Here is a 46,915-nt window from a genome sequence, read left to right as displayed (position 1 = left end):
TGTGGCAGCACCTGTTCTGGTTCTTCGGTCACCCCGAGGTGTACATCATCGCGCTGCCGTTCTTCGGCATCGTCTCGGAGATCTTCCCGGTCTTTTCCCGCAAGCCGATCTTCGGGTACACCGGCCTGATCTACGCCACCCTGGCGATCGCGGCCCTGTCCATCGCGGTGTGGGCGCACCACATGTACGCCACCGGCGCCGTGCTGCTCCCGTACTTCTCGTTCATGACGTTCCTGATCGCCGTCCCGACCGGGGTGAAGATCTTCAACTGGATCGGCACCATCTGGAAGGGGCACCTGACGTTCGAGTCGCCGATGCTGTTCTCGATCGGCTTTTTGGTCACCTTCCTCTTCGGCGGCCTGTCCGGTGTGCTGCTCGCCAGCCCGCCGATCGACTTCCAGGTCACCGACAGCTACTTCGTCGTCGCGCACTTCCACTACGTGGTCTTCGGCACCGTCGTGTTCGCCACGTATGCCGGCATCTACTTCTGGTTCCCGAAGATGACCGGACGCATGATGGACGAGCGGCTGGGCAAGTGGCACTTCTGGACGACGTTCATCGGTTTCCACGGCACGTTCCTCGTCCAGCACTGGCTGGGTAACGAAGGTATGCCCCGCCGGTACGCCGACTACCTGCCCTCGGACGGCTTCACGTTCCTGAACTCGTTTTCGACGATCTTCGCGTTCGTCCTCGGTGCGTCGACGCTGCCGTTCGTCTGGAACGTCTTCAAGAGCTACCGGTACGGCGAGGTCGTGACCGTCGACGACCCGTGGGGCTTCGGCAACTCGCTCGAGTGGGCCACCAGCTGCCCGCCGCCGCGGCACAACTTCACCGAGCTGCCGCGCATCCGCTCCGAGCGTCCCGCGTTCGAGCTGCACTACCCGCACATGATCGCCCGCATGCACGCCGAGGCGCACGTCGGACCCGGCCACGGCGGAAAGCACGCCAGCGCCGTGCTCGAGCAAGAACGCCACGCCCCGCTCACCGACGACGCCACCGGTGGCGTCCGCGGCGACCAGGCCCGGTAGGCATCTCGCCGCCGACCACGATTTTTCCCGATCGGAACGCAACCATGACAACACACGCGATACCGCTGCTCACCGTCCCGGCCACGCACGCAGCCACCGCCACCCTGGCGGACTGGCTGATCCGCAGCTTGGCCCCGACCGTCCTCGACGGTGCGGGCATGGTCGAGGACGCCGACGACCTGTGCGCACTGGCACCGATCACCGTCCGGCACCTGGCCCGCCCCCGCAGGCTGCGGAGCCATGAGCGGCAACTGCACCAGATCACCGCCACGATGGAGGAACGGCTTCAGCGGCAGCCACCGCACCCGCCGGCGGCGGTCTTCGCCGACCCGGCCGTCCGGCCGATCCCCGACGAAATCCTCGATATCGCAGCCCACATCGGGGGCACGATCGCCGATGTCGGTAGCCCCGCGGCCGCGCTGGCGAACCGGGCGCTGCACCTCGGGGCGGTCGTGGTCGATGCCGGACTCGGCGCCACCGCACCGGAGCACCTGCGCACACAGGTGACCGAGTCGTACCGCTCGCTGCTGACCTACCTCTGGCACACCGATCCCGACCTGCAGATTCATCTGACGACACCCCGATGACCGCCCCGGTGGGTGCCCGACCGGCACGGGCCGGCCATGACCCCTCACCGGTCATCCGGTTCCGACTCGCACCGCCGATGACAGGACACCGATCATGAGCGACCCCGACGACACTGACCACACCCCCGCGGAGCGGCAACCCGCGGAAGACCCACCGGCGCAGCGCACCTCGTCCTCCTCCGCGCAGACCCCGGGCGAACCCGGTCCGGCCGACGACCGGTCCGCTGCCGACACAGCCCGCCGAGCCGAGCACGATGCGGCCGCCGCGGAACGCAAGATTGCCTCGGCGATCGATCCCGGGGTGCGCGCGATGGCCGTCGCGGTCGGGGTGCTGGTGCTGTTGTTCTCCTTCACCCTCGCGCACACCGGCACCGCGAACGGCTGGGAGGTGCTGGTCAGCGCCGACGACGCCGGGGCCGAAGCCGTGGCCCTCCCGTCCCGCGTCTTCCTCACCCTCGCCGTGGTCTTCGGCGCGGTGATGTCCATGCTCGCCCTGATCACCCGCCTGTGGGTGCTGGCGTGGCTGGCGTTGGCCGGCTGCGCGTTGGCGAGCGTGTTCGGCATGCTCGCGGTGTGGTCCCGTCAGACCGTCTCACCCAATCTTGCGGTCGCCGGCGTCGGTCCCGGCCTGCTCCTGGGCTGGGCGACGGTGATCGTGCTGACGTTCCACTGGCTCAAGGTGGTGTGGGGACGCACCGTCGCCCAGATGGACGCCGAGCACGAACGACGCCGCCGGGCCGCCGACGCCGAGCAGTACGGCGACGGCAACACCGGCCCCGGCGGATTCACACCGAAACTGAAATGAGGATGCGCGGCGCATCGCCCGCCGAACGAGCGCGGGGCCGGCGGCTATCTCGGCGACGATGATGGGCGCGGTTCGGATGCCGCGCTCTCCTCGAGCCGAAGGTCCGGCCGGACACGGCCACCGCGACGGTGCCGGGTGCGGGGAAACCACCAATTCCGCGCGCCGAACAGCCGCATCAGCGCGGGAACCAGAACCAACCGGACGATGACCGCGTCGATGGCCACCGCCACCGCGAGTGCGAGACCGAGCTGCTTGAGCTCCAACACCTCCGCCGTGACGAAGCTCCCGAACACCACCACCATGATGGCGGCCGCGGCGGTGATCGGGCGGGCGGTGTGCGTGATGCCGGCGGCGACCGCGTACTGATTGTCGTGGCTCGAATCCCAGTACTCCCGCATCCGGCCGATCAGGAAGACCTCGTAGTCCATCGACAGCCCGAACAGGATGACGAACACGACCGTGGGCAGATAGACCTGCAGGAAGCCGGTGCTGGTGAAGTCGAGCAGCGACTCGCCGATGCCCCATTGGAAGACGGCCACGGTAATCCCCAGGGCCGCCCCGGTGGCCAGGAGGTTCATCACGATCGCCTTCACCGGCAGTACCAGGCTACGAAACGCCGCCAGCAGAAAAACCAGCGACGAGCCCAGGACCAAGGTGATGACCAGCGGAAGTTTGGCGGTCATTTCGTCGGAGATGTCGATGAATTCGGCGGTGCTGCCCCCGATCAGCACCACCGGTCCGCCGCCGCGCGCTACCTCGGCCGCTTCCGCGCGGAGGTCGCGCACCAGTTCGCCGGCGGCCATGGAATCGAACGGCACCCCGGGGATGGCCGAGATGAGCAGCCGCCCCTGGCTTTCCTGGGCGGGCAGGACCGCATCGACGCGGCCGTCGCGGGCGATGCGGTCGACGAGCTGATCGACTCGGGTGATGTCCTGCGCGGTCAACGGGGTATCGCCGGGGCCGGTGGCGATCATCTCGAGCGGGGACAGCGAGCCCGCCGGGAAATTCGCGGTCAATGCCGCCGCCGCGCGGCCCGAGGGTGCGGTATCGAGGGCGGAGGTCCCCATGTCCAGGCCGTACCGGATCCCGAACAGCGGTATCGCGGCGAAAACCAGGACACCGACGGCCAGAGATCCGAACAGCACGGGACGGGCCATCATCGCGTACGCCCACCGTGCCCACCGGCCCGGCTTTCCCGGATCGACGGGGGCGGCCTCGGCCGGCCGCATCCACTTCGGCAGTGCGCCGCGGCCTACCGCCGGACCGAGTGTGGCCAGCAGCGCCGGCAGCAGCGTCAGGCTGACGATCAGCGTGCTGACCACGGCGGTCGCGACCGCGAGGGCGATCCCTCGAAAGACCGGAGCCGCCATCACGATCAGCGAACACAGCGAGATCATCACGATCAGTCCCGAGGCGATGATCGTCCTTCCGGCGGTCATCAGGGACCGTCCGACGGCATCGGCGATCAGTGCCCGGCCGTCCCGGCCGGTCACCCCGGCCCGGGTCAGCTCCTCGCGGAAGCGGCTGACGATGAACATGGCGTAGTCGATCCCGATGCCGATCCCGATCATCGTCGCCATCGAGACGACCAGCGGATCGAACGCGGTGACCGTCGTCATCGCGAACATGCTCCCGACCGCGACCAGCAACCCGGCCACGGCGACGCAGATCGGGACGATCGCAGCCACGAGGGCGCCGAGCGCCAGCACGAGAAGTGCCAGCGCCACGGGAATTCCGATCGTCTCGGCGCGTTGCACGTCGGCGTTCTGGATCTCGGTCACATCGTTCTGGACCGGTGAGTAGCCGGTGAGCGCCGCGTCGATGTCTGCGGTGCCGGTGGCCGCAATCGCCTCCTGCAGTTCCCTGGCCACCACCGCCCGCCGGGCCATGTCCCCGTCCAACCCGACCACGGCGATCGCCACCCGCCGATCCACCGAGATCTGCGCCCCGTCTCCGGCATACGGGCCGAGGACACTGCGCACCCCCGACATCTGCTGTGCCACTGCGACGGTACGGGTGACCGCCGCCCTGAACTCCGGATCGTCGGCGGTCCGGGTTCGGGATTGGAAGACGATGACGTCCTGCTCCACCCCGATCTGCGGGAAATGTTCGGTGAGCAACCGGTCCACTTCGGCCGACTCGGACTCCTCCACACTGAAGTCCGGTGTGCCGAGCCGGGACTCGAGCATCGGGTAGGCGGCCGCGCAGAGCACGAGCAGCGCAACCCACGCCCCGAGCACCAGTCGCCGCCGCCGCGCCACCGCGACCCCCCACGCATAGATCACCGGGCGGCGTTCGCCCTGTCCCGGAGCCGGGGCGAACCCCTCCACAGATGATGCATGTATGCGCATATCGCTATGTTTCCTCGCGGGTGCGGGAAAAAGCAACCCCCGGGGCAGGAAAATGTGGTGCGGGTGCGCCGCCCCGATCCCGCAACCGCGCGGCGGCGCGGCGTTGTTCACTGGTGGACCCGGATCTCGACGGGAGTCGAAAGATTCAGCGTCGCACCGTAGTAGGTAGGTGCGCGCAGCGCCGGGGCTTCGGCGCTGCGCGCGGATGTGCGCCGTCGCCGCGTCGTGCGTTCGACGGGCGTGGGGGAGCGTCGCGCAACGCTAAGTACTATGGTGAATAGTACTTGGGGCAACGTCGCCCCGCCGTGGCCGGACGCAGCGCCGCGTCCGGACTTCGTCCGCGTGCCGGGCGCCGCCGCGTATCGATGCGCCCCGCGGGCGCACTGTCGCTCGGCCTCGGCGCGCAGCCATGGGCGATCGGAACACCCCGCGCCGGGCCGCCGTACCTGCGCGTCCGCAATCTAATTACGTTGTCTAACAACATCTTTCGTTGATGTGATGCTCGCCGCACTTCGTCTCGGATCTCAGGATGTTCTAAGCCTGCGTCCGTAGCGTCGGCGACCGCAGATCCCTCGGCCCTCCGGGGTGAGCAGAGCAAGACGCCAGCGGTGTCAGTTCGGCACGCTCTCACCGACGTCTTGGTCTCAACCGGAAGGCACACCGTGCACGACGACAGCGCCCGGCAGCTCGAGACCGGGGTGAAGGAGAAAGCCGTATGCCGCCGACCACGACCACACAGAGCGACGATCCACCCACCGCCGCGGACGACTCCGCGAAGCCGGCCCCCTGGCTCCCACGGGTGCTCCGACACGACCTGCCGGCCTCGCTGGTGGTGTTCCTCGTCGCCCTGCCGCTGTCGATCGGCATCGCCATCGCCTCCGGGGCGCCGATCATGGCCGGGCTGATCGCCGCGGTGGTCGGCGGTGTCGTCGCGGGCCTCCTCGGTGGGGCACCCCTGCAGGTCAGCGGACCGGCGGCGGGCCTGACCGTGGTCGTCGCCGAACTGGTCGGCACCTTCGGGTGGAAGGTGACCTGCGCGATCACCGTCGCAGCCGGGGTGCTGCAGATCCTCTTCGGCCTGAGCCGGGTGGCCCGCGCCGCCCTGGCAATCTCCCCGATGGTCGTGCACGCCATGCTGGCGGGAATCGGCATCACCATCGCCCTGCAGCAGGTCCACGTCCTGCTCGGCGGCAGCTCGCAGAGTTCGGCGTTCGAGAACCTCACCGCACTGCCCACCCAGATCGGCACCGCTCACCTCGACGACGTCGTCGTCGGGGCACTGGTGATCGCGATTCTGTTGTCCTGGAAGTACGTGCCCGCCGCCGTGCGACGGGTACCCGGCCCCCTGGTGGCGGTGGTCGCCGCGACCGCGCTGTCGCTGGTGTTCCCGCTCGACGTCGAACGCATCGTCCTCGACGGGTCGCTGTTCGACGCGATCGCCCTGCCCGCCCTGCCCGACGGGCAATGGCTCGGTGTCGCCACCGGAGTGCTCACCGTGGCGTTGATCGCCAGCGTCGAAAGCCTGCTCTCGGCCGTCTCGGTGGACAAGATGCACACCGGTCCGCGTGCGGACCTGAACCGGGAACTGCTCGGTCAGGGGGCCGCGAACATCACCTCCGGTGTCCTCGGCGGCCTGCCGGTCACCGGGGTCATCGTCCGCAGCGCCACCAACGTCAACGCCGGGGCCCGCACCCGGGCCTCGGCGACGTTGCACGGGGTCTGGGTGCTGGTGTTCTCCGCCCTGCTCGCCGGTCTCGTCCAGCAGATCCCGAATTCGGTTCTGGCGGGTTTGCTGATCGTGATCGGTATCCAGCTCATCAAGCTCGCACACCTGCGGATCGCCCACCGCACCGGTGATCTGTGGGTGTACGGCGTCACCGCCGCCGCGGTGGTGTTCCTCAACCTCCTCGAGGGTGTGCTGATCGGGCTTGCCCTGGCGGTCGCCCTCGTCGTGTGGCGGGTGGTCCGCGCCTCCATCCACGCCGAACCGGTGGGCACCCCGCAGTCACGTCAGTGGCGGGTGGTCGTGGAAGGCTCGTGCAGCTTCCTGGCCCTGCCCCGCCTGACCAGCGTGCTCGCCTCGGTGCCCCCGGACAGTCACGTCACCATCGAACTGACCGTCGACTTCCTCGACCACGCCGCATACGAGGTGATCGAGGAATGGTCCCGCCAGCACGAGAGCAACGGCGGCACAGTGCTGATCGACGAACGGGGAACCGCGGAAATGGCGGCGGCCGCCGCCGGACCCCCGACACGCACCACCGACGGCACCGCCCAACTCAGCCGGCGCGGCGGCTTCGCCCCCTGGCGGGTCTGGCAGAAATTCCACCTCCACCACACCCCGGACGGTCAGACGAAGCAACCGGGTCCACGGGCACTCCGGTCGGTGCTGGCCGGGATCTCCGACTACCACCGCACCCACGCTCCCCACCTGCGCCCGCACATGGACGACCTGCACGACGGGCAGAACCCCGACGCCCTGTTCTTGACCTGCTCGGATTCGCGGATCGTCCCGAACATCATCACCAGCAGCGGCCCCGGCGACCTGTTCACCGTCCGCAACATCGGCAACCTGGTCCCGGCCGGGGAGCGCGACGACTCTGTCGAGGCGGCGCTGGCCTTCGCGCTCGACGAACTGGGGGTCAGCTCCGTGCTGGTGTGCGGCCACTCCGGGTGTGGCGCCATGAAAGCCCTGCTGGCCGACCAGGATCAGCCGCACCCGCGGTCCGGCGACGGCCTCGCCGTGGGGCGGTGGCTCGAGCACGCTCAGCCCAGTAAGAGGGCGTACCTGGCCGGGCACCCGGTCGCCCGCGCCGCCGCCGAGTCGGGGTTCGGTGCCCTCGACCAACTTGCCATGGTCAATGTCGCTCTGCAGCTGCAAACCCTGCAACGGCATCCGCTGATCGGCGCGGCGATGTCGGAGGGCCGGGTCCACATCGCGGGCCTGTTCTTCGACATTCCCACCGCGCGGGTACTGGCGGTCTCGACCAGCACGATCGACGAACTCGACCCCGACAGCGCCGCGGCGGCGTCGCTGTCGGCCCCGCTGGGTTAACCCGGGGGCCCAGCCGGTCGGGGAAAGCGAATCTGGGGGAGGCCCGCGGCGCGAGCCGCGGGCCTCCCCTTTCAAGACGGGGTGGTGCGGCGTCATCCGGCGGCACCTGCACCTCACCGCCGGCACGCTGCGTCGTCTACCGTGCGTCGACCCGGTCGTCAGGCGACCACGAGGAGTCCGGTGACATACATCGTGAGCAGCCCGGCGGTGATCCCGCCGATGGTGCCGGGGCTGAGTACTCGTCCCGCACGGTCGCGCAGGGCGGGGGCGATCTGGAGGATGACCTGCGCGATCGCCCCGACACCGATGCCCAGGAGCAACGCCGACAGCTCGGCGTTGTTCACGCTGGCGCCGATGAGCGCACCGACAATGGCCGGTGTCCCGGCGAGTAGCCCCAGACCGAGGAGGTGCAGCACTGGCGGGCGCCGTTGGGTCAGCGGGGTCACGACCGCCAGCCCCTCGGTGGTGTTCTGGATGGTGAATCCCACCACCAGGGTCGCCCCCAGGGCGAGCTCGCCGACAGCGTAGGCGGCGCCGATCGCCAACCCCTCACCGAGATTGTGCAGTCCGATCCCGAGGGCGATCATGAACGCCAGACGGATCCCGCTCGATCCCCGCGTGTCGCTGACGGCGCGGCGGGACCCGAGATAGCGGTCCAGTGCGGTCAACCCGAGGAACGCGAGTACCGCACCGAGGACCAGGAGGGCGGGGCCGCCGAAGGCGCCGCCACCGCGTTCGGAGAGTTCGACCCCCTCGAGGGTGGCGTCGACTGCGAGGAATGCCAGCAACCCGACCGTGAGCCCCAGCAGGACACGTATCCCACCGGGTCCGATCCTGCGCAGGACCGGCAGGAACAGCATTCCCAGCACGACGGGGATGATTCCGACGTAGGTCCCGATCAACGCCATCAGTGCGAAGAACCCGGCATCGGCCTGCGGGGTGGTCACCGCAGCCGGGATCTCGTGTTCGATCACCAGGCCGGTCGAGGTCAGGAACGAGAGCAGATACGGCTGCCCGTCCTGCCACGGGTAGTCGAGCCGCAGGACCTCCGAGTCCAGGTGCCCGATCGGCTGCTCCCCACCGGTCAGATCCACGTAGGAGTCGTTGACGAACACCTGCGCGACCTGGACCGGATCGGGTCCGGTGTTGCGGACGGTGACCTCGATGGAGCCCGGGACCAGTTCGGTGTGTTCCACCGCGAGCTGCTCGATCGGCGGCCCGGCCCGCTCGGGCAGGGTCCGGCCACCGACCATGGCGAGCAGGAGAAGGGCGGCACCGATGAGCAGGGCCGCACCGACCGCGGAGATCCAGGTCCGTTTGCGCTCGACCGAGGTGCCCATCAGTCGGTCACCTCGAAGAACCCCATCCAGCCGAGTTCGGCGAATTCGGTCTTGTGGGCGTGGAACATGAACCGGCCGGTGTACGGGAACCGCAGTTCGCAGATGCCGCGCTGACCCTGCGCCTGCATGACGGTGTCGGTGTACTCGGACGGCTGCAGGCGGGTGCCGGTCGGGTAGTAGTCGAAGAAGTTCCCGTGCAGGTGGAAGGTGTTGATCGGGTCGTATTCGAGGGCGTTGACCAGGTAGATCCGCACCAACTCGTTGCGCCGCACCCGGATCGGTTCGTGCATGTAGTGGAACGGGATCCCGTTGACGGCGTAGAGCTGATTGCCCTCCCCATCGAAGGTGGTGTTGTAACCGTGCATGACCATGACCATTTCGTCCGCCGGCGGGCGCGGGGTGGGCGGATCGACGATGAACGTGCCGTACAGGCCGCGGGCGATGTGCTCGGCGAGCGGTCCGACATGGCAGTGATACAGATGCAACCCGAACGGTTGCGCGTCGAACTCGTAGGTGAAGCTACCGCCGGAGGGAATGACACCCGGGCCGATGTCGGGGACCCCGTCCATCTCGGCTCGGTGGATGCTGTGAAAGTGCATCGTGTGCGGGTGCATGGAGGCGTTGATGAACGTCACCCGCAGCAGATCCCCCTCCTGGCAGCGCAACGTCGGCCCCGGGATGCGCCCGTTGAACGTCCACGCCGGATACCGGACCCCGGGCGCGATTTCCACGTCGACGTCGGCGGCGGCGATATCCCACTCGCGCAGTACCCGCCCGTCCGGCAGGAGGGAGACCCGGCCGTAGTCGAAGTCGCGCAGAACCTCGGTGGGATCGAAACCGTTCGCGTCATGGTCGACGATCGCGCCCTTGCGGAACGTCGGGCCGCTGACCCCGCCGCCGTGGCCGCCGGCATGCGCGCCGCCGGAATGCGCCTCCTCGGTGCCCGGCGAGGGGGAGGCCGCCGACACCCCCCGGACTCCGAGCGCTGCCGCACCGGCGGTGCCGAGCAGGGCGGAGCCCAGCAAGAACTGTCGTCGCGATTCGGCCATCACGCTGCCCTGCCGTAAATGAGGCCGCCGACCGCGGCCGCCAGCTCATGCGGGTGGCCCTCGATGTCCACGCACACCTCCCCGCCCTGGGGGGATGCTTCTGCCCGGGCGATGACGCGGCCCGGGTAGACGCCCAGGCCCGCGAGCAGTCGCAGCCCATCGATGTCCCGGTCCACGACCCGTTCGACCGTGAAATCTCGGCACGGGACCGCAGCCCGGAGACTCTCCGGCCACGCCTCGACATAGTCGCCGGTCGCCGGCGGAATCGGGTTGCCGTACGGATCGCGGGTCGGGTTGCCCAGTGCGGCGGTCAGCCGGGAGGCGAGCCGCGGGCTGATGGCGTGCTCGAGCACATCCGCCTCGGCACCGATCTCGGACCAGGACATGCCCAGGAATTCGGCGAGGAACACCTTCGCCAACCGATTCCGGCGAACAACGTCCACCGCGTGCCGCCCTCCGTGCGCCGTGAGGGTGACCCGATGGAGTCCGGGCCGTGCGATCAGACCGGCCCCGGCCAGCCGCCGGTGCATCCCGGACACGGTCGGGGTGGCCAGATGAAGGCACCGGGCAAGCGCCGACGTGGAGGTCGTGTCGCCCCGGGCAGACAGGCAGAAGAGGGTTCGCAGATAGTCCTCAACCACCGGGGTGAGCAGGGATCCGCAGCACTGCGAGGGTGCGCGCATCAAAGAGTTAGGCATGGCCACACCTAAAAGTTAGCTCACCCGAACATTCGGATCAAGAGATCGAATTCGGCACAGGGGCGGGGCAGGTGCGCAGCCGCACGAGCGGTCGACCGGGAACGATCCGGGGGAGATCAGACGAGCGTGCGCCAATACACCCAGAACGCCTCGGCGATCAGGGCCGCGATGATCAGCACCCAGACGGTCAACACCGCGGTGTGGTTGCGGGCGGCGAACGCCATCCATCGGCGCAGCCGCCGACCGGGGCTGCGCGTCTGGGCGCCGGTGTGCAGCAGGACGTACCACAGCGAGACCACCACGGCGACCCACACCAACATGCAGTACGGGCACAGCGCCCCGATGCGATAGAGGCTCTGGAAGATCAGCCAATGCACGAACACCGCCGCCCCGATCAGTCCGGCCGCCAGGCCGAGCCAATACCACCGGGGGAGCCTCACGCCGCCGAGAGTCACGACCCCGGTGGTCAGGGCCACGGTGAAGCCGATGATCCCCAGCAGGGGATTGGGGAACCCGAACGCCTCGGCCTGCGGGGAGCTCATGACGGAACCGCAACTGATGACCGGGTTGATGCTGCACGAGGGCCGGTAGGTGGGGTCGGCGAGCAGGCTGAACTTCTCGATCGTCAACACCAATGAGGCGGTCAACCCCAGCGCCCCGGCCACCACGAGCACCCAGCCCACCACGCGCGAGCCCGTGAACGGGACCGCTGACCGGGGAGCCGGCGGGTCGATGTATCCAGAAGAGGCAGCGGAAGCCGGCGCCCTCATTCGGCCAGGGCGGCGTCGATCCGGGCGCGCAGGTCCTCGTAGCTGGGCATCGGCGGCAACGCGGTGCCGCCCAGGAACAGGGTCGGGGTGCCCTGCACCCCGAGTTCGATCCCCTCGTTGAAGTCCTGATCGACCCGTTCGGCGAGCGCGGGATTGCCCAGGTCACTGTCGAAGCGGCCCATGTCCAGGCCGAGGTCCTGCGCGAAGGACCGGAACAGCGGCTCCTGCGAGCGCCCCGATTCTCCCCACTGGGTCTGGGTCTCGTACATGCGCTGATACATCGCCTCGAACTTCCCCTGCCGGGACGCGGCTTCGACGACGCGGGCGGCGAGGTTGCTGTTGGTGTGACTGGGAATCGGGAAGTACCGCACCCCGACGGTGATGCGGCCCGAGTACTCGGCGCGGATCCGCTCCATCGTGGGATACATCGCCAGGCAGGATTCGCATTCGAAATCGAGGAACTCCACCAGCACGACCTTGCGGTCCGGCGAGGACGTGAGCAGGTGAGTGTTCTCCCGCAGCACCGCGGCGGGATCCACCGTCCGGCCGGCCGCACCCGACGCCGCGGACCCGGATCCGGACCGGTTGACGTACAACAACATCCCGATCACCACCGCGAACACCGCCACCAACGCCGCCGAGAACTTCAGGTTGGTCGACAGCTTCATATACCCGTCCATTCCAGAGTCGAATTGTGCAGACCACCGGTCGAACGGCCGCCCCTACTACTATGCAGCATAGTAGTAGCGCGTATCGTGGCCGCGGAGAAGCCACAGCCCGGCCACCGCGGTCAGGGCACTCTAGGAGGTACAGGCCCATGCGGCGCGTGATCACCCTGTTGGCAGTGACCGCCACTGCGTTGCTGTTGGGAATGGGCTCGGCCCAGGCTCACAGCGAGTTGATCAGTTCATCTCCGGCCGCCGATTCGGTTCTCGACTTCGGTCCCCCCGGTGTGGAGTTGGTGTTCAACCAGAACATTCAGAACCAATTCGTGAATGTGTCGGTGACGGCGCCGGACGGGACGCAGGTCGGCCAGGGCGAACCCTCCGTCCAGGGCGCGCAGGTATTGCTTCCGATCCGGGACGGGGTCGGGTCGGGCCAGTACACCGTCGGATACCGGGTGATCTCCGAGGACGGTCACCCCATCACCGGGACCTACTCGTTCACCCTCGCACTGCCCGCTCCACCGGTAGAGCAGACAGGCGCCGCCTCCGCCGCACCGGCGCCGGCGCCGGTGGCAGCCGACACCGAGCAGTCGGGGGGCGGTTCGTCGCTGGTATTGCCGATCCTCGGCGGTGTGGTGGCTCTGCTGTTCGTCGCCGGCATCGTGATCGTGCTGCGCGGTGAGCGCCGCAAGCGGGACTGAACACCACCAGGGCCCGGCGCAGCGAGATCGGAGTAGCCGCACGTGATGACGGCGATGGACTGGGTGCAGCTTCCCGGCGCACCCCCCTCGCTCGGCGCGATGCTGTCCTGGAACCCGCAACCGCTGCCGCTGCTGCCGGCGCTCGGTGTCGCACTCGCCGCCTGGTACTGCTGGGCGGTGCGCCGGGTGCACCGGACCGGCCGAGTGTGGCCGTGGCCGCGCACGGCCAGCTTCCTCGGCGGCGCCCTGCTGCTGATCCTGGTCACCGGCCTCGGCATCGAGGGATACGGGTTCGAGCTGTTCAGCGTGTGGATGTTCCAGCACCTGACCTTGTCGATGGCGGTGCCGCCGCTGCTCGTGCTCGGCTGCCCCGGGACACTGTTGCTGCGCTCGACCCCGCACACCGGGTGGGGGAATCCGGTGTTGCGCGCCGCGCTCGGTGCCCTGCGCAGCCGCGCCGCTCGCCTCCTGCTCCACCCCTCGGTCACCATCCCGCTGTTCCTGTTCAGCTACTACGGCATCTACCTGTCCCCGGTGTTCGACACCCTCGCCACCTCGTGGGCCGGTCACACCGGACTCGAGGTGTTCTTCCTCGCCACCGGGGTGCTGTTCATCGTCCCGGTGCTCTCCTCGGGACCGTTGCCGGTCAAACAGAGCAACCTGGGAAAGTGCTTCGACCTGTTCGTCGAGATGCCCCTGCACGTCTTCATCGGGGTGATCTTGATGATGGCCACCTCACCGCTGCTGTCGACCTTCACCGACCCACCGGCCTCCTGGGGCATCGACGTCATGAGCGACCAGCAACTGGCCGGGGCGCTGGCCTGGTCCTACGGCGAACCGGTCGCCCTGATCGTGGTCGTGATCTTCGCGATGCGCTGGAACCGCGACGAAGACCGCTCCAACGCGGCCGTGGACGAGCGGAACAGCCGCGGCGGGGACAGCGAACTCGCCGCCTACAACGAATTCCTCAAGACCCTGCCCCGCCGGTGAGGGCTGGCCCGGCCGGGGTGCACCGACATCGGAACCGCCCCCGAACCCGGACCGGCGCACCCCTTTCGCTAGTTCATCGTCAGCGCCGTCGCGCCCTTCGCGGCGAGTAGTTGCTCGATGGCGGTCGACTCGGCCTGCTGGGTGGCCACCATCTGACCCGCCAGCGCGGACACCGGCGGCACCGCGGCGTTGTCCGCCGCATACTGCGCCATCGGGATACCGCCCTTGTGGTGACGCAGGAGCAGCTGCAGGTAACGGGCGTCGAACGCCGACCCGGTGGTCCTGCGGAGGTCGGCGAGCTCGCCGGTGGTCGCCATCCCCGGCATCGGGGGCGAGGACGAATCCGCTGTGGCGGTGCCGCTTTCCATGCCCGGCATCGAATGGTGCGCCGAGCCGGCGGCGCTGTCGGTGGGCATCCACTGCATCGGCTCCCCGGACCCCAACGGAGGACGATCCCACAGGCTCAGCCACCCCTGCATGGTGCCGAGCTGACTCTGCTGGGTGGTGAGCACGTCATAGGCGAGGGAGCGCACCGCCGGATCGGCGGCATTCGCCAATGCCATCGCGGACATCTCCACCGCCTGACCGTGATGGACGGACATGTCCTGGGCGAACCCGACATCCACCGAGTCGCCGGCCGGCGCCCCCGGCTGGTCGCCGTCGAGCCATCTCTGCGCCCAGGCCCCGAGAAGGACACCCACCAGGACGGCGATGATCGCTCCGAGCGCCACCGCGGACCTCGAGGCGCTGCGGCGCCGCGCAGCGTCATCGACCATCGCGGGGTCGGGTGCGGCGGCGGCGGGAGAGGTGTTAGCCATTGCCTCCTCCGGTGGGTGCGGTCGGTGTCGACGTCGGCGACCCGTCCGAGGGGGCGGTCGCCGCCTGGTCGTCGGTGGCCGGGACCGCGTCCGGGCCCGGTGCGGAGGGGTCGAACGGCGGCGGGTTGGGCGGGTTGGCCGGGTCGAACCCGCCGGGCACGGTCGAGCAACTCGCACCGGCTTCGGGGTAGGTGTTCGGGTTCTGGCTCAGCGCGGTGACGAACTGGGTGATCCGCCGATCGTCGGCACCGTCGAGTTTGAGTTGGTGGCCCCATGATTGGAGGGCGATCGCCGCATCGAGGCCGGGATACGGGGACATCAGGGTGTACGGCCGACCGTCGATCTTCGCGGCGAGGGCGGTGACGTCGTCGGCGCCGAGCCGATCAGGGTTGTAGGCCACCCACACCGCGCCGTGTTCGAGGGAATGCACCGCATTTTCGGTACGGATGGGTTCGGGATAGACGATGCCGGTACAAGTGGCCCAGTACTGGTCGTGCGCACCACCGACGGGAGGACTCTGGTCGTACGCCACGCGCTGCGGGGCCTGAATGTGACTGCCGGCCGTATACTCGATCTCGGTCACCCCGGCGATGTCCGTGGCCGGGTCGGGGTTGTCCGCGCTCGGCGCGTACCGCTGGGCTTCGGCCCGCTCGACCGCCCTGGGCACCATGTTGTAGGCGATGATCCCGATCAGCCCGACGATGATCACGACGGCGCCGATCATCAACCAGGGAATGCGCCGGGTGCCCGGGATGCCCCCCGGCCTGGCCTTGTTGCGGTTGTTGGTCATCTCAACGGACCCGTTCCTTCACTCTCGTACCGCCGGGCCCGGTGCCCGGGACGGTCATATCGGCAGCACTACCGAGGTGACGAACTCGTTGCGCAGCCATCCGACGAACAACTCCCAGGCGCCGCTGAGCAACGCCGTCCCCACCACGATCAACATGACCCCGCCGACGATCTGAATGGTCCGGGAATGCCGACGCAGCCACCCGATCCCGTGCAACGTCTTCGCGGAACCGAAACCCAATGCAATGAACGGCAATCCGAGACCGAGACAGTAGGCGACGATCAACGCCACCCCGCGGGCGGCGGTGGCGCCCTCGGTGCCGGCCGCGACCGACAGCACACCGGCCAGGGTGGGGCCCAGGCACGGGGTCCAGCCCAATCCGAACACCCCGCCGAGCAGCGGTGCACCGGCGAGGGAGGAGATCCGGCGCGGGGTGAACCGGGTGTCTTTCTGCAGGGCGGGGATGAAACCGAGGAAGACCAACCCCATGACGATGGTGATCGCCCCGCCGACCCGCTGGAGCAGCTCCTGGTTGAGCCGTAGGGCACCGATCACACCGAAGACCGAGGCGGTGGCCAGGACGAAGACCACCGTGAAGCCGGTGACGAACAACGCTGCTGCCCCCGCCACCCGCCACCGATCCGAGCCGGCGGCACAGTCACCGCTTGGGGTGACTGCCGGTGTTTCGGCGCCGGAGACACCGGCGAGGTAGGACAGGTATCCCGGCACCAACGGCACTACACACGGGGAGGCGAACGACACCAGACCGGCGAGCACGCAGGCCCCGAGCGCGAGCAACAGCGGCCCGGTGGCGGCGGCGTTCTGGAAACTCACCCCGACCCCCTGCGCCAGCACTATCCCGTGCGCGGTCACGGCTGCGCCGCCAGACGTTCGATAACCGGCAGCAGGTCCTCTGCCAGCAAGGCCCGCAGGAAGACCGCGGCAACGCGGTGCTGGCGATCGAGGACCAGCGTGGAGGGGATGACACTGGTGGGATAGCTTCCGCCCAAGGCGATCAGGGTACGCATCGGCGGGTCGTAGATCGACGGATACGACATCCGATTGTCGATGACGAAGTCCTGCGCCTTGTCGCGCTGCGGATCGCGCACGTTGATCCCCAGGAACTGCACACCGAGATCCTTCGTGGCCTCATACGCCTGTTCGAGGTCGTCAGCCTCGGACCGGCACGGCGCGCACCACTGACCCCAGAGGTTGATCACGACCACCTGCCCGGCGTAGTCCGACAGCGACACGGCCCGGCCATCGGCCATCAGGTCAGGCCCGGAAAGCGGACCGACCTTCCCCCGGCTCTCCGGTGGGTCGTAGAGGATGTCCGTCTGCCCACCCGGCGCAACGAAGTCGAAGGTGCCGCCCTGGGCGACCGCATCGGACCCGGACGCACACCCGGCGGCCCCGAGAACCGCTGCCATGCCGACAGCGAGCACCGCGAGCAACCGGGCCCGCCAACCCCGGTGCGACCACCACATCGGTCGCCGACCGATCGTTAGGCAGTATCGAGTGGTCATCGGATCAACTCACCAACCGCGGACCGGACCTCGGCCGGGTCCGCGAACACGGACGGGGTGACGATCCGATCGACCGAACCATCCCGTTGCACAACGAAACTCAGCGGCAGCACCGGCGGCGCCGCCAAGGCCTGCATCGCCGCCTCGGCTCCGCCGAACGAGGGATAGTGGGCGTCGAGTTCGGTCAACAGCTTCAGGGCCGCCACCGGATCGTCCTGAACGTTGATCCCCGCGACAGGGAGCGAGTCAGGCTGATTCGCATAGGACTCGAGCACGGGGATTTGCTCGCGGCACGGGCCGCACCAGGACGCCCACATGTTGACCACTGTCGGTGCACCGCTCAGTGCGGCACCGAGATCGACCGCCTGCGCCGCCCCCAGGCACCGCGCCGACACCCCACTGAGCACCATGCCCACAGGCTGGGACGGCAGCGGTGTCGGGCACGGCCGCAGCTCGGCCTCGGCCGCCACCCGGGACAGCTCGGCGGCACCCTGGGGCGCACCGGCGCCGGCGACCGAAACAGCGCCGGCACCAGCGGTAACGCGTGCCTCCGGTACGTCGGACTCCTCCGATCGAGGCCAGATCGCCGCGATCAGCGCCACGACCGCGGCCAGGAAAAAGACCAGCCATCGACTCCCAGTTCGCACCGGCGTCCCTTCATGCGTGTAGCGATCGGTCGAGAGCCCACACCCTCAACTACTATTGTGCATAGTAGTTAGCATGGTTCGTCCGCCACCCCACCCTCACGGGGAAGCGACTGCGCCGCAGGTAACCGACCGCACGAGACAACTGCGCGGGCGAAAGAAGGAAACTCATGACGCCGTCACCCCCGGCCGGACACCGTCCGGCGAACGCCGCCCTCGCCACCCCGGCGCCCGGCGGACCCGAATCGGGGTCCCATCCGCCGACCGATACCTCGGTCACGCGGTTGATCCGGCTCGTGTTGCTCTACACCGCGGCACGATTGACGGTGATCGCCGCGCTGGTGGCGCTGCTGATCGGAGTCGACCGGGCCTTCGATCTCGGGCTCCCGCTGATGCTGTCGTCGATGGGCGTGCTGCTGGCCGGTGTCGCCATCTCCGCGGTGGCGTTCCGGTCGCTGCGCCGCCGGATCAATCAGGACGTCAACACGATCGACGACCGGCGGCGCCGCGCCCGCGATCAGCGCTGAACCCCCTGCACGCCGACGCCCCCGCCTGCGGCGGGCGATCATCGTCCTCGGTGTCGGGGTGATCGCCTGGGGCATCCCGAAGGTCGCCGTGGTCGTGTTCACCGGCCGGAACAGTGTGATCACCGAACAGGGCCTGTTCTTCTCCGGCACTGCGCTGGTCACTTTCGGTGGCGCCTACGAATCCTCGCCTTCGTCGCCCAGAAAGCGGTGGAAACCTGCGGCTGGCTCAGCCCCGGCGAGATGGTCCGCGGCTCGGTCTGGCCGAGACCACACCCGGTCCGCTGATCATGGTGGTGCAGTTCGTCGCGTTCCTCGGTGCCTACCGCACACCCGGGCGATCTTCGACCCGTGGGTGGCGTGGCGGCCACCATCGGTGCCCTGCTGACCACCTGGGTGACGTTCGTGCCGTGTTTCGTGTTCATCTTCCTCGGCGCCACTACGTCGAGCGGCTCCGCCACACACCCGACATCCGCACTCAGCGGCATCACGAGCACCTTCGGAATGTCGACGTGGTCCGCGGCCGTGGTCGGGGTGATCGCGAACCTGGCGTTTTGCTTCGCCGTGCACGCCCTCTTCGACGCCTCCCTGCGGCACGGGGGTCGATCCACCTTGCTGGTGCCCGACCCGGACACGATCCGGCCGGTCGTCGCGGTGATCGCGGCGGCGGCCGGGGTGATGATCTATCGCGCTGGTGCTGGTCGGCGGCTACCCGCGGCGCGCCGCGAGGACACCGATCGATAGGACCCGCCGCGACCACACGCTCGTCTGGAGGCAGGATCGTGAAGAAACCGGTGACGGAATCCGGGACTAGGTCTAGGCGTGTGGGGGTTCGCCGGTGACGACGTGGTCGGCGTGGTTGATGCCCTCGAGGATCAGCCGGGATAGGTGGCCGTCGTGGATGCGGTAGATCACCCGCCGGCCCTCCTTGCGGGTGTCGACCAGTCCGGTGAACCGCAGTTTCGCCAGGTGCTGGCTGACCGCGGTCCGCGAGCCCCCGGTCTGCTCGATCAGCGCGGTCACATCGGCCTCACCGCGGGTGAGGATCCACAGGATGTGCAGCCGGGTGGGGTCGGCGAGCATCCGGAAGGTTTCGGTGGCGGTGTCGAGGCGCTCCTGATCCGGTTCGACCGGGTGACTCAGGCTCGCCGCCGGGGCCACCGCCGGGGCCGCTGCCTCGGTCATCGGGTCCATCGCATTACCGCCTTCCCGCCACCACCGCCTCGACGAGCGGCTCGGTCCGTGCCGGCCAGGCCCGTGCGGCGGCCAGTCCTGCGAGTGTAGCGAGCACGGTCAACGTGAGGGCCGCGGCGACCTGCCCGACCTGCGCGCCCACCCACCCGGCGAGCGGGTAGGTGAGGATGAAACAGGCGTGCGAGAGCGAGAACTGGGCGGTGAACACCGCGCTGCGGTTCTGCTCGTCGGATTCGTAGCGCAGCAGCCGCGCCGACGGGGTGTTGATCATCGACGTCCCGGCACCGAGCACGATCCAGATCCCGGCCAGCAGCCCCCACCCCACCGACGGGGTGGGGGCGGCGAAGAGCATCAGCGCGGCCGCCGCCAGCCCGACCGGCAGGATCGCGCACCCGGTGAGCATCAGCCGGCGATCCTCGAGGGCCATCAGCAGCCGCGGCAGCGCCAATGCCACCAGCATCGACCCGCCGCCGAAGCAGCCCAGCGCCACCGCGACCCCGGTGTTCGACCCGCCGAGCAGATCCCGGACGTACACCACGGTGTTGACCACCACCAGGGCGGTCGCGGCGGCGACGACCATGTTCATCGCCAGCAACCCCCGCAGCACCGGGCGGCCCACCATCACCCGCGCCCCGAGGGTGATGCGGTGAAGCAGCGGCACCGACCGGTCCGCCGGGACGGGCCGCGGCAACACCGTCCTCATCACCAGCAACGCCGAACCCACGAACCCGGCGACGGTGCCGAGGAACAGGAAGTTGTAGCTGATCAGTGTCAGCAGTGCCGCCGCGAGGATTGGGCTGAGCAGGGACTCGAGGTCGTAGGCCAGCCGGGACAGCGACAATGCCCTCGTGTAGTCCGCCTCCTGGACCAGCACCGCCGGAATCAGCGACTGGAACGCCGGGGTGAACGTCGCCGACGCCGCCTGCAACACGAAGATCAGCACGTAGATCTGCCAGGTCTGATCCACCAGCGGCAGCGCCGCCGCGATGGCCGCCCGGATGACGTCCGCCCCCACCAGCAACACCTTCCGCGGCACCCGATCGGCGAGCGCCGAGATCACCGGGGCCACCGCGACATAGGCGACCATCTTGATCGCCAACGCGGTCCCGAGCACCGCCCCGGCATCGGCGCCGGCCAGATCGTAGGCCAACAGGCCCAGGGCCACGGTCAGCAGACCCGTCCCCACCAGGGCCACGATCTGCGCGGCGAACAACCGGCCGAACGTGCGATGACGCAACACCTCGAGCACCCCAGGACCTCCAGACCTCTTCACAACGGTTACCGACTCGACCATAATCCTATATGTGCGCACTTGCGCAACCATGTGAGGTTTACGGGTCGGCTGAGGGAGAGGAACGTTCCGGGTAAGAACGCAGGTCAGCGAGGAGTTGTGGTGAGTGCGGCGTCGAGTCTGGAGGTCGAGGATCTGCGGTGGGGCTGGGGCGCCGCCGGATTCGTCCTTGGCTGCGCCGCGGTGCTGGCCTTCACCCCGCTGTACCTGGTGCTGGCCGCGGCCGCGCTCGGGTTGGCCGGGATGGCCGTGTTCCACCTCGCCGGTCACCGCACCGCCGGCGCCCGGCTGGCCTCGTTCGGGCTGGGGGTGCTGATCCCGGCCGCCGCCGGCGCGGTCCTGGTGGGAATCAATTCGTTCTGACAGACGAGTCCATCTGACAGGTAGGGGGAGCACCGTGGGACTGGGGGCACGACTTCTCGGCGACCACCGCGGTCACGCGGACGACGCCAGCGGCGGACTGATCCGCCGGGCACGGCTGTACGAACTCGTCTCCGCGGCCGCCTTCCTCGGCCGGCGCCGCCGGGTCTTCGACCGGCTGGTGTCTCTCAGCGGCGCCGGTCCGGGCGACCGCGTCCTCGATGTGGGGTGCGGCACCGGCTATTTCGCCACCCGACTTGCCGCGGCGATCGAGCCGGGCGGCCGGGCCCAGGGCATCGACCCGTCCTCGCCGATGATCGATTACGCCACCGGGCGGCGCGGCACCGCGCACACCACCTTCTCCGTCGCGGCCGCCGAACGGCTGCCCTTCCCCGACAACTCCTTCGACGTGGTGACCTCGACCCTGGTCATCCACCACATCGCCCCGAACGCCCGCGCCGCCGCGGCACGGGAAATGGCCCGGGTCCTGCGGCCCGGGGGCCGGGTGCTGATCGCCGATTTCCGTCCGCCGACCAACCCGGTCGCGAACCATCTGATCGGGGCCCTCGCCGGGCACGCCATGCAGCACACCCCGATCGACGACTTCGCCGCACTCCTCGACAGGGCTGGATTGCACACCACCGCAACCGGCGAACAAAAGCCCTGGCTGCGCTACCTCCAGGCGGACAAGACCCGGTGAGCAGCGGAGCGAGTGCGGTTCTCATCCTGCATCGCACCGCACTGAGCCCTATCGTGTGCGAATGGGACTGGGACTTCTGATACTCGATCTCCCACGCGCCTGGTCCCGGCACACCGCACTCGACACGGCTGCCGATGCGCTGCGCGAACGCGGAATATACAACTGGTCCAGGCTCGAATTACGCGGCACAGCCGCGACCGGAACAGACCTGGTCCGCCAGTTCACCTTCACGTATTGGGACCCGTCGACCCATGGACGGCAGGTTTACAATCTCAGCTACACCGACCTGTGGGAGCGCCTCGATGCCGCCGACCGCACCACGCTGCTGAGCGTTCTCTCCGGCGGCACCATCGGCTCCCACGTCACCACAACGCTGGCCCGCGTCGCCGGCGACGACTTCCTCGTCCGCGACCGTGAGGGCAACCAAAACCTGCCCCGTAGCCTCCGCCACTTTCTTCGTGCAATGGATGACCACCGCAGGTGAGATGGTCGAGCGGAAGCACAGATCCGAGGATCGGTGGTGGCATCGACGCGCGTGACCGACATGATGTGCAGTCCCCAAGTCTCCGGGCCAGGCCCCCGTAGTGGCACGGGTTCGGCGCCGTGTGTCTGCGTGTCACACGGGCGCTTCACCTTGGAGAGGGGGGTGCCAGAAATCGGGTGTCGGTATTTCCACGAAGGCGCGCGCTTGCCTGAAGTGTTCGAGTTGTTGTGGTCGCACCAGAACTTCCGGTCGCAGCAACCGTTCGAGCTGGTCTGCCGTGAGGAGCCCGCGTGTGACCACGATGTCCGGAATGCTGCGGCCAGTGGAAAGCGACTCCTCAGCAACGGAAGTGGCGGCGGTGTACCCGATGTGCGGGTTCAACGCGGTGATGATGCCGATGGAATGTTCGACATCGGCGCGGAGTTTGTCCGCGTTGGCGGTGATGTCCGGGACACATCGCTCCGTGAGAGCCCGACAGGCTGCACTGAGATGTGTCAGGGATTGAAACAAACTCGAGGCGATGATCGGCTCGAGGGCGTTGAGTTGGAGTTGGCCCCCTTCTGCGGCCAGGCTGATCGTGACATCGTTCCCGATGACTTCGTAGGCGACCTGGTTGACCACCTCCGGCACGACCGGGTTGACTTTGCCCGGCATGATCGATGATCCCGCTTGGACTGCTGGCAAATTGATTTCGCCCAGGCCGGTGCGTGGACCCGAGGAGAGCAGGCGCAGGTCGTTGCAGATCTTCGACAGTTTGACCGCGGTGCGCTTGAGAACTCCGGACAGCTGAACGAATGATCCGACATCTTGTGTCGACTCGATCAGGTCGGTTGCGGTGGTCAAGGGCAGGCCGGTGATGGCACGGAGAGCCTCACAGGCGGTTTCCGCGTACAGCGGGTGGGTGTTGATTCCTGTGCCGATGGCGGTGCCACCGAGGTTGATCTCGGCGACGAGGCGTTCGGCTTCGAGCAGTCGGTCGGCGTCCTCGGTCACCATCACCGCGTAGGTGCCGAATTCCTGTCCGAGTGTCATGGGGACGGCGTCTTGGAGCTGAGTGCGGCCCATCACCACGTCGTGAAACTCCGTCGCCTTGATCGTGAACTCGGTGGCGAGGTCTTTCATTGCCGCTCGGAGGTGATCGATGGCGAAGTGCAGGGTGACCTTGATTGCGGTGGGGTAGACGTCGTTGGTGCTCTGACTGAGGTTGACGTCCTCGAGGGGATGCACCTCGCGGTAGGTTCCGCGAGGGAGCCCGAGTATTTCCAGTGCGCGGTTGGCGATGACCTCATTGGCGTTCATATTCGTCGACGTGCCCGCGCCGCCTTGGATGACATCGACGACGAACTGATCGTGAAACCGGCCGCCGCGGATTTCTCTGCATGCCTCCACGATTGCCGTCATCCGTCGTGTGTCGAGAAGACCCAGCTGATGATTCGTCTGTGCTGCGGCTTCTTTGACGCTGGCCAAGGCGACAATCAATTCGGGGTAGACACTGATCGGGGTTCCCGTGATCGCAAAATTCTCTACCGCTCGGAGTGTGTGAATGCCGTAATAGGCGGAATCGGAGACCGGGCGGGTCCCGAGGAGATCGTGTTCGTCCCGCGTGACAGGTGGAGGGGGCATCGGGCCTTCTCTCTCGAGCAGATCTGAACAAGGCGGATCGGGGATGGGCATGTCGGATGGTGAACAGACTCGGACGGCTGGGGCGGGAAGGCCGCATCGGTCTCACGAGGCTGCGCACGCAAATTTGCTACCCGCTCCGGTCACCCCGGCGCTGGGAGGAGGGGCATTCGCCGTCTCTGGAGGTCCGGTTGCGCCGGCACCGCGACCTCCCGTAACCCCGCTGCAGGAGAGGGCGTCGGTGATGAGCATCCTGGCGTAATCATTTTCGAGTCGGTAGAGCCGGCGAGTGCCTATCCTGCGGGAGGCCACCAAGTGCGCTGCTCTGAGTTGGGCCAGATGCCGAGAGACCGTCGATGCCGGAGTGCCTACTATCGCGGCGATGTCGTTGACCGATCGCTCGCCGCCGGTGAGCGACCACACCACTCGGACACGGGTGGGATCGGAGAAGAGCCGAAACACCTCGACCAGGAAGGCCACATTGGCGTTATTCCACTGCGGCCGCGGTAGGGACCGGGCCGTTGCCTCGTTGTGGTGGAGCATCGAGCCCCCGCTTTCCGCTCAGTGCGTCGTGGTGGAACCCGTGTTGCCGGGGACAATGCGTCGCGACATCGGTGTCGTGATGATCAGGGTCGTTGCGTTCGGGCTGCGACGATTTTCGGTTCGGTGAGTGCTTCGACTGCACTCCACACACCTTCGCGGCCGATGCCGGATCGTTTGACTCCGCCGAAAGGCATGGCATCGATCCGGAAGTCCGGACTCGAGTTGATCAGCACTGCGCCGACCCGGAGCTTGGCGGCCAGGTCCAGAGCGACATCGATATCTTGGGTGAACACGCCCGCTTGCAGCCCGGTATCGACTGCATTGGCCGAATCGATCACCGAGTCGAGGTCGGTGAACGGGTCGATCATGACCACCGGCCCGAACACCTCGTTGGTCCTGATCTGTGCGTCGCGGGGCACGTCGGTCAGCACTGCCGGGGTCACGAACGTTCCGGTGCGGACGCCACCGGTCCGCAACACCGCGCCGCCGTCGACGGCCTCATCGATCCATCCGGTGATGCGGCGCGCCTGGTCTTCGTCGATGAGGGGCCCGATATCGGTGGCCGGGTCTCGCTTACTGCCGACCACCAAAGCTGACGCACCTTCGACCACCCGGTCCACGACAGTGCGGTAGAGACGGTTGTGGACGAATACCCGCTGCACCGACAGGCAGTTCTGGCCGGCCACCCCGAACGCGCCGTCGACAATGGACGCGGCGACTTCCTCGGGGTCGGCGTCCGCGCAGGCGATCCGCGCATTGTTGCCCCCGAGCTCCATCAGGAGTTTGCGGGCGGGCCCGGCGTGCGCGATCAGGTCGGCCGTCGCCGGGCCGCCGGTGAAGGAGACGACGTCGATCGCCGGGTTGGCGACCAGGGCCTGCCCCGCCGTATCGCCGGTGACCACCGCGAGGTACTCCGGTGGTACGCCGCTGGCGAGAAGGACATCGACGAGGGCGAGCGCCGTCACGGGGGTGGCCCCAGAGGGTTTGAGCACCACCGCATTGCCCGCGATCAGGGCGGGCCCGAGCTTGTGCGCCACCAGGTTGAGGGGATCGTTGAATGGGGTGATGGCCGCGACGACTCCGACGGGTTCGCGGGTGTACCAGCCCGTCCAGCCCTCGCCGCGTGGTGTGTCGTCGAACGCGATGCTGCGGCCGGTCAAGGCGGAGGAGGCTTGGGCGGACAGTCGGAGTGTCTCCATCGCCCGGGTGACTTCGCGGTCGGCTTCCCGGAGAGTCTTGGATGACTCCGCCGTGATCAGGCGCGCGAATCGTTCCCGATCGTGTGCCACCCGTGCCGCCGCCTTCTCGATGGCCTCGCGCCGTTGCCACAGTGGCCAGGCTCGCTGCCGGTGGCCGCGGGCGACGAAGGCAATGGCCTTGTCCACTTCGTGGTCGGTGGCATTCATGACGGTGCCGACCAGGGTGCGGTCCTCGGGGTCGTAGACGTGGAGGTGCCGTGCACCGTCTCGCCACAGTCCTTCCCAGAACCCGCCCGCGAGGGGCCGCCACAGTGGGTTCTGCGGTGCGGGTGCGGTGTCGGCTGGGGTGACCGTGGATGTCATACCGACTTCTCCTTGTCATGTACTAGTGCGGCTCGGACGTCATTCCATCGGTGGCAGCGCACCGAATGTCCCGCCGCGATCTCGGTCAACACCGGTTGTTCGGCGCGGCATCGGTCCACGGCGAGCGGGCACCGGGTATGGAATCGGCAGCCGGGTGGCGGGTTGATCGGCGAGGGCGGTTCGCCGGCAGCCTCGGCGTGGCCCGTGCAGGGGTGTGCGTGGGTTGCGGCCGCGAGGAGCGCGAGGGTGTAGGGGTGCACCGATCCTTCGAAGAGGTCGTCGCGGTCGGCGATCTCCACGATCTGCCCGAGGTAGAGCACGGCGACCCGATCGCTGGCGAATCGCACCACGCGCAGGTCATGCGAGATGAGGACCATGGTGAGGTGGTGTTCACGGCGGAGCCGGGTGAGGAGGTTGAGGACCCTGGCCTGTACCGAGGCGTCCAGTGCCGAGGTCGGCTCGTCGCAGATCAACAGTCGCGGTTTGAGGAGCAGGGCGCGGGCGATGACCACGCGTTGCAATTGACCGCCCGAACACTGCCCCGGGTATCGGCCCAGGTAGGTGTCGTCGAGCCCGACCTCCTGCAGCGAGGCCGAGATCGCGAGCCCCCGTTCGGCGCGGGTTCCGATGCGGTGTTGTGCGAGGACGGCGTAGAGGCTGTCAGCGATGGTCATCCGCGGGTCCATCGCGGCGTGCGGGTCTTGGAAGACCAATTGGGCGATGCGCCGCAGTTGTTTTCGCTGAGACTCTTTCATGGTTCGGGTGTCGAGCCCGTCGATGGCGACGGTGCCGGCATCGAGCTCGATGAGCCGGAGTATTGCCCGGGCGATTGTGCTTTTGCCGGAACCGGATTCGCCGACCAGTCCCAGAACCTGCCCGGCCTTGATGGTCAGCGAGACGCCGTCGATGGAGTGCACATGTTCGCGTGTGCGGCGCAGACCGCGGCGGGGCAGGGGGAAGCGTTTGACCGCGCCCTCCATAACGACCATGTCGGGTGCGTGCTCCGCACGACGGTGCGGGGGAGACATCATCATCGAGGTCATGCGGACTCCCCGAGGTGGATGGGTGCCCAGCAGCGGGTGGAGTGTTCGTGGGGCTCGTGCCGGCCCGCAGTGAGATCGGGCTCGGTGGTGGCGCATTGATGTTCCACGTGTGCGGTCGCTGCCACCGAACATCGGGACCGGAAACGGCAGCCCGCCGACAGGTCGCGGGCGGAGCTGGCGTTTCCGGGAATGGCATACAGCTCCCCGGTCGCGGTGGTCTTGAGCATCGAGGCGTTGATGAGGGCTTGGGTGTAGGGGTGCTCGGGTGCGGCGAGGATGTCCGCGGTCGTCCCCTCTTCGACGATGCGCCCGGCGTACATCACGGCGATGCGGTCCGCGATGGCGGAGACGACGCCGAGATCGTGCGAGATGAACAGGACGGACATGCCGAGCTGTGTGCGCTTGGCTGCGATCAGCGCCAGGATCTGTGCCTCGATGGTGACATCGAGGGCGGTCGTCGGTTCGTCGGCGATCAACAGTTGCGGCTGTCCGGCGAGCGCGATCGCGATCATCACTCGCTGTGCGATACCACCGGAGAGCTGGTGTGCGTAGGAGCGGGCTCGGCGGTCCGGTTCGGCGATGCCGACGTCGGCGAGTAGTTCGACCGCGGCCCGTCGTGCCGAGTGCCGGTTCATCCCGAGATACCGTCGCAGCGGCTCCGCGACCTGCGCACCGACTGTGGAGGTCGGGTCCAGCATCCGCTTGGGCTGCTGGAACAGTGCCCCGATTCGGCCGCCCCGCACCTTGTTCATGGCGCGATCGGACAACCCGAGCAGATCGACCCCGTCGAGCGTGATCGCGCTGGCGTTCATCTGCGCGCCGCGCGGGAGCAGGCGCATCAACGACAGCGCGGTCATGCTCTTGCCGGACCCTGATTCCCCGACGAGGGCGAGTATTTCACCGCGATCGATGTGGAAACTCACCTCGTCGAGTACCGGGCTCGTGGGTGCGCCGTCGAACCTTGCCGACAACTTGGTGACATTCAACAGCTCGGGCATGTCATCCTCCGTGGTGCTGGTGAGTGTGTGCGACTGCGACTGCGATTGCGGATGTGTCGTCACGGTGCGTGGTGAGGGTGTTCATCGCGTCACCGAAATGCGCGTCGAGTGCCTCGATCAGGGCAGGCAGGTTCCCGGTGGTGATCAGCCTGAGCAGGTGCTGATGCTCGTCGAGGAGATCGCCACGGCCTTTGTAGGTGCCGACCAACATGTTCAATCCCAGTCGCGTCTGTCCGGCGAGCTGGGCGTACATGGTGGTGAGCCGTTCACTACCCGCCGCGTAGACCGCGATCTCATGGAATCGGAGATCGAACGCCGAGGCCTGTACCCAGTCCTCTCGGTGAATCGCGAGGGACATGCGCCCGAGCGTTTGTTCGAGTTCGGCGATCAGTGAAGCCGGGGCGCCGCGAGTGACGAGCCGAATCAGTGCGGCGCGTTCGACGGTCGCACGGGCGAAGTAGAGATCCTCCAAGTCCTCTGCGGTCAGCACCCGGACGGTGATCCCGCGGTGCGGGGTGCGCACGAGCAGCTCTTCTTGCACCAGCCGTTGCAATCCCTCACGAACGGGCCCGCGGCTCGTGCGGAACTGCGCGGCCAGTTCCACCTCGTTGAGCGGCATACCCGGTGCGAATGTGCCGTCGAAGATGCGTTGACGTATCTGCGACGTCACGACAGCGGCGAGTGTGCGCTTCGGTACATCGTTGTCGGGTGGCGCTTTTCGCATATTCACGGTCCCTCCTTGGCGGTGCTTTGGGCCGGACGGGTGCAGCGTCAGCTCTGGCGGCTGCGGCGGGCGTTGATGCCTTGACCGATGAGGGTCACGCTCAATGCCGTGATGAAGATGGCGAGACCGGGATAGATGACCAGACCCGGTGCGGCGGACATGAAGGGCTGGGCATCGGCGAGCATGGATCCCCAGTCGGCGTCGGGTGGTTGCACGCCCAGCCCTAGAAAGGACAGGGCGCCGACGGTGATGAGTTTGTGCCCGAAGCGCAGTGCCGCGTGTGCGGTGAGCGGGCTCAGTGCGTTGGGAAGGATGTGCCGGAAGACGATGAAGGTGGACGAGCAGCCGAGCGCGCGAGCGGCTTCGATGAAGTCGCGTGAGTCTATTTCCAGCGTCAACCCTCTTGCGAGTCGGGCGAACGGGGTCCATCCGCCGATGACGAGGGCGAGGATCAGCGTCGTGTATCCGGCGCCGAGGATGGACACCAGGAACATGGCCACGATCATTTCGGGAAAGGCGAGCAGGACGTCGGTGACCCGCATGACGAACTGGTCGAGGGCGCCGCGTCGCCTGGCGCAGACGATGCCGATGAGGGTGCCGCTCACCGCGCAGATCGCCAGGGTGATGGCGGCAATCGAGACAGAGAAGCGGCCGCCGTCCATCAGCCGGCTCAGCACGTCGCGGCCGAGTTGATCGGTGCCGAGCCAATGGCTGCTCGAGCTCGGTGCCAGCCGGTCGCTGAGGTTTTGGGCCGACGGGTTGTAGGGCATGATCCACGGGGTCAGCACAAGGATGACGGTGATCGCCACGATGACGGCGATGCCGATGATCAGGCTGACCGGGGTGTTCCGCAGGGCGTGTACGGCCCGGCTCGGGGTGGAGGCGCGGCGTGGGGCGGGTCGCTCTGGCCGGCTGGGCGCCGGTGCAGTCGGGTTGTCAAGCAGGGACATTCGCTGACCTCACCGTCGGATTGATGTAGGTGTACAGCACATCGGTCGCGGTGGTGATGATGACGGCCAGCGCGACGATGCTGATGATCGATGCTTGGATCACCGGGACGTCCCCGTTCATGACGGAGTCGTAGAGCAGCCGGCCCATGCCCGGCACCGCGAAGATGACCTCCACGACGACGGAACCACCGAGCAGACCTGCCAGCCACACCGAGAACAAGGTGACCACGGGCAGGAGCGAATTCCGCACGCCGTGCCGGACCATCGTCTCCCGGAACGTCAGGCCGCGGGCCCGTGATGCGGTGATGTGCGGGGATTCGAGGACGTCGACCATCGAGGCCCGGGTGACTTGCGTGAAGTAGCTCATCGGCCGCAGCGCCAGGGTCAGGCAGGGAAGGATCATCGAGGACGGGCCGGTCCAGCCCGCCGACGGCAAGGCGCCGAGTTTGAGCGCGAACATCAGGATCAGCACGGGGGCGAGCCAGTACTCGGGGATCGCGACGAAAGCTTGGGTGATAGTGGTGATTACGGTGTCCGTCGGTGTGCCCCGCTTGATGGCGGCGATGGATCCGAGGGGCAGGGCGAACAGTAACGCCACCAGCAGCGAGGTGACTGCCAGTATCGCGGTGACCGAGAGTGCGTGCCCGATCATCTCCATGACCGGGGATCGGCTGGTGTACGACAACCCGAGGTCACCGGTGACGGCCTTGGCCAACCAGTCGAAATACTGCACGACGAGCGGCCGGTCGAGCCCGTAGGCGGCGCGGAGACGCTCGACGACCTCCGGATCCATGGTGACGTCGTTGACCCTTGCTCGGAGAATCTTCCGCGCCGGGTCACCGGGGTGATGTACGGGATGAGGAAGACGACGAACGAGACGATCAGCAAGGTGGCGACGAGCACGGACATGCGTCGGACGATGGCGATCACTACACACCTCCTTCGGTATTTCGGTCTCAGCGGCGGCGACGGTTCAGCGGACCAGGTCGAGGACTCGGAAGAAGGCCCCGGCCGGGGGCAGGAACCAGGGCGGTCCGAAGTGGCCGGGCACCGGCAGGAAGGTCAGATCTCTCCACGGATTCGCCGTGGTGTCGCCGGTGACGATGTGGGAGAGGACCTTTCCCATGTGGGTGGCCATTTGCACGCCGTGGCCGCTGTAGCCGACGGAGTAGTACAGGCCGTCTTGTTCGCCCGCGTGCACCATCTGATCGACCGACATGTCGACCAGACCACCCCAGCAGTAGTCGATGCCGACATCGGCGAGCTGCGGGTAGACCTTGGTCATGGCCCGCTTCAGGATCTGACCGCTCTTGATGTCGGATCCGCTGTTCGACATCGCAAACCGCGCACGACCACCGAAGAGGAGCCGGTTGTCCGGGGTGATGCGGAAGTAGTAGAGCAGGTGCTTGCTGTCGGCGGCGACGCGTTTGCGGGGGAGCAGCTCGTCGACGACGTGCTGGGGGAGCGGTTCGGTGACGATGATGAAACTGCCGATCGGCACGATCCGGCGCCGCAGCCAGGGGGTCAGGCCTCCGGTGTAGCCGCTGGTGGCGACGACGACCTGGTCGGCCCGCACCACACCCCGAGCGGTCTGGATGTCGTGCTGGTATCCGTCCCGTTTGGTCATGGCGGTGACCTTGCAGCCCTCGTGGATCGACACGCCGTTGGCGGCGGCCGCCCGCGCGAGCCCGTGGACGAGTTTGCCGACGTGTACCCCGGCGCCGAGGGGGTCGACCATCGCGCCGTGGTAGAAGGAACTGCCGATCTCGTCGCGAATGTCCTGGGGCGGGATCAGGGCGACGTCTTGGCCGGTGTACTTGCTGATCAGTTCCGCGGACCGCTCGAATCCGGTGTAGTGACTGGGTTTGCAGGCCAACGTCAGTTTCCCGGTGCGCTCGAATGCGCAGTCGATGCCCTCGGTGGTGACGAGGTCTTCGATCGTGTCGATGGCGGCGTTGTAGGCGAGGAACATCTCCCTCGCCCGTTCGGGTCCGTACCGTCGCACCGCGGTGGGAAAGGAAATGGCCAGCCCGGTGGTGGCCATGCCCCCATTGCGTCCGGAGGCACCCCATCCGATCGTGTGCTCCTCGAGCAGCACCACCGAGGCGCCGGCTCGCGCCACATGCAGTGCGGTCGACAGCCCGGTGAGACCGGCGCCGATGACGGCGACGTCGGCGTGCGCGGGCACATCGTTGCGGCGGTAGTCCGCTCCTGGCTCGGCCGTGTCCAGCCAGTAGGACCCGAGCTTCACGATGCGTCCGCGGTGCTCATCGCGCGCAGCCCGAGCAGCGCCGGCACTCCGCCCAGGTCCGTGGTCTCGGCGTAGCCGTAGAACGGTGTAGACGGATCGTAGCCACGGTTGACGTAGACCTTGTGCGTGATTCGAAGCTCGTGCGCCGGTATCACGTCGTACCAGATGTGCGAGGAGACGTGCAGGATCTCACTCGGTTTGGCATCGAGTTGGTCGAGCATGTACTCGAACGCCCGGTAGCGGGGCTTGTAGGCACCGGCCTGCTCGGCGGTGAAGACCCGGTGGAAGTCGACACCGAGTTGCTCGATGTTGCGGGCCAGCATGCTGTCGACCGCATTGGACAAGATCACCAGCGGATATTCCGCGGCCAATGCCGCGAGAGGTTCCGGCACGTCCGGGTGCGGGCCCCACGAGCCGACCGCCTCGATGATGGCGTCGACGTCCGAGGGCTTGAACTGAATTCGCCAGCGGTTGCAGGCGCGGAGCCAGGAGTCGCGCAGCAGCTGGGGATACAACTTGAACGGCCCGAGCACTTCATCCATCCGGTATGCCCGGAAGTCGGCATTGAAGGCCGCGACATCGGCAGGGGCGATTGTGTCTTTGATGAGCGGCGCGACCGCCTCGGCCATCTGGAAGTTGGTCAGTGTCCCGTAGCAGTCGAACGTGATGAACTTGGGTTCGAAATCGCTCAGTTCCATGACGGTGAAATGTCCTTTCCTGTCAGCTGTTGGAGACGGTGAGATCCGGGGTGACGGCGTATCGCGCGAGGGGGTCGTCGACGAAACTCTCGATGGTCTCCAGCCGTGCGGCGGTGGTCTGTTCGTGGGCGATGAAGGTGGTGACGGCGTCCGCTTGCAACTGCGAGGCGACGTCGGCGTAGATCGCGTTCCGTCGTTGCGGGTCGTTCTCGGTGTTCGCGGCGCTCAGTTGCGCGTCGATCGCCGGATCGCAGTACTGGCTGATGTTGAATCCCCCACCGCAGGAGTAGTCGGCGGTGAGAAACCCCAGAGGATCGGCGATGTCGGTGAGGTGATTACGGGACAGCAGCGCGAGGTCGTATGAGCCGTCCAACAGCGAGGGCTCGATTGCCGAGTAGTCACTGACCTGCACGCCGACGTCGATTCCGATCTCGGCCAGGTTGGCTTGGATCACCGCGGCGAGGTCCGCGAACTCGGGGCGCTCGGTGTAGGCGAGCAGCGTCAGCTTCAGTTGTCCCGGTGCGTATCCCGCTGCGGTGAGCAGACGGCGGGCCTGGTCGAGGTTGCGGTTCACCGGTTGAGAATCGGGGGCCCACGCTTCGGTGGGCGCGAACGGTCCGATGGCCGGGTGCGCCTGCCCGCCGAAGACACTGGCGGTGATCGACTCGACGTCGACCGCAGCCTGCACGGCCTTACGCACCTCGGGATTGTCGAACGGTGCCCGGGATTGATTGAAATACAGGCCGGTGGTGCGCGGGGTGAACGCACTACTGACCTTGATGCGCGCATCGCCCTCGAGCTCCGGGACGGTCGATGCGGGAAGTCCGAGGGCGATCTGCGACTCACCGGTGCGGACCTGCGTGGCCCGGGTGGCGCCCTCCGGAATGAACCGGGCCGTCACCGACTTGAGCGGTACGTTCCCGCCCCAGTAGGCGGTGTTTCCTTCCAGGGTCATCGACTGGGCCGGGGTTTGCGCGACCGGAGTGTAGGGGCCGGTGCAGTGCGAGAGCGGGTCGATGCCGGTGCCGGTGTACGCGGCCGGCGCCAGAATTCCGGTGTTGATACTCGCCAAACGGAAGGGCACCAGCGCGCTCGGTTCGGGAGTGCGTATCCGCACAGTCGAATCATTCAGTGCTTCAACGGACGTGATCAGCTTCGGAGTGAAGGCCCGGGGCGGAGCATCTGCTCGGAGTAGGTATTGCAGGGAGGCGACCACGGCGGCCGTCGTGAGGTCGGTCCCGTCCTGGAATTTCACCCCCTCTCGAAGCGTGAAGTCCCAGGCCGTGGGTTCGGTCTGAACCCACTCCGTTGCCAGAAGCGGCACGAGTGCGCCGGCCTCGGCGTCGTATTTCACCAGGGTTTCGAGGCAACCGACTTGGGAGAGGACGAACGCGTCGTCGGTTTCGAGGGAGTAGTTCGCCCGCGGGGTGAATTGCAGGCTGACCGTCAGATTGTCGGCGGAGCCCGAACCGCTGGTTGTGCTGCCTTCGAAACTGCCACAGGCAGTTGCAGCGAGTGCTCCGGCCACAACGACGGCCGGCCATCGAACACATCTTGAGATTCGCATGAATGCCACCAAGGAATTGGGATGGACCGGCCGGGGAAGGTGCCGGTTTTGAACCAGCCAGAGCTTCGTGGGTCTGGTTGACAATCAAACTAAGGAGGCTCCGTAAACATTGTCAACAACTACATCATTGCGGTCCATGTTGTTAACACTTGCGCAACACCCGCAGATGCCTTGTGGCCCTGATTTACTCCCGCGGGTGGGGCGAGTGCCGGACCTCTTCGGAGAGTGATCGGAGTGCATCCACCGCTGCCGCCTCCTTCCGGTAGACCGAAGATTCTCGGCGCGGCTGGGTTCCTAGAACGGTTACTGTACAGCGCAATCCGTGGCCAAGGCATCGAAATGGGGATCGGACGCCGAACGGGCTGCGGTGCCGCGAATCCGACGGTAATACGCCGTCCATGCTTTCGGTCGCAGCGCTGGGTTCGGGCATGAAAAGGCTGTGTCACGGGCCCAATTCCCGAAAATGGCGATCCCGCGACGGATTCGCGTCCCGCTGTTAACAATGTTGCCGTTGTAGCTGACTGGGCGTCGTCGAACGTGAACCCGGGAACGTCGTTCGCGTTGACGGAACCCTGACGAGGTCCTAATGTATCAGGTGAAATATCACGGTGTCACTGTCGACGCCTCATCCAGAGACAGGACCTCCTTCATGAGGAATCACCCCGCGATCTCAGCCACCGACACGAGCTCTGTGGGCAGCCATGCGCCGAAACACGAACACGGAGCTCATGCGCACTCCCGCACTGCCAGCGGACATGCCGACCACGCCCACGACGACCAGCGCCACGAGAACCACGGCCACGGTGACCACAGCCCCGGTCACGGCCATCCTCACGGCGACCACGATGACCAGCGCCACGACGACCACAGCCCCGGTCATGGGCACGGCCACGGACACGGCGACCACGATGACCACGACCACGGACACGGCGCCCTGGCCAAGCTCAAGCACATCTTCGTTCCGCACTCACACGACGCCAACGAGGCGATCCAATCGGCTCAGGAATCGAGCGGCCAAGGCATTCGCGCGGCATGGATCGGCCTCGCGGGAATGATGACCACGGCGATCCTGCAGATCTTCATCGTCGCGATATCCGGCTCGATCGCCCTTCTCGCCGACACCCTGCACAACCTCGGACACGCCATGACCACCATTCCGCTGGTCATCGCCTTCAGGATCGGACAACGCGCCGCCAGCAAGCGCTACAGCTACGGCTACCGACGCGCAGAAGATCTTGTCGGGGTGCTGATTTCGCTGGTCATCGCCGCATCGGCCGCCCTGATCATCTACGAATCGATCGATGCGTTGATCAACCCACGACCTCTGACGAACCTGGGTTGGGTCTTCGCCGCCGGCCTCGTCGGCGCCCTCGGCAACGAGGTCGTCGCGGTCTACCGGATCCGTACCGGCCGCAAGATCGGCTCAGCAGCGTTGATCGCCGAAGGTCAGCATGCCCGCGCCGACGGATTGACCTCCATCGCCGTGGTCGTGGGCGTCATCGGTGTCTGGTTCGGATTCGAACGCCTCGATGCCATCATCGGGCTGTTCATCGCAGCGGCCATCCTGTGGATCCTGTTCAACTCCATGCGCACCATCTGCCGCCGACTGATGGACGGGGTCGACCCGGGCGTCATCGAAAGCATGACGACGACCGTGGCCGCCGTCGACGGCGTGGTCGACGTCGATCGTGTCCGAGCTCGCTGGAGCGGTCACCGGATGGAGGCCGACGCCAATGTCGTTGTCTCCAAGGGACTGAGCGTGGTGGACGGCCATCACATCGCCGAACAGGTCCAACACCAGCTGCTGCACACCACGCCGCACCTGGAAGAGGTCGTCGTCCACCTCCACCCGGACCTGAGCGCCGGCGAACTCGACGAGCTGCACGAGCTGTCCGGACACCATGCCAGCGCCGAAGCGCGCAGCCGCTATCTGGCGAAAACCCGCAGGTAACCGGCGCAACCCGCGGCGGCCCAACCCATCTCCAGGCGCACCGGCCGACCCCTGCCGCGGACACCGACCACCACTGAGCACTATGCACACATTTGGAGGCAAAGACCATGTCTGGTGACACTACGAGCGGCGAGCACGACTTCGTCGTACGGGAGTTGACCATCGACGACCTGCCCGAAGCTCGCGCACTGATGTTGCGGTCGGTAGTCGAGGACTTCGGGGATGAATACGATCCCCGCGTCCACGCCGACATCGACGACATGATCGGCTGGTATCTCGAACCCGAGGGCCCATTCATGCTGGTCGTGGCAGATCGCGCGACGGGGGAACTGCTCGCCACCGGCGGCATCCGCGGGGGAGCGCTGAAGGAAGGACTGAGCCCGCAGAACCTCGTCGAGCGGTATCGGGACGGCCACACCGGCCAACTGGTTCGCGTCTACGTCCTTCGCGAACACCGCCGGCGCGGCATCGCACGTATCGTCGTCGACGCCGTCCTCGAACGCGTTGCGCAGGAAGGCATTTACGCGACGATCGCGCTGCACACCTTTCGGCATTCACCAGGGGCAATCCCATTCTGGCTCTCCATGGGCGCCCGGATCATCGAAGACGACACCACCGGGATATCTCGCGCGATCTTCCTCGAAATCCCGGTCGACGACGCAACCGCAGCCCACTGCTGCAAGTCCACCGCATACAGCCAGTCCAGCATCTGAAATTTTCGTATCCACCCGAGAAAGTCCGTATCCAACCGAGAAGGCAGGCGAACACATGACCAAGCGACGTGACCTCTTCATCTTCGTACCCGAAACCGGCAAGGCCGAGCAGGCCCAGGCCTACCTCGGCGAGTGGCTTCGTTCACTCGACGGCCACCCCGGATATCTCGGTGGCTCCGTGCTCAAGGAAGTCGCGAACGAACTGCTCCCCGACACCCTGGTCCTCGTGCTCGAGTTCGAGTCCACCGAGGCGGCGCGCGCACTGTGGCCCAAGATCGAGAACACCGTCAACCCGCTGTACCCGGACGACAAGTCCGACAAGTCACCCGACCAGGGCACCGCCTTCTTCGACGGAACCAAGCAGGCCGTGGCCGCCGGTGGACCGCTGCCACTCAAATTCACCCGAGGCAACGGGCTGCTCGCGCGAATGCTGCACATTCACGCCGCCGAGGTCGACGAGTTCGCCACCGCCGCCACCGCCGCCGTCTGACCTCGACTCTTCGACGTCCGACTCACAGATCCAGGAGAAAACCACCATGGAGACGACCGGCATACTGTGGCACCCGCAGACGCACATGCCCACCGCTCCGCAAGAGCGTCTGGTGATTACGGCCGGCGACGGCGCATGGGTGACTACCGAGGACGGCCAGCGGTTGCTCGATCTGCCGGCCGGCCTCTGGTACGCCAACGTCGGCCACGGACGCGCACGCATCGCGGACGCGGCAGCGGCACAGATCCGCACACTCGAGACGTACCACCTGTTCGGGGCACACGCCAACAAGCCCGCCCTCGAGCTCGCCGAACGGGTGTCCGCGCTGCTCCCCATCGACGACGCCTCGATCTTCTTCACCTCCGGCGGCTCGGATTCCGTCGACACCGCCTGCAAGCTGGCCCGCCGATACTGGAACGTCCTCGGCAAGGACACCAAGAAGACCATCCTCAGCCGGCGCGGCGGCTACCACGGTCTTCACGGCTTCGGCACCTCCATCGCCGGCCTCGACTTCAACCGCGAGGGATACGGCACCGCCTCACTGATTCCCGACACCGCCCGGGTCCCGCAAACAGACCTCGCCGGCACGGCCGAGGTCATCGATCGACTCGGGCCCGAGAACATCGCCGCGATCATCGTCGAACCCGTCATCGGCACCGGCGGAGTCGTACCACCACCCGAGGGCTACCTACCCGGCCTCGCCGCCCTGGCGAAAAACCACGACATCCTGCTCATCGCCGACGAGGTGATCACCGGATTCGGCCGGACAGGGCACTGGTTCGGCTGCACCCGGTGGGGCATCGAACCGGACATCATCACCATGGCCAAGGGCATCACCTCGGGATATCTCCCGCTCGGTGTGGTCGGCATCGCACCCAGGGTCGCCGAGCCGTTCTTCATCGGCGCCGACGCGCCCATCTTCCGCCACGGCCTCACCTACTCAGGCCACGCCACCGCGTGCGCGGTGGCATCAGCCAACCTCGACATCATCGAGGAAGAAGACCTCGTTCGCAGAGCCGCGGACCTGGAACCCGTGCTCGCACAGGCCCTGACACCACTGACCCGATCACCCTTCGTCGCCGAGGTCCGCGCCATCGGCCTGATGGCCGGAATCCAGTTACATCCCGACATCGACGGAAACGAAGTGGTGCGCGACTGCCGGCGAGAAGGTGTCCTGACCCGGCTCCTGGCCGACAACACGCTGCATGTCTGCCCACCGTTCGTCATCACCAAAGAGGAGATCGAATTCGCGATGTCGGTGATCGGCGACCAACTCTCCGCGCTCGAAGACAAGGCGGCCTGACATGACCAGCATCGACGCGGCCACCAAACCCGCACTGGTCTCAGCTCTGGCGATCCCCACCGGATTTCTCGCCGGAACCCGAACACGGCAACCTCTTCGAGGTGATCGACCCCGCCACCGAACGGATCGTCGCCACCGCACCGGACTGCTCGGTCGCCGACGCTCGTCTGGCCCTCACGGCAGCACACGAGGCGGGCGACACCTGGGCGCGGTTCCCGTTGCGCGCCCGCGCCGGCATCCTGCACCGCCTGTTCGCACTTGTCCACGAACACCGCGAACGCCTGGCGGTGACGATCTCCCTCGAGGTCGGCAAGACGCTGGCCGAAGCGCGCGGTGAGGTGGACTACGCCGCGGACTACATCCGCTGGTACGCCGAGGAAGCGGTCCGGCCCGCCGGTCGAAGCACCCCGTCACCGGACGGCCGGTCCCATATCGTCACCGTCGCCGAACCTCTCGGCCCGTGCCTGCTGATCACCCCGTGGAATGTGCCATTGGCGATGGCGACGAGGAAACTCGCTCCCGCACTCGCCGCGGGCTGCACCGCCATCCTCAAACCCTCCGAATTGACACCACTGTCCTCCCTGATCTTGGCCGAACTCGCGCTCGAGGCCGGGCTGCCTCCCGGTGTGTTGTCGGTCCTGCCCACGACGGAAGCGGCGCCCGTGTGCGCCGCCCTCATGGCGGACGACAGACTGCGGAAGGTGTCCTTCACCGGCTCGACCGCCGTGGGGCGAATCCTGCTCGAACAGGGCGGCCGACGCGTCCTGCGGATGTCGATGGAGCTGGGCGGCAACGCCCCCTTCCTCGTGTTCGACGATGCCGACCTCGACACCGCCGTCGAGGAGGCCATGATCGCCAAAATGCGGATGGGCGGTCAGTCCTGCGTCGCGGCGAACCGCTTCCTGGTCCAGGACGGGGTCGCCGACCAGTTCGCCGACGCGCTCGCGGCGCGGGTAAACGCCATGCGCGTCGGTCCCCCGGGCACCGAGGGAGTCGACTTGGGGCCGCTCGTGTCCGCACCGGCAGTGGCCAAAGCCCGCCGTCTGGTCGAGGACGCCCTGGCTCGGGGCGCCTCACTGCGGGCGCAGGCAAAGGTCCCCGACGGCCCTGGTTTCTATTATCCGCCAACCGTTCTCGACAACGCGGATCGCGGCGCCCTGATCTGCCGTGAAGAGGTCTTCGGCCCCGTCGCGGCCATCTCACGATTCAGGACCGAGGACGAGGCCCTCGCCCTGGCCAACGACACGGAGTACGGGCTGGCGGCATACCTGGTGACCCGGGATCTGGGACGGGCAAGCAGCGTCGCCGGGCGGCTACAGGCCGGGATGATCGGCATCAACCGGGGTCTCGTCTCCAACGTCGCGGCGCCATTCGGCGGCATCAAACAATCAGGGCTCGGCAGAGAAGGCGGCGCCGAGGGCCTTCTCGAGTACCAACAGACGAAATACCTGGCCGTACCGCCGCTGTACAGCTGAGCTCCGCCACAAGCGCTACTCCACCGGAAAGTTTCGCAGTCCCCAAGCTTGGCGGCCCGGTCACCGCGTCACGTGGGGACTGCGCTCGTCATGCCGGTGTCCGGGTCTCCGGTGCCCACTCCTGCAGATTCCGTCCGGGGGCGAGGAACTCCACATCCCGGTCCGTCGATCCCTCGATGATCTGATCGGCGACGACATCGCCCATGACCGGCGCGAATTTGAATCCAGCCCCGGAGAAGCCACACGCCACCACGATCTGTTCCGTGCCCGGAACCGCTCCGACCATCGGCTGACCGTCCGTGGTGTACCCCTCCATGTTGACCGTCGTCGTGATCGGATCCGGATGGAGCCCGGGAAAATACTCTTCGACCACATCCCGGAAGTAGCGAACAATGCTGTGGCCCACAGTCAATGCCGGATTCTCGGTGTCATAGACGATGGGATGACCGCTGGTATAGATGCCGACCTTGACCGTAGCCCCATCGATGGTGGGAAAGCCGTACGCGCGGATGTCACCCACTCGTTCGAACACCGGAAACCTCGACGACCGATAGGCGTCGACGTCGCGGGGCAGGTACCACGCCTGCACGAGCCGTCTCGGCAATACCGTCGCCGCGGCTGCCGGCAGCAGGTCCCGCGCCCACGGGCCCGGCGCAACCACCACACGGCTGTAGCGGCGGACACCCTCGGCAGTTCGCACCGTTACACCGGCACCGTCCGGCTCGACGCCCAACACCCGGGTGTAATCGGAGACCGTCGCCCCGAGAGCCCGTGCGCGGTCCACGGCGGTGACGACACTGAGTTCGGGTCGGAGGAAACCCCCGAAGGGATCGGTGATCGCGGCGTCGGTCGGCCGTACCAGGTGTTGGGGGTACCGTCTGGCGAGCTCCGTGCTGTCGAGCAGCTCGTGTTCGAGCCCCGCCGCCATTGCCGACTGATGGGCGAGAATCAGTGCGTCGCTGTCGTTCGGCCCGAGAATGAGACCGCCCGTGATCTCGAGCAGCCCGCGCCCGGTGGTGTGCTCGAGTTCCCTCCACAGACCGAGTGCGTCGAGCGCCAGGGGAGTGCATTGATGAACACGTTGGCTCTGCGCCGAGAACCGCCGGGTCTGGCCGGCCGAGGCGCCGCGGTCGTGACCGACCCCGAAACGCTCGTATCCGTGGACCCGGACGCCACGCTCGGCCAGGCGCCACAACGCCATGGACCCGATCGCACCGAGTCCAACGATGGCGACCTCGGCGTCATCTTTCGAAGGCTGTGTCATGGAGCTACTTTCGGTGTGGGGAGTCGGTGGGGGAGTCCGCCGCAGCTAGCGGCGGCGCTCTGATAGCGATGTCCGCGGCTGACCCGCGGACCCGGCTGTACATGTCACGCACATTCCACCCTGCATTCTGATATTTTACTAGAAACATCACAAGGGCGTGGAATGGACGGAGAGACGACCGTGACGACAAGCCGGGACACGGAGCTGGTCTCGTTGCGCCGCGCGCTGCACGCCCACCCCGAACTGGGATTCTGCGAGATAGAAACCGCAGCGCGCATCATCGACGAACTCGCCACGGCGGTCGACACACTCGAATTCGGCAGCACGGTCTGCGCCGTCGCAGAACTCGCCGGCCTCCCACCCGCCGAGGAACTCGACCATGCACGCCGCCGCGCCCTCGAGGCGGGCATCGAGCCCGAACTGGTGGAACGCCTCGGCCACGGCAACACCGGCGTCGTCGCGAGCGTGCGGGGACGCAGGCCCGGACCGGTCATCGCGCTGCGATGCGACATGGACGGACTTCCCATCACCGAGTCCGAGGACGCCGCTCACCCGCCGTTTCGCGGCGGCTTCGCCTCGGAGGTCTCGGGCATCATGCACGCCTGCGGGCACGACGGCCACGTAGCCATCGGCGTGACGCTGGCGAAACGCCTCGCTGAAGACCGGAACTTCGCCGGCGAGCTCAGGGTGATCTTTCAGCCCGCAGAAGAGGGCGTGCGTGGGGCGCGAGCGATGGTGGCCGCGGGCGCCGCACGCGGCGTCGACGTCATGCTGGGGCTCCACCTCGGGATCGGTCTCGACGTGGGAACCGTCGCGAGTAGCACCTCAGGGGTGATGGCCACCGAGAAGTGGAAGATCGAATTGACGGGGGCCCCCGCACATGCCGCCCTCGCCCCGAGCGAGGGACGCAACGCGCTGTTGGGCGCCGCGACGATCGCCCTCGGATTGCACGCGCTACCGCCGTTCGCGCAGGCAACCACCCGTGTCAACGTCGGCAAAATGACGGCCGGCACCTCGGCCAACATCATCGCCGACAGCGCAGAAATACACTGCGAACTTCGTGCCGACGACACCGACGTCTTCGCGGAGTTGACCTCACGGGCCCGTGACGTCGTCCTCGGCGCCGCCGGCATGTACGGGCTCGGCGCACGGATTGATGTGATCGGCAGCGCGGAGGTTGCCGTCTGCGACTCGGAAATTGCCCGGGCCCTGGACCGATGCGCACACACCGTGGACGACATCACGAACGCTCTACCGACCGCCCCGATGTCCGCGAGCGACGACGTCACCCTCTTCATGGCCGACGTGCAGCGCCGCGGCGGGAAAGCCACCTTCGTCCTCGTGGGTGCGAGTAGCCCGGCCCCGCATCACCATCCTCGATTCGACATCGATGAAAGGTCGCTGCCGATCGCGGCCGACTGGCTGGAACAGTTCATCCGCACACAGGACTACCATCGATGATATTTCACGGTCTGTCCCACGACCCCGTGGAGCAGGCAGGGCCGACGACGAAGGAGTTCGAGACAGTGGAGATCAGCGGCGGGGCGCGGGTTGGCTCTGCCACCGGCGCCAGTGCAACGGAAAACGCATATCGGCATATCAAGCGCCTCATTTTGACCAGCGAACTCGCCCCCGGAACCGAGCTACGCGAGGCCACACTCTCCGAATCGACAGGCTTCGGACGCAGTCCCGTGCGCGAGTCGCTACGGCGGCTGGTACAGGAAGGCTTCGTAGACGTCCGCGCTCGCCAGGGCTATCGGGTGTCGGTAGTGACCATGGCGAGCGTCAGAGACCTGTTCGAGATGCGGCTCCTCCTCGAACCGGCGGTCGTCGAGCTCGCGGCAGAGCGAGCGCCGATGGCCGAACTGGAGGCACTGCACTCACTCGCTCACCAAACCTACGTCAGCGGAGACATCCATAGCTACGAGAAATTTCTCGAAGACAACCGCGAGTTCCATGTCCGGATCGCCCAGGCGTCCGGCAACGAAATCTTCACCCGAACCCTCAGAACGTTATTGGAGGAAATGCAGCGGCTGTTCTTCATCAGCCTCGACGGGAGCGACTCCGTTTCAGAACAGATGCACGAACACCACGACCTCCATGATGCACTGCTGGCCCGTGACGGAACACGGGCGCGCGAGATCATGATCGCGCAGATCGAGGCCAGCCGGGAACGCGTTATGGAGGGGCTGGTGGGCGCCGCCCAGCGGCCGCGCCGTGCAGCAACAGGGGTCGTTCTGTCGAGCAGTTCGTCCTCAAAGCGAGGTTACTAGCGGGCAGCGACTCACGGAACGTTGCATCTCTCCCGTGGCCTACGGTCTGACGGCCAGTTGAAGCGTCGCGGCAGATCGCATTGCTGCGTACCAACGACCTTTCCATCGGGAAACTGCATCCTCCCACGAAATTTCGGGTGCAACTATCGCGGAATCACGTGTCCAGCCGCGTATGGGTCGCTGTTCCGAACGTGCCGGCGAAGGGGATCAGTAGCAGTACCAGCATCACCGTGAGCAGCACGATGACGGCCTCGTAGCGGTCGCTTCGGCGCATCAGGCGGTTGCGGCTCCACAGTCCGAGCCGCCACCACCGGATCGGTGTGGGTACCGGTGCCGGTTCCGCGGGGCGCATTGGTCACCTCCAGCAGGGTTCCGCTTGTCCTCCTTCGATTGTGCGACGGAACCCGAGGCGGTGTTCTCGCACGTTGTCCGGAAGGCCGTGGAACGCCGACGGAGGTGTTCTAGGCGGAGTGCTTCTGGATGTATTCCTCGACTGCCTCGCGCATGAGTTCGCTGGGCTTGCGGTGCTGACGCTGCGCGAGTTCGTCGAGTTTGTTGCTCAGCGGCAGTGGAAGCCGGACTTGGCGTTTGGGGGAGGCACCGCTGATGCCCGCGTCCTGCGCCAGGGACGGGCGGCCGGCGCCAACCCTCTCGAGTAGGGCCTTACCGGCGGCGGCGGCGTCCGCGCCGCGCTTGGCGGTGGCTGAGTCCTTCGGCAGCGTCATGTCGTGCTCGGCCCACTCAGCGAGCTCGTCGTAATCGGTATTCTTATCGTTGCTGTTCATTGGTATGTCACCTCTTTTGGGTGGTGGTGCTGGGCGATCTGTTCGGATACCACTGGGTGGGTGGTGCATCGGGTTGCGGTGCCGGGTTCCTTCGCCCCCGGCGCCTGACGGATCAGGGACGGTCCCTCATGCGAGCGAGGTGCTTTTCCCGCGCCTCCATCACGTGGAAGACCACCATGCCTCGCGGTGGAACGATCTCCACCATGACCTCGAGCAGCGGCCCACCCAGTGTCCGCGGGGGACCGATGAACAGCCAAGGCTTCGCGTGACCGGGGACGCGGGGCTCGTCGAACTCCTGCTCGACGTAGAGGGCGTTCTCGATCGCATGCAACGCGTCCTCGTGGTCGATCCCGTGCTTGTCCGCGCTGTTCGCCCATTCGACTGCCACACGAATACTGTACTACAAAATCGATGGTTTCTGTAGTACAATATCCCGGTCGGGTGATCATCGACGACCGCCAGCGTTGGTTGTTTATCCAGACGGCCAAGAATCCTGACGCAAAGCCGGGAGGATCGGCAAGCCGACTGCTCGTTGTGTCGGGTCAGCCGCACTCCACAGCGGGGAACGACCTGATACGGAATCAGGCTTGTCAAGGAGGCAAGGCGAAGCGGCGTCCATGACCGTCGTCGTGGACGCCGCTTCCTGTTGACTGGAAGGGTCCGCGGGTTGTGACGAGCGTGTCGGCATCGACGCGTTGTCAGTCTGACCCGATATCGAACAGTGTGCGGACAGTGGGGAATCCGGGCGGACGGGTTCTTCTCTCGCATCGTGGTGATCGCCGATCAGTGCGCAGCGTCGGTCCAGCGCAAGCTGGATCTCCGAACGTTGTGGCGATTGCTGGGCTGCTCTTGACAGCGACTCTCGGTAAGCGAAGACTTACCGTTCGTAGGTACTTACCAAGCTGGAGACGAATGGGGTGCGCTCGCTGATCGGACGAGGCGCACGATTCTCGAGCGTCTGGCCGAGGGTCCGTGTGCGGTCGGTGAGCTGGCCCGGGAGCTGCCGATCAGCCGGCCTGCGGTTTCGCAGCACCTGAAGGTGCTCAAGGACGCCGGGCTGGTGGGTGATCGGGCGGTCGGCACGCGCCGCATTTATCACCTCGACCCGGCCGGGATCAGCGTGCTGCGCTCGCAGCTCGACCGGTTCTGGGCACAGGCCCTGACCGCGTACAAGGACGCGGTCGAACAACCCGCAGGAGAGGTCATGACACAGACACATGCCGAGTCGGTGCACAAGCAGGTCGTGGTGAACGCAGGTGTGGAGCGAGCGTTCTCGCTGTTTATCGAGCGATTCGATGCGATCAAGCCGCGTGAGCACAACATCATGGCGGTCCCGATCGCCGAGACCGTGTTCGAACCGAGGGTGGGCGGCAACATCTACGACCGCGGTGTGGACGGCACCGAATGCCGGTGGGCGCGGGTGCTGGCCTATGAGCCGCCGAGCCGGGTGGTGTTCAGTTGGGACATCAACGGGCACTGGCAGATCGAGACCGACCCGGCCAAGACCAGCGAGGTGGAGGTCCGGTTCATCGCCGAATCCGCCGATCGCACCCGGGTCGAGGTCGAGCACCGCAACCTCGAGCGCCACGGCCCGGGTTGGGAAGCGGTCCGCGACGGTGTCGAACACGACGCCGGGTGGCCGCTCTACCTGCAGCGCTACCGTGGCGCCGTCGACAGTGAGCAGCACTGATGGCACCGATCACGACCAGCATCGACGTCGACCGCCCACCGAGGCAGGTGTTCGCCTGTCGTCACCGACCCGACCCGCTTCGCCGAGTGGCAGAAGGGCGTCGTCAGCGGCCACATGGACGGTGACGGGACCTCGCAGGTCGGCGAGAAATGCCTCACCACGCGCCGCATCGGGTTCGCCGAGCGTCCGGTCACGTCCGAACTCACGCACATCGACCCGCCGAGAACATGGGGTGTGCACGGTGTCGACGGCCCGATCCGTGCCGTGGTGAATGTGTCCGTCGATCCGCTCGATTCCGGACACCGCTCCCGGGTGACGATCGCCGTCGACTTCGAAGGCCACGGGATCGGGAAAGTTCTCGTGCCACTCGCTGTGCGCCCCCAGGCCCGTAAGGAGATGCCGAGCAATCTGGCCGCACTCCAGCAGCGTCTGGAAGCATCACCGGCACAGCCGAACTAGGCGGGGTACATCCTCGCCACCCGGGATGGGGCTGCTCATCCTTTCGGCGCACGCTGCGTGCTCGTGCGGATGGGTTTGGGGTGGGTTTCGTACATGCGGGCGGCGACGACGAGGGCGCAGGCGCCGCTGACGGCGGCGGCCGCCCAGACGGCGGCGTGCATGCCCATCAGGTCGGCGACGATGCCG

Annotated in this window: 48 protein-coding genes and 3 pseudogenes; 21 read left to right on the top strand and 30 right to left on the bottom strand. The window is 67.0% G+C overall.

Annotated elements, in window-relative coordinates; genetic code table 11:
- From MLGJGCBP_RS44165 to MLGJGCBP_RS44155, 3 genes are all read left to right on the top strand, one after another.
- Window positions 1–1,028, top strand: a 1,028-nt coding sequence (locus tag MLGJGCBP_RS44165; protein WP_201453365.1) for a cytochrome c oxidase subunit I, incomplete at its 5' end; no start/stop codon positions are given.
- Between the two features lie 44 nt (window positions 1,029–1,072).
- Entirely contained in the window at window positions 1,073–1,615 is a 543-nt protein-coding gene (locus MLGJGCBP_RS44160; protein WP_007296026.1) for a hypothetical protein, read from the top strand.
- Window positions 1,616–1,709: 94 nt separating this feature from the next.
- Window positions 1,710–2,420 (top strand): Rv2732c family membrane protein, encoded by a 711-nt coding sequence (locus MLGJGCBP_RS44155; protein WP_007296025.1) that lies wholly within the window; start codon window positions 1,710–1,712, stop codon window positions 2,418–2,420.
- 44 nt (window positions 2,421–2,464) lie between these two features.
- On the opposite strand, the gene MLGJGCBP_RS44150 is transcribed toward MLGJGCBP_RS44155, so the two are convergent.
- Complete coding sequence (locus MLGJGCBP_RS44150; RefSeq protein WP_231869106.1) at window positions 2,465–4,771, bottom strand: MMPL family transporter; 2,307 nt, start codon at window positions 4,769–4,771, stop codon at window positions 2,465–2,467.
- A 715-nt stretch (window positions 4,772–5,486) separates the two neighbouring features.
- Here MLGJGCBP_RS44150 and MLGJGCBP_RS44145 point away from each other — a divergent pair.
- A complete protein-coding gene (locus MLGJGCBP_RS44145; protein ID WP_007296023.1) occupies window positions 5,487–7,826 on the top strand; it encodes a SulP family inorganic anion transporter in 2,340 nt (779 codons plus the stop codon).
- Window positions 7,827–7,984: 158 nt separating this feature from the next.
- Here MLGJGCBP_RS44145 and MLGJGCBP_RS44140 read toward each other — a convergent pair whose 3' ends face one another.
- The 5 genes from MLGJGCBP_RS44140 to MLGJGCBP_RS44120 all read right to left on the bottom strand — a co-directional run bounded on the left by MLGJGCBP_RS44140 (window position 7,985) and on the right by MLGJGCBP_RS44120 (window position 12,351).
- Complete coding sequence (locus MLGJGCBP_RS44140; RefSeq protein WP_007296022.1) at window positions 7,985–9,166, bottom strand: ZIP family metal transporter; 1,182 nt, start codon at window positions 9,164–9,166, stop codon at window positions 7,985–7,987.
- On the bottom strand, window positions 9,166–10,215 hold the full coding sequence (locus tag MLGJGCBP_RS44135; RefSeq protein WP_007296021.1) for a multicopper oxidase domain-containing protein: 1,050 nt from the start codon (window positions 10,213–10,215) through the stop codon (window positions 9,166–9,168). Before MLGJGCBP_RS44135 ends, MLGJGCBP_RS44140 begins: the two co-directional genes overlap by 1 nt.
- Window positions 10,215–10,913, bottom strand: coding sequence for a metal-dependent transcriptional regulator (locus MLGJGCBP_RS44130; RefSeq protein WP_148222650.1), 699 nt, complete (start codon window positions 10,911–10,913; stop codon window positions 10,215–10,217). The genes MLGJGCBP_RS44135 and MLGJGCBP_RS44130 overlap by 1 nt, the downstream gene beginning before the upstream one ends.
- Before the next feature lie 116 nt (window positions 10,914–11,029).
- Window positions 11,030–11,683 carry a vitamin K epoxide reductase family protein gene (locus MLGJGCBP_RS44125; RefSeq protein ID WP_012686884.1) on the bottom strand — a complete coding sequence of 218 codons (654 nt, stop codon included), beginning with the start codon at window positions 11,681–11,683 and terminating at the stop codon, window positions 11,030–11,032.
- The gene (locus MLGJGCBP_RS44120) at window positions 11,680–12,351 is read right to left on the bottom strand and encodes a DsbA family protein (RefSeq protein WP_007296018.1); all 672 of its coding nucleotides are present in this window, start codon (window positions 12,349–12,351) and stop codon (window positions 11,680–11,682) included. Before MLGJGCBP_RS44120 ends, MLGJGCBP_RS44125 begins: the two co-directional genes overlap by 4 nt.
- Before the next feature lie 149 nt (window positions 12,352–12,500).
- Between MLGJGCBP_RS44120 and MLGJGCBP_RS44115 the strand changes: the two genes are divergently transcribed.
- Window positions 12,501–13,049 (top strand): copper resistance CopC family protein, encoded by a 549-nt coding sequence (locus MLGJGCBP_RS44115; RefSeq protein WP_007296017.1) that lies wholly within the window; start codon window positions 12,501–12,503, stop codon window positions 13,047–13,049.
- 45 nt (window positions 13,050–13,094) lie between these two features.
- The gene (locus tag MLGJGCBP_RS44110; protein WP_007296016.1) at window positions 13,095–14,039 is read left to right on the top strand and encodes a cytochrome c oxidase assembly protein; all 945 of its coding nucleotides are present in this window, start codon (window positions 13,095–13,097) and stop codon (window positions 14,037–14,039) included.
- A 68-nt stretch (window positions 14,040–14,107) separates the two neighbouring features.
- Here MLGJGCBP_RS44110 and MLGJGCBP_RS44105 read toward each other — a convergent pair whose 3' ends face one another.
- The 5 genes from MLGJGCBP_RS44105 to MLGJGCBP_RS44085 are packed head-to-tail and all read right to left on the bottom strand — an operon-like array spanning window position 14,108 to window position 17,820.
- Window positions 14,108–14,857 carry a DUF305 domain-containing protein gene (locus MLGJGCBP_RS44105; protein ID WP_007296015.1) on the bottom strand — a complete coding sequence of 250 codons (750 nt, stop codon included), beginning with the start codon at window positions 14,855–14,857 and terminating at the stop codon, window positions 14,108–14,110.
- Window positions 14,850–15,647, bottom strand: coding sequence for a DUF3105 domain-containing protein (locus tag MLGJGCBP_RS44100; RefSeq protein WP_007296014.1), 798 nt, complete (start codon window positions 15,645–15,647; stop codon window positions 14,850–14,852). Before MLGJGCBP_RS44100 ends, MLGJGCBP_RS44105 begins: the two co-directional genes overlap by 8 nt.
- A gap of 54 nt (window positions 15,648–15,701) precedes the next feature.
- Window positions 15,702–16,520, bottom strand: coding sequence for a cytochrome c biogenesis CcdA family protein (locus tag MLGJGCBP_RS44095; RefSeq protein WP_007296013.1), 819 nt, complete (start codon window positions 16,518–16,520; stop codon window positions 15,702–15,704).
- Window positions 16,517–17,134 (bottom strand): TlpA disulfide reductase family protein, encoded by a 618-nt coding sequence (locus tag MLGJGCBP_RS44090; protein ID WP_007296012.1) that lies wholly within the window; start codon window positions 17,132–17,134, stop codon window positions 16,517–16,519. Before MLGJGCBP_RS44090 ends, MLGJGCBP_RS44095 begins: the two co-directional genes overlap by 4 nt.
- A gap of 35 nt (window positions 17,135–17,169) precedes the next feature.
- Entirely contained in the window at window positions 17,170–17,820 is a 651-nt protein-coding gene (locus tag MLGJGCBP_RS44085) for a TlpA family protein disulfide reductase (protein ID WP_007296011.1), read from the bottom strand.
- Between the two features lie 167 nt (window positions 17,821–17,987).
- On the opposite strand from MLGJGCBP_RS44085, the gene MLGJGCBP_RS44080 reads away from it, so the two are divergent.
- Both MLGJGCBP_RS44080 and MLGJGCBP_RS52530 read left to right on the top strand, forming a co-directional pair.
- Entirely contained in the window at window positions 17,988–18,344 is a 357-nt protein-coding gene (locus tag MLGJGCBP_RS44080; RefSeq protein ID WP_007296010.1) for a DUF4229 domain-containing protein, read from the top strand.
- Between the two features lie 357 nt (window positions 18,345–18,701).
- Entirely contained in the window at window positions 18,702–19,085 is a 384-nt protein-coding gene (locus tag MLGJGCBP_RS52530; RefSeq protein ID WP_236581543.1) for a chromate transporter, read from the top strand.
- A gap of 72 nt (window positions 19,086–19,157) precedes the next feature.
- On the opposite strand, the gene MLGJGCBP_RS44070 is transcribed toward MLGJGCBP_RS52530, so the two are convergent.
- Together MLGJGCBP_RS44070 and MLGJGCBP_RS44065 are read right to left on the bottom strand one after the other, a co-directional pair.
- The gene (locus MLGJGCBP_RS44070; protein ID WP_007296008.1) at window positions 19,158–19,535 is read right to left on the bottom strand and encodes an ArsR/SmtB family transcription factor; all 378 of its coding nucleotides are present in this window, start codon (window positions 19,533–19,535) and stop codon (window positions 19,158–19,160) included.
- 4 nt (window positions 19,536–19,539) lie between these two features.
- Window positions 19,540–20,784 carry an MFS transporter gene (locus MLGJGCBP_RS44065; RefSeq protein ID WP_007296007.1) on the bottom strand — a complete coding sequence of 415 codons (1,245 nt, stop codon included), beginning with the start codon at window positions 20,782–20,784 and terminating at the stop codon, window positions 19,540–19,542.
- A 144-nt stretch (window positions 20,785–20,928) separates the two neighbouring features.
- On the opposite strand from MLGJGCBP_RS44065, the gene MLGJGCBP_RS44060 reads away from it, so the two are divergent.
- The 3 genes from MLGJGCBP_RS44060 (at window position 20,929) to MLGJGCBP_RS44050 (ending at window position 22,370) form a co-directional block, all read left to right on the top strand.
- Window positions 20,929–21,189 (top strand): hypothetical protein, encoded by a 261-nt coding sequence (locus tag MLGJGCBP_RS44060; protein WP_007296006.1) that lies wholly within the window; start codon window positions 20,929–20,931, stop codon window positions 21,187–21,189.
- 34 nt (window positions 21,190–21,223) lie between these two features.
- Complete coding sequence (locus MLGJGCBP_RS44055) at window positions 21,224–21,886, top strand: class I SAM-dependent methyltransferase (protein WP_007296005.1); 663 nt, start codon at window positions 21,224–21,226, stop codon at window positions 21,884–21,886.
- A gap of 61 nt (window positions 21,887–21,947) precedes the next feature.
- Window positions 21,948–22,370, top strand: coding sequence for a hypothetical protein (locus MLGJGCBP_RS44050; RefSeq protein WP_007296004.1), 423 nt, complete (start codon window positions 21,948–21,950; stop codon window positions 22,368–22,370).
- Between the two features lie 132 nt (window positions 22,371–22,502).
- On the opposite strand, the gene MLGJGCBP_RS44045 is transcribed toward MLGJGCBP_RS44050, so the two are convergent.
- From MLGJGCBP_RS44045 to MLGJGCBP_RS52525, 12 genes are all read right to left on the bottom strand, one after another.
- On the bottom strand, window positions 22,503–23,993 hold the full coding sequence (locus MLGJGCBP_RS44045; RefSeq protein WP_007296003.1) for an aspartate ammonia-lyase: 1,491 nt from the start codon (window positions 23,991–23,993) through the stop codon (window positions 22,503–22,505).
- Window positions 23,994–24,095: 102 nt separating this feature from the next.
- Window positions 24,096–24,533: an ArsR/SmtB family transcription factor gene (locus MLGJGCBP_RS44040; protein ID WP_007296002.1), complete on the bottom strand. Its 438-nt coding sequence runs from the start codon at window positions 24,531–24,533 to the stop codon at window positions 24,096–24,098.
- A gap of 83 nt (window positions 24,534–24,616) precedes the next feature.
- Window positions 24,617–26,095, bottom strand: a complete 1,479-nt coding sequence (locus tag MLGJGCBP_RS44035; RefSeq protein WP_007296001.1) for an aldehyde dehydrogenase family protein — start codon at window positions 26,093–26,095, stop codon at window positions 24,617–24,619.
- Entirely contained in the window at window positions 26,092–27,138 is a 1,047-nt protein-coding gene (locus MLGJGCBP_RS44030) for an oligopeptide/dipeptide ABC transporter ATP-binding protein (RefSeq protein WP_007296000.1), read from the bottom strand. The genes MLGJGCBP_RS44035 and MLGJGCBP_RS44030 overlap by 4 nt, the downstream gene beginning before the upstream one ends.
- Window positions 27,135–28,136: an ABC transporter ATP-binding protein gene (locus MLGJGCBP_RS44025; protein ID WP_007295999.1), complete on the bottom strand. Its 1,002-nt coding sequence runs from the start codon at window positions 28,134–28,136 to the stop codon at window positions 27,135–27,137. Before MLGJGCBP_RS44025 ends, MLGJGCBP_RS44030 begins: the two co-directional genes overlap by 4 nt.
- Window position 28,137: 1 nt before the next feature.
- On the bottom strand, window positions 28,138–28,860 hold the full coding sequence (locus tag MLGJGCBP_RS44020) for a GntR family transcriptional regulator (protein WP_007295998.1): 723 nt from the start codon (window positions 28,858–28,860) through the stop codon (window positions 28,138–28,140).
- Between the two features lie 47 nt (window positions 28,861–28,907).
- The gene (locus MLGJGCBP_RS44015; RefSeq protein WP_007295997.1) at window positions 28,908–29,810 is read right to left on the bottom strand and encodes an ABC transporter permease; all 903 of its coding nucleotides are present in this window, start codon (window positions 29,808–29,810) and stop codon (window positions 28,908–28,910) included.
- Window positions 29,797–30,603, bottom strand: a complete 807-nt coding sequence (locus MLGJGCBP_RS44010) for an ABC transporter permease (protein WP_007295996.1) — start codon at window positions 30,601–30,603, stop codon at window positions 29,797–29,799. Before MLGJGCBP_RS44010 ends, MLGJGCBP_RS44015 begins: the two co-directional genes overlap by 14 nt.
- Window positions 30,604–30,783: 180 nt before the next feature.
- A complete protein-coding gene (locus MLGJGCBP_RS44005; RefSeq protein WP_007295995.1) occupies window positions 30,784–32,061 on the bottom strand; it encodes an NAD(P)/FAD-dependent oxidoreductase in 1,278 nt (425 codons plus the stop codon).
- Window positions 32,058–32,759: a haloacid dehalogenase type II gene (locus MLGJGCBP_RS44000; RefSeq protein ID WP_012686891.1), complete on the bottom strand. Its 702-nt coding sequence runs from the start codon at window positions 32,757–32,759 to the stop codon at window positions 32,058–32,060. Before MLGJGCBP_RS44000 ends, MLGJGCBP_RS44005 begins: the two co-directional genes overlap by 4 nt.
- 22 nt (window positions 32,760–32,781) lie before the next feature.
- Window positions 32,782–34,287 (bottom strand): ABC transporter substrate-binding protein, encoded by a 1,506-nt coding sequence (locus MLGJGCBP_RS43995; protein ID WP_007295993.1) that lies wholly within the window; start codon window positions 34,285–34,287, stop codon window positions 32,782–32,784.
- A 709-nt stretch (window positions 34,288–34,996) separates the two neighbouring features.
- Window positions 34,997–35,278: a hypothetical protein gene (locus MLGJGCBP_RS52525; protein ID WP_007295992.1), complete on the bottom strand. Its 282-nt coding sequence runs from the start codon at window positions 35,276–35,278 to the stop codon at window positions 34,997–34,999.
- Here MLGJGCBP_RS52525 and MLGJGCBP_RS43990 point away from each other — a divergent pair.
- The 5 genes from MLGJGCBP_RS43990 to MLGJGCBP_RS43970 all read left to right on the top strand — a co-directional run bounded on the left by MLGJGCBP_RS43990 (window position 35,261) and on the right by MLGJGCBP_RS43970 (window position 40,258).
- Window positions 35,261–36,277: a cation diffusion facilitator family transporter gene (locus MLGJGCBP_RS43990; RefSeq protein WP_268960800.1), complete on the top strand. Its 1,017-nt coding sequence runs from the start codon at window positions 35,261–35,263 to the stop codon at window positions 36,275–36,277. The genes MLGJGCBP_RS52525 and MLGJGCBP_RS43990 overlap by 18 nt on opposite strands.
- A 107-nt stretch (window positions 36,278–36,384) precedes the next feature.
- Window positions 36,385–36,990 carry a GNAT family N-acetyltransferase gene (locus MLGJGCBP_RS43985; RefSeq protein WP_007295990.1) on the top strand — a complete coding sequence of 202 codons (606 nt, stop codon included), beginning with the start codon at window positions 36,385–36,387 and terminating at the stop codon, window positions 36,988–36,990.
- A gap of 55 nt (window positions 36,991–37,045) precedes the next feature.
- Window positions 37,046–37,480, top strand: coding sequence for a hypothetical protein (locus MLGJGCBP_RS43980; protein WP_007295989.1), 435 nt, complete (start codon window positions 37,046–37,048; stop codon window positions 37,478–37,480).
- 46 nt (window positions 37,481–37,526) lie between these two features.
- Window positions 37,527–38,783 (top strand): aminotransferase family protein, encoded by a 1,257-nt coding sequence (locus tag MLGJGCBP_RS43975; protein ID WP_012686893.1) that lies wholly within the window; start codon window positions 37,527–37,529, stop codon window positions 38,781–38,783.
- Window positions 38,784–38,884: 101 nt separating this feature from the next.
- A complete protein-coding gene (locus MLGJGCBP_RS43970; protein ID WP_007295987.1) occupies window positions 38,885–40,258 on the top strand; it encodes an NAD-dependent succinate-semialdehyde dehydrogenase in 1,374 nt (457 codons plus the stop codon).
- Window positions 40,259–40,346: 88 nt separating this feature from the next.
- On the opposite strand, the gene solA is transcribed toward MLGJGCBP_RS43970, so the two are convergent.
- Window positions 40,347–41,522, bottom strand: coding sequence for an N-methyl-L-tryptophan oxidase (gene solA / locus MLGJGCBP_RS43965; RefSeq protein WP_012686894.1), 1,176 nt, complete (start codon window positions 41,520–41,522; stop codon window positions 40,347–40,349).
- A 180-nt stretch (window positions 41,523–41,702) separates the two neighbouring features.
- On the opposite strand from solA, the gene MLGJGCBP_RS43960 reads away from it, so the two are divergent.
- Both MLGJGCBP_RS43960 and MLGJGCBP_RS43955 read left to right on the top strand, forming a co-directional pair.
- On the top strand, window positions 41,703–42,983 hold the full coding sequence (locus tag MLGJGCBP_RS43960; protein ID WP_039950566.1) for an amidohydrolase: 1,281 nt from the start codon (window positions 41,703–41,705) through the stop codon (window positions 42,981–42,983).
- A gap of 65 nt (window positions 42,984–43,048) precedes the next feature.
- Window positions 43,049–43,795 (top strand): GntR family transcriptional regulator, encoded by a 747-nt coding sequence (locus MLGJGCBP_RS43955; RefSeq protein ID WP_012686895.1) that lies wholly within the window; start codon window positions 43,049–43,051, stop codon window positions 43,793–43,795.
- A gap of 160 nt (window positions 43,796–43,955) precedes the next feature.
- Here the strand turns inward: MLGJGCBP_RS43955 and MLGJGCBP_RS43950 are convergent.
- The 3 genes and pseudogenes from MLGJGCBP_RS43950 to MLGJGCBP_RS43940 all read right to left on the bottom strand — a co-directional run.
- Window positions 43,956–44,147: pseudogene (locus MLGJGCBP_RS43950) on the bottom strand (hypothetical protein); the annotation flags it as partial.
- A 109-nt stretch (window positions 44,148–44,256) separates the two neighbouring features.
- On the bottom strand, window positions 44,257–44,580 hold the full coding sequence (locus tag MLGJGCBP_RS43945) for a ribbon-helix-helix domain-containing protein (protein WP_007295982.1): 324 nt from the start codon (window positions 44,578–44,580) through the stop codon (window positions 44,257–44,259).
- Between the two features lie 112 nt (window positions 44,581–44,692).
- On the bottom strand, window positions 44,693–44,968 hold the full coding sequence (locus MLGJGCBP_RS43940; protein WP_007295981.1) for a hypothetical protein: 276 nt from the start codon (window positions 44,966–44,968) through the stop codon (window positions 44,693–44,695).
- Window positions 44,969–45,466: 498 nt separating this feature from the next.
- On the opposite strand from MLGJGCBP_RS43940, the pseudogene MLGJGCBP_RS50935 reads away from it, so the two are divergent.
- From MLGJGCBP_RS50935 to MLGJGCBP_RS43930, 3 genes and pseudogenes are all read left to right on the top strand, one after another.
- Window positions 45,467–45,766: pseudogene (locus MLGJGCBP_RS50935) on the top strand (ArsR/SmtB family transcription factor); the annotation flags it as partial.
- An 18-nt stretch (window positions 45,767–45,784) separates the two neighbouring features.
- Complete coding sequence (locus MLGJGCBP_RS43935; protein ID WP_039950563.1) at window positions 45,785–46,270, top strand: SRPBCC family protein; 486 nt, start codon at window positions 45,785–45,787, stop codon at window positions 46,268–46,270.
- A gap of 114 nt (window positions 46,271–46,384) precedes the next feature.
- Window positions 46,385–46,729 (top strand): SRPBCC family protein, encoded by a 345-nt coding sequence (locus MLGJGCBP_RS43930; protein WP_007295979.1) that lies wholly within the window; start codon window positions 46,385–46,387, stop codon window positions 46,727–46,729.
- 35 nt (window positions 46,730–46,764) lie between these two features.
- Here the strand turns inward: MLGJGCBP_RS43930 and MLGJGCBP_RS43925 are convergent.
- Window positions 46,765–46,915: pseudogene (locus MLGJGCBP_RS43925) on the bottom strand (MFS transporter); the annotation flags it as partial.

The organism is Rhodococcus sp. T7 (assembly GCF_009872365.1).
Classification (GTDB): Bacteria; Actinomycetota; Actinomycetes; order Mycobacteriales; family Mycobacteriaceae; genus Rhodococcus_F.
This window is presented reverse-complemented; position numbering and strand designations above follow the sequence as displayed.

Bases quoted from the DNA above. Each gene is read 5' to 3' on its own strand.
- MLGJGCBP_RS44040 (WP_007296002.1), bottom strand. From the start codon at position 24,533: ATGCTCCACCACAACGAGGCAACGGCCCGGTCCCTACCGCGGCCGCAG.
- MLGJGCBP_RS44100 (WP_007296014.1), bottom strand. From the start codon at position 15,647: ATGACCAACAACCGCAACAAGGCCAGGCCGGGGGGCATCCCGGGCACC.
- MLGJGCBP_RS44140 (WP_007296022.1), bottom strand. From the start codon at position 9,166: ATGGGCACCTCGGTCGAGCGCAAACGGACCTGGATCTCCGCGGTCGGT.
- MLGJGCBP_RS44130 (WP_148222650.1), bottom strand. From the start codon at position 10,913: ATGCCTAACTCTTTGATGCGCGCACCCTCGCAGTGCTGCGGATCCCTG.
- MLGJGCBP_RS43930 (WP_007295979.1), top strand. From the start codon at position 46,385: ATGGACGGTGACGGGACCTCGCAGGTCGGCGAGAAATGCCTCACCACG.
- MLGJGCBP_RS44030 (WP_007296000.1), bottom strand. From the start codon at position 27,138: ATGACCTCGATGATGATGTCTCCCCCGCACCGTCGTGCGGAGCACGCA.
- MLGJGCBP_RS44045 (WP_007296003.1), bottom strand. From the start codon at position 23,993: ATGCCCCCTCCACCTGTCACGCGGGACGAACACGATCTCCTCGGGACC.
- MLGJGCBP_RS44120 (WP_007296018.1), bottom strand. From the start codon at position 12,351: ATGAAGCTGTCGACCAACCTGAAGTTCTCGGCGGCGTTGGTGGCGGTG.
- MLGJGCBP_RS44070 (WP_007296008.1), bottom strand. From the start codon at position 19,535: ATGGACCCGATGACCGAGGCAGCGGCCCCGGCGGTGGCCCCGGCGGCG.
- MLGJGCBP_RS43975 (WP_012686893.1), top strand. From the start codon at position 37,527: ATGGAGACGACCGGCATACTGTGGCACCCGCAGACGCACATGCCCACC.
- MLGJGCBP_RS44105 (WP_007296015.1), bottom strand. From the start codon at position 14,857: ATGGCTAACACCTCTCCCGCCGCCGCCGCACCCGACCCCGCGATGGTC.
- solA (WP_012686894.1), bottom strand. From the start codon at position 41,522: ATGACACAGCCTTCGAAAGATGACGCCGAGGTCGCCATCGTTGGACTC.
- MLGJGCBP_RS44090 (WP_007296012.1), bottom strand. From the start codon at position 17,134: ATGTGGTGGTCGCACCGGGGTTGGCGGGCCCGGTTGCTCGCGGTGCTC.
- MLGJGCBP_RS43985 (WP_007295990.1), top strand. From the start codon at position 36,385: ATGTCTGGTGACACTACGAGCGGCGAGCACGACTTCGTCGTACGGGAG.
- MLGJGCBP_RS44125 (WP_012686884.1), bottom strand. From the start codon at position 11,683: ATGAGGGCGCCGGCTTCCGCTGCCTCTTCTGGATACATCGACCCGCCG.
- MLGJGCBP_RS44145 (WP_007296023.1), top strand. From the start codon at position 5,487: ATGCCGCCGACCACGACCACACAGAGCGACGATCCACCCACCGCCGCG.
- MLGJGCBP_RS43945 (WP_007295982.1), bottom strand. From the start codon at position 44,580: ATGAACAGCAACGATAAGAATACCGATTACGACGAGCTCGCTGAGTGG.
- MLGJGCBP_RS44155 (WP_007296025.1), top strand. From the start codon at position 1,710: ATGAGCGACCCCGACGACACTGACCACACCCCCGCGGAGCGGCAACCC.
- MLGJGCBP_RS44020 (WP_007295998.1), bottom strand. From the start codon at position 28,860: ATGCGAAAAGCGCCACCCGACAACGATGTACCGAAGCGCACACTCGCC.
- MLGJGCBP_RS44050 (WP_007296004.1), top strand. From the start codon at position 21,948: ATGGGACTGGGACTTCTGATACTCGATCTCCCACGCGCCTGGTCCCGG.
- MLGJGCBP_RS44000 (WP_012686891.1), bottom strand. From the start codon at position 32,759: ATGGAACTGAGCGATTTCGAACCCAAGTTCATCACGTTCGACTGCTAC.
- MLGJGCBP_RS44135 (WP_007296021.1), bottom strand. From the start codon at position 10,215: ATGGCCGAATCGCGACGACAGTTCTTGCTGGGCTCCGCCCTGCTCGGC.
- MLGJGCBP_RS44010 (WP_007295996.1), bottom strand. From the start codon at position 30,603: ATGGATCCGGAGGTCGTCGAGCGTCTCCGCGCCGCCTACGGGCTCGAC.
- MLGJGCBP_RS44110 (WP_007296016.1), top strand. From the start codon at position 13,095: ATGACGGCGATGGACTGGGTGCAGCTTCCCGGCGCACCCCCCTCGCTC.
- MLGJGCBP_RS43980 (WP_007295989.1), top strand. From the start codon at position 37,046: ATGACCAAGCGACGTGACCTCTTCATCTTCGTACCCGAAACCGGCAAG.
- MLGJGCBP_RS44015 (WP_007295997.1), bottom strand. From the start codon at position 29,810: ATGTCCCTGCTTGACAACCCGACTGCACCGGCGCCCAGCCGGCCAGAG.
- MLGJGCBP_RS44080 (WP_007296010.1), top strand. From the start codon at position 17,988: ATGACGCCGTCACCCCCGGCCGGACACCGTCCGGCGAACGCCGCCCTC.
- MLGJGCBP_RS44035 (WP_007296001.1), bottom strand. From the start codon at position 26,095: ATGACATCCACGGTCACCCCAGCCGACACCGCACCCGCACCGCAGAAC.
- MLGJGCBP_RS44025 (WP_007295999.1), bottom strand. From the start codon at position 28,136: ATGCCCGAGCTGTTGAATGTCACCAAGTTGTCGGCAAGGTTCGACGGC.
- MLGJGCBP_RS43935 (WP_039950563.1), top strand. From the start codon at position 45,785: ATGACACAGACACATGCCGAGTCGGTGCACAAGCAGGTCGTGGTGAAC.
- MLGJGCBP_RS44160 (WP_007296026.1), top strand. From the start codon at position 1,073: ATGACAACACACGCGATACCGCTGCTCACCGTCCCGGCCACGCACGCA.
- MLGJGCBP_RS44150 (WP_231869106.1), bottom strand. From the start codon at position 4,771: ATGCGCATACATGCATCATCTGTGGAGGGGTTCGCCCCGGCTCCGGGA.
- MLGJGCBP_RS44115 (WP_007296017.1), top strand. From the start codon at position 12,501: ATGCGGCGCGTGATCACCCTGTTGGCAGTGACCGCCACTGCGTTGCTG.